Below are 42,622 nucleotides of genomic sequence, written 5' to 3'. Positions count from 1 at the left end.
CTCGCCTAACACAACGACAATATCAAGCCATCATCCAGTTGATAATGAGTTATCGGCAAAATAAATATAAAGTTTAGATACAATCATTTTTTAGTCGATCAAAAAATTATTTTGACATTTTTGACAAAAAATCCATTTTGTTTATCGGGCAGAAAAAAGGCACTTCGATCATGTGAAGTATACTCTCTGACAGAAATAAGGATGGATTATCAGCAGCTTAATTTTACATCCTAAAATCAGGAGGATTAAGAAATTGCCTCCTCAACAGGTTATTATATTTGTCACACTATACTGCACGTATTTTCACTGAGAACCAGAGGGTGATAAGCTTTAAAGATAATCCATTCTCGGATTTCAATATTAGTGTAAAACACGTACGAATGAAGTAATGGTTTTGTCGTCAGCTTTATTCTAACTCTCTGATTTTAATTCTCGAATTTGCTGAGATATGACTTTAAAACGCGCAATTCATCAAATCAAACTGCATCATCAGGTGATTCCGGGGACCGAAGCGATGTCATTATCACAGCAACGTAAAGCCGGATTAAAGTGCGAAATACGCAGAGATAAGCTATTGGCCCCTCTTGTTAGGGAGGGGCTAACAATTATAACGTGTTGGTGAAGGTTCGGGAGACCACATCCTGCTGCTGCTCGGGCGTCAGGGCGTTAAAACGTACGGCATAACCAGAAACACGGATGGTGAGATTTGGATAGTTTTCTGGATGTTCGATGGCATCCAGCAGCATGTCGCGATTCATGACATTGACATTAAGATGCTGCCCACCTTCCATCGACTCATCATGGTGGAAATAACCATCCAGCAGGCCGACCAGATTATTATTACGCACCGCCGAGTCCTTGCCCAAGGCCGCAGGGACAATCGAGAACGTGTAAGAAATCCCATCTTTGGCATATTTGAACGGCAGCTTACTGACAGAGGTGAGTGATGCCACGGCCCCTTTGCGATCACGGCCATGCATAGGGTTAGCACCTGGTGCGAATGACATACCGTCGCGTCGGCCGTCGGGGGTATTACCCGTTTTCTGTCCATACACCACATTAGAGGTAATAGTCAGAATTGACTGCGTCGGCACTGCATGGCGATAGGTTGGCAGCTTGCTGATTTTCTTCATAAAACGTTCAACTAAATCACAAGCAATACTATCGACACGCTCGTCGTTGTTACCGTACTGAGGATATTCGCCCTCAATGGTAAAATCGACAGCCAGCCCATCGGCATCACGGATTGGTTTAACCTTGGCGTATTTAATGGCTGAAAGCGAATCCGCCGCTACCGAAAGCCCGGCGATACCGCAGGCCATGGTGCGATAAACATCGCGATCATGTAGTGCCATCAGTGACGCTTCGTAGCTGTATTTGTCATGCATATAATGGATGAGATTCAGGGCGCTGATATATTGCACCGCTAACCAATCCATAAACACGTTGAGGCTAGCCATCACCCGCTCATAGTCCAGCACGTCATCGGTCATCGGGGCACATTTCGGGCCGACCTGAATTTTGAGCTTTTCATCCATGCCACCATTGATGCAATACAGCAGCGTTTTAGCCAGATTGGCGCGCGCACCAAAGAATTGCATCTGCTTACCGATCACCATCGGGCTAACACAGCAGGCAATCGCATAATCGTCGCTATTAAAATCTGGCCGCATCAGATCATCATTTTCATATTGCAACGAAGATGTCTGAATCGAGACATTGGCCGCATAACGCTTAAATGCCTGTGGCAACGCCTCCGACCATAAAATGGTTAAATTAGGCTCCGGCGCTGGCCCCATGGTTTCCAACGTATTGAGATAACGGAAGGTATTTTTGGTCACTAAGGTTCGGCCATCCAAGCCCATTCCGCCCAGCACTTCCGTGGCCCAAATCGGATCACCGGAGAACAGTGAATCAAACTCAGGTGTCCGCAGGAAACGCACCATGCGAATCTTCATGATGAAGTGATCAATAAGCTCTTGCGCCTGCTGCTCGCTCAACACCCCGTTGGCTAAATCGCGCTCGATATAAATATCGAGGAATGTCGCGGTGCGGCCCAGTGACATCGCACCACCATTTTGCGATTTCACCGCGGCCAGATAACCAAAATAGAGCCACTGAATAGCTTCTTGAGCATTTTTGGCCGGTCCTGAAATATCGCAACCGTAGCGAGCGGCCATGGTTTGAATCTGCAACAGCGCGTGGCGATGCTCAGCCAGCTCTTCGCGCAGGCGAATCACACTTTCCAACTCAATACCTTGCTCAAGTTGTGGCTGTAAATCGGCAAACTGTAGCTCACGTTCCCGCACCAGATAGGCAATGCCATACAGTGCGATACGCCGATAGTCGCCAATAATACGCCCTCGCCCATAGCCATCCGGCAGGCCGGTCAAAATGCCGGATTTACGACATTTCAGCATCTCAGGCGAATAAACATCGAACACGCCTTGATTATGGGTTTTACGTAAATCAGTGAAGATATATTTGAAGTTGGCATCCATCTCACGGCCATAGGCGTCAAATGCGCTTTGCACCATGTTGATACCGCCAAAAGGATGTAACGCACGCTTCAGGGGTTTATCGGTCTGTAGCCCGACGATTTTTTCCAGCTGTTGTTCAATGTAACCTGCTTTATGGGCAGTGATGGTGGTGGCAATATCATCATCAAAGTCTACCGGCGCATGAGTCGCATTCTCCAAACGAATCCCCTCCATAACCTGCTCCCACAATTTTTGGGTCGCAGGGGTGGCGCCGGAGAGAAACGACTCATCACCTTCATAAGGTTGATAGTTCTGCTGGATAAAATCTCTGACATTAATTTCGCTATGCCAATTGTTCCCGCTAAATCCGAGCCATGCATCGGCATATTTTTTATTATTTACATCAACATCAATCTTCATGAACAAACTCCAATAAACAGAATATAGCTGGTGATTTCATGGGCTTTAGGGTCAAAAAACAGCCTCGGGAACCGCTGCGCTCTGTTGTGCGTAGCCAAGGCGGACCGCATCAAGCGCAATCATTTTTTCTTCATTGGTGGGGATAACTGCGGCAACGACCCGTGAGCGGGCGGTAGTGATGACATGAGAGGTTCCATGCTGTAGCCGGTTGTTTTTACCGTGATCGATGTCGATACCAAAAACGGCCAGATGCTCCAGCGTTAACTGACGGATAAGCGATGAGTTTTCGCCAATTCCCCCGGTCAGAATCAGGCCGTCGAACCGGCGCAGCGAACTGATATGTCCGCCAATATGGCGTGCAAGGCGGTGCACAAAAGTATGTATCGCCAGACGCGCCGCTTCATGCCCCTCGTGATAGGCTTTCTCCAGCGTCCGCATATCAGCAGACAGACCGGAGATCCCCAATAAACCGGACTCCTTATTAAGCATATGATCCAGATCTTCCAGACTTTTCCCGGTTTGGCGCGCCAGATATGCCAGTGCGCCAAAGTCCACATCACCACTGCGTGTTCCCATGACCAAACCGTCCAATGGGGTCATGCCCATCGATGTATCAACGCTTTTGCCGTCCTGAACCGCGCAGACAGATGCACCATTCCCCAAGTGAGCGATAATCAGGCCGCAATCGCTCCCATCAAATCCGAAGAAACTCGCGGCAAGCCCTGCCACATAGCGATACGACGTGCCATGAAAACCATAACGTCGTACCCCCTGTTCGCGGAAATAGCGGTAAGGTAGCGCATAGAGATAAGCCTCCGGTTTTAATGTTTGATGAAAACCGGTATCAAATACGGCGACTTGTTTAATGCCGGGAAATAGCTGGCGTGCCGCCTCAACGCCGTGCAAATTGGCGTAGTTATGCAGCGGAGCCAGTGGCGAAACCTTTTTGATTTCCTCCACCACCCAATCATCAATCAGCACTGATTCACTGAATATTTCACCACCATGGGCAATACGGTGGCCAATCAGCGAAATTGATTTATTAAGGCCACGCTTTTCCAGCTCATCGGCAATCGCTGCCAATGCATCAACATAATTCCATTGAGCCAATTGAAATTGAGTGACTCTATCAATCCGCAAAAAAGGTTTTTCAGTGCCAATACCGTCGGCAATCCCGCAGATTACCGCGTCACAATTGTCGGCGGTCAGCACTGAAAATTTAATGGATGATGAACCACAGTTAATAACCAAAACTGTAGGATTTAATGTCATGTGATTACTCCGCCCGTGTTTTTTGGGCAAAACACGGACTTTTAAGCGCCGTACTTATATTAATTTGTAGACGATGTTGAAGATGGTCAGCAGACCGACGAGGGTAACAAAATAGTTTTCTGGCCGGCCTCTGAAACGGGCCAGAGAAGGCAGTTTATGAACGGCGTACATAGGCAGCAGACACAGTAGTGAGGCGATAATTGGTGCCCCCATGGCTTCAATCAAATCAAGGATATTCGGGTTGAGATAAGCCACCACCCAGGTTGATCCCATGATGAAAAACATACTGACCAGATTAAGCTTGCCACCGGATATTTTAGTTTTATCGCCTTGGTAGCCGAACTTAATAATCAGACCATTGAGACCTTCCAACGTACCGAGATAATGTCCGAAGAAAGATTTAAAAATAGCGACCAGCGCAATCAGTGAAGCGGCATATTCCAGCGTAATGGAGAAGGTCGATTTGCTACCAGACATGGCAGAAAAATGGTTTGCCAGATAAGACAGCACTGGAATATTTTGTGCCTTAGCTTCTGCCATATTTTGCGGCGACAGCGTAAACAGGCAGCTAAAGGCAAAGAACATCACCACAGCCACCATCAACATGCTGGCCTTACTAATAATCTGAGAGCATTTTTTCTCAGTAAAATCCCGGCCAAACTCCGGTTCATATTCTTCACGCTTTGAGACCACGAAAGAAGAGACAATCGGCGAGAAATTGAAAGAGAACACCATGATGGAAATACCCAACCACACCGTCACCAGTATGCCATCGTGTCCTAGCAGAGAAATCTGGCTCAAATCCACCTGCTCAATAACCGAGGCATTCCAGTAAGGGATCAGTGAGAGTGAGATTAATACCAGACAAGTAATAAACGGAAATACCAGAAAACTCATCACCTTAACCATCAGGTCTTTACCGAAGTAAATCACCCCAGCCATCAGCAATAGCAACGCCAGCGCCACCACACCACGGTTTAGCGGAGCCAGTTGGAGTTGATGTTCCCAGAAGGTCATAAAGGTATTGGTGATGGTTACGCCGTAAATCCACAACAACGGACAAATTGCGAAAAAATAGAGGAAGGTAATCACCACACCACCGGTTTTACCGAAGTGTTCTTCCACGGTCTCCGTAATATTGCCTGAACAGTTACTGCCAGATAAACATAAACGCGCCAATGCCCGATGACAGAGAAAGGCAATCGGATAAGCCAACACCAACATAATTAAAATAGGAATTAAACCGCCGAAACCTGCGCGGATTGGAAAGAATAAAACGCCTGCCCCTATTGCTGTGCCAAATAATCCCAAAGTCCAGGTTGTATCTGATTTACGCCACGTTTTTGTTTCGATTGCGGTAGTGGTTGTAATAGCATTATCGATATCCATTAATAAATTCCTTATTAATATATTTTACGAAATACTGCCTAATCCCGTTATTTGTGATACGCGCGATAAATCAATATTGCCGCCTGATATAATGCTGACGGTCTTTTTGCCGGTGATATAATCTTTTAGTTTTCCGCTTAATAATGCTGCGGATGCTAATGCACCTGCACCTTCGGTAATAATCTTGTTACGCTGAATAAGGTCAATCATACTTTTTCTTATTTCATCTTCACTGACCAGTACAATGTCGGTAACCAATGTTTTGACGATTTCAAAAGGTAACGTACCTGGGCGAGTCACATCACAACCATCGGCAAGCGTACCGGTTTTACGATGATTAGTAATACTGCCGCTATAATAAGATGCCGCCATGCCGTGAACATTCTCTGACTGGACGCCAATAATATTAATGGTTGGATTAATAGATTTAATTGCCAGCGCGATACCGGCAATTAATCCACCGCCACCAATAGGGACAATCACATTATCGACATCATAGAGATCTTCAAGTATTTCCAGCCCGATAGTGCCCTGACCAGCAATCACTTTTTCATCATCGAAAGGGTGAATAAAAATACGGTGTTCCATTTCAATAATTTCACTGGCTTTTGCTATGGTATCGTTGAAATTCTCACCATGTAGCACCACCTGTGCAGAATATTCACTGGTCGCCGCAATTTTTGATTTAGGGGCGCAATTTGGCATCACCACCTTGCTGTTAATCCCCAACATGGCACAGGATAAAGAAACCCCTTGCGCATGATTACCCGCCGAACAAGCCACAACCCCTTGCCTTCTCTCCTCTTCGCTGAGTGAGCTGAGCTTATTGAATGCACCGCGAATTTTGAATGACCCGGTACGTTGCATGTTCTCAAACTTCAGATAAATCTCGCCATGACAGCGCTCACTCAGATAATTCGACCTCGCTAATCCTGTTTTGTAGATATGCCCTCTCAATCGTTTTTGTGCATCAATTACATCATTGATAGTTATTGGTAAGTCACTGTAAATTTTCATCTTTCATAGCCTTGCAGATTAAAATTCCTAAGAATTATGTATTTTGCTTGGCAGGATGCTACGACACAAAAAACTGCATTAATGTGATGATTGCAGCAAAAAGACGTGGAGTTGATCTTCCAACCAGTTGTTTGTTTCGAAAAATGCAACGCGGTCGACACTCTACAATTTGGATTAGTTTTTATAATCTAAAATGGGCTTGCTCAGTTCGATTCGCCCTGCCACAAAAACAAGCCGCATCCTTGCGGCTTGAGCATTACGTCAAATCAAGTAAGGTGTTTAATTGCGCTATCTGTTGTCGCCACTGGCATTGCAGCTCTGGCTTCTGATGCTTGAACTTACGTGCCAGATCCTGTTTCAGCTTACTTTCCAATTCCAACAACTCAGCCAACAACTGCTCTTCTTCACTTTCCACTAACATTATCGACTCAGGTTCGAATGTGGAGGCGGGCACAGAAACTGATGCAGGTTTATCGGCCAAAATGGCATAGACCGGTTCTAGATGGTGCCACTCTTCCAACCGCTGCTTATCGATTAACCAAAAACGATTGCAGTTTTGTTCAATCAATGTACGGTCATGGGAAACCAGCAACACCGCACCACTGAAGGTTTTCAGCGTATTTGCCAGCTCTTCTTTACCTTCCATATCAAGATGGTTAGTCGGTTCATCAAGCAGTAGCAATGAATAGTTAGCCAGTGTCAGGCCGATAAATAACAAGCGTGAACGCTCTCCACCACTCAAGGTGCTAACCAGCTGCTGATGCCGAAGATAGGGGAATCCGGCACCGATCAACGCCATTTTTCGCTGATCTTCGGTCAAGGGTGCAAAGGGGGCTAGAGCCTCGGATAGAGTGTCTTTATCACGCAGTTGTTGCAGACTTTGGTCGTAATAGCCCACACGTACTTTAGGGTGGAACGTCACTCCCACGTCGGCGGTCTCTGGTTGGCTAAAGGCCCGCCATAGGCAGTGCAACAGAGAAGATTTACCGCAGCCATTGCGACCTACTAATGCAACGCGATCACCGCTTTTGACCCGAAATTGTGCCAATTCAAATAGCACCGGTGCCTGAGCCGCTGGTCGAACCCGTAAATCTGAGAGTGCCAGCACTCGGTCTGCCGCCAGAGCTTCGCCATTTAGGCGCAATTGCCACTGATTACCGGCGGTGACCTGAGTTTGCTCATCCTTGAGGCGATCGACCTGTTTCTCCATTTGTTTAGCCTTACGCGCCAGTTTTTCGTTGTCATACACGCTGCCCCAGATGGCCAGTCGCTTGGCGCTTTTTGCTACCCGATCAATTTCCTTCTGTTCGGCTAAACGGCGATGACTGTCCGAGATATCTTTCTCCGCCAATGCCTGCCGTGCCTGAGTGCATGGCAGGCGGATAAATTGCAGATTTTTGTCACGCAAAATCCAGGTACAGTTGGTCACACGATCCAGCAAACTGCGATCATGTGAAACCAGTACAAAACTGCCACCCCAATTCAGGAGAAACTGCTCCAGCCACAGCAGGGTAGGTAAATCCAGATGGTTACTGGGTTCATCCAATAGCAGCAAATCTGGCTGGCGGATCAGTGCTCGTGCCAGCAACAGACGCGTATGCTGACCACCACTTAACGTACCGGCAGTCAGCGTCCAAGTGGGTTCATCAAACCCCAAGCTGACGAGCAAAACCTCTGCTTGCCAACGTTCTGGTTGATGCAGGCTATTGGGGAGATGATTGAGCACCGCATCCAGTAAGGTACAATCATCTAAAGCGGCGGGGAGATGTTGTTCAACCCGGGCCATCAGGCACTGGTTGGCGGTAGTGATAGTACCGGCCGTGGCGGGAAGATCACCGCTGAGGATTTTCAGCAGAGTGCTTTTTCCACAACCGTTATGGCCTATCAAACCAATGCGGTCACCTTTTTTCAGGCCGAAGGAAATCTCAGCCAGCAGTGGGCCGAAAGTGTTGTCGTAACCGACAGATTTTGCAGAAAGTAATGTGGTCATTGCTTACTCAAGTTTTACAGGCATAGAGATGCCTATCGTCAATAAAGCCGACGATAACCGGTAAGCCGGAGGGAAGTTGTCAGAGTGTTAGTTAGCTTCGCTCAAGCAAGTTATCGCAGCACGATACCGGTAACGCTTGAGCAATCACGATCACTAAAGACGAGTGAATAAAGAAACAATTCACGGGTCAACATAGTAATCCTCCTTAATATAATTCTGGTTAATGTATGACCTCATTATATTTAGTTTCTTCACTTTCTGCCAGTGCCGTCAGAAGGCCATAGACCGTGGTGGCTGCGGGTGTTTTTTGGCTAAGTACAGCTACGCGATTATCTCGTCCATCCAGCCAAACCAACTACTGACCCGCGTGCGATTGCCTGATTCAACCATTATCGGCCTTGAGCCCCGGATGGCGCTGGCATCAAACTTATGCGCTTGTCGAGCCAAGCTTAGTTCGCTAACTAAAACATCAATTAACAATAAATATGTCTTGATGTAACATTCGATCATACATGATAATGCTTATTATATTGATACTCGTTATCATTTCCGTGCTAAATATATGGACACACAGTTGAATAAAACACCGAGGTTGAACGACGAACCTGCTGTCGAGTATCCGACAGCAAGTAAGCCCTTGTCTGTCACCAGCGAACAACTGCTGGGAGAGCACGGTGTCGCCTTTATCGTCCATCAAGGCGAACACTATCAACTGCGCCAGACCAAGGCCGGCAAACTAATACTGACCAAATAACATACACAGAACCCACGTCATGGGTATTACAGCAAAACAGCAGCCGTACAGAGGCGAGGGCCGAGTAACGGGCCGCTAATACTGCTGTAGCATCAAAAGACGAAGGGGATAGCAAGCCACCCAGATTCTCGAATCAAGGCAGCCAGCAACCTATATATCTGTTTTATTCGCATAGAAAATATGGAGAATTGCCGACATGCCTCGTTTCATTTCTGACCGTTTCCGCTGGTCCCCACTCAGTTTGGCGATCGCTTGCACACTGCCTTTGGCCGTTCAAGCGGCTGATACCACTACCACGCCGACAAGCAGTAAAAAACACACTACCGATACCATGGTGGTTACGGCAACAGGTAATGAGCGCAGTAGCTTTGAAGCACCGATGATGGTAACCGTGATTGAAGGTACCTCGCCGACCAGCGAGACCGCCACCTCTGCGGCAGATATGCTGCGCAAAATACCGGGGCTGACCGTCACCGGCAGCGGGCGGGTCAACGGCCAGGATGTGACACTACGTGGCTACGGTAAGCAAGGTGTATTGACTCTGGTTGATGGTATTCGCCAAGGTACCGATACCGGCCATCTGAACGCCACTTTCCTTGATCCGGCACTGGTGAAACGTGTTGAAGTGGTGCGTGGCCCATCTGCCCTACTGTACGGCAGTGGCGCATTAGGTGGTGTTATCTCTTTTGAAACTGTCGATGCCGCTGACTTGCTGTTAGCGGGCCAAAATACCGGTTACCGCGTTTACAGCTCTGCGGCTACCGGTGATCACAGTTTCGGCCTGGGTGCCAGTGCCTATGGCCGCACCGATGATGTTGATGGCATTCTCTCCTTCGGTACCCGTGATATCGGCAATATCCGTCAGAGTAATGGTTTTGATGCACCAAATGACGAAACCATCAGTAATGTGCTGGCAAAAGGAACCTGGCATATTGACCCGATTCAGTCACTGAGTGCTAATCTGCGCTATTACAACAACAACGCAATAGAACCCAAAAATCCACAAACCAGTGCGGCTTCCAGTGGCAATGTCATAACCAATCGTTCAACGATCCAACGTGATGCCCAACTCAGTTACCACCTTAAGCCACTGGATCAGGAGTGGTTGAATGCCACCGCACGGGTTTACTACTCTGAAGTGGAAATCAATGCACGGCCACAAGGTTCAGCCGAAGAGGGACGTAAACAAACCACGGAAGGCGGAAAGCTGGAAAACCGGACGCGTTTGTTTACCGACAGCGTTGCATCACACCTGCTGACTTACGGCACAGAAGCCTATAAACAAGAGCAGACGCCGGGAGGCGCGACGACCAGCTTCCCACAAGCAGATATCCGGTTTGGCTCCGGCTGGCTACAAGATGAAATCACCCTGCGCGACCTGCCAGTGTCCATTTTAGCCGGTACCCGTTATGACAACTATCGCGGCAGCAGCGAAGGCTATGCTGACGTCGATGCCGACAAATGGTCATCACGCGGCGCAGTGAGTGTTACCCCCACTGACTGGTTGATGCTGTTTGGCTCCTATGCCCAAGCTTTCCGCGCACCAACCATGGGCGAGATGTACAACGATTCACGGCATTTCCCCGGCAATTACTGGGTACCCAATCCGAATCTAAAACCGGAAACTAATGAAACCCAAGAGTACGGGTTCGGCCTGCGTTTCAGTGACTTGCTAATGGCTGAAGATGACCTGCAATTCAAGGCCAGCTACTTCGATACCAATGCGAAAGACTACATCAACATGACTGTCTCGCGCACAACCACCACATCAGTGAATATCGAGCGGGCAAAAATTTGGGGTTGGGATGCCACCATGAGCTACAAAACAGCCCTGTTTAACTGGGATCTGGCCTATAACCGTACCCGGGGTAAAAATCAGAGTACCAATGAATGGCTCGAATCCATTAGCCCGGATACCGTCACCAGCGTAGTGGATATCCCGGTTGCCAGCAGTGGTTTCGCGCTGGGTTGGATTGCCACATTTGCTGACCGCTCCAAACCGTTAAGCACCGGTAAACGTCAGGCCGGTTATGGTCTCAATGATTTCTATGTCAGCTATAAAGGCCAGGAACAACTGAAAGGTGTCACCACGACCGTGGTTCTGGGCAACGCATTCGACAAAGAGTACTACGCGCCGCAAGGCGTGCCACAAGATGGCCGCAACGCGAAGCTATTTGTGAGTTACCAGTGGTAATTCATTAAAAAAAGATAGTCTGAAACTACTCATCCGGTAATCCAATTTATGGATTACCGGATTATCATTTAACGCTGTCACCTGCATATAAAAAATCAATAGAACGAGGATGTCATCAATGAGCAAATCTATATATGAGCAGTACATACAAGCCAAAGCGGATAACCCAGGCAAATACGCGCGTGATTTAGCGACACTAATGGGTATTTCAGAAGCGGAACTGACTCATAGCCGTGTGGGTCATGATGCAAAACGCTTACAAGGTGATGCCCGCACCCTACTGGCCGCATTGGAGGCGGTGGGAGAAGCCAAAGCTATCACCCGCAACACCTATGCCGTGCATGAGCAGATGGGCCGTTACCAGAATCAACATCTGAACGGTCATGCGGGTTTAATCCTTAACCCGCGTGAATTGGATTTGCGGTTGTTCCTCAATCAGTGGACCAGTGCATTCACACTGTCAGAAGAGACACGCCACGGCGTGCGCCATAGTATCCAGTTCTTTGACCAGCAGGGTGATGCGTTACATAAAGTCTATGCTACTGAACAGACGGATAGGGCGGCTTGGCAAGCCGTGCTGGAGAAGTTTATCAGTACAGAAAACCCAGCGTTGCCATTAGAAGTACTGAGTACACCTGAAGTGGCCGAGCCAACAGTTGATGATGCCACCGTGGATACCGAATGGCGTGCCATGACCGATGTACACCAATTCTTCCAGTTGCTTAAGCGCAATAATTTGACCCGCCAGCAAGCATTCCGCGCCGTCGGGGATGATCTCGCCTATCGTGTTGATAACCGTTCACTGACACAACTACTGAATATCGCCCAGCAGGATCAGAACGAAATCATGATTTTTGTGGGTAACCGCGGCTGCGTGCAAATTTTCACCGGTTTAATTGAGAAAGTGGCCCCGCATCAAGACTGGATTAACGTTTTCAATAAACGCTTTACGCTGCATCTGATTGAAACTGCTATTGCTGAAAGCTGGATCACCCGTAAACCAACCAAAGATGGGTTTGTCACCAGTTTGGAACTGTTTGCCGCCGATGGTACCCAACTTGCTCAACTTTATGGCCAACGCACCGAAGGGCAATCAGAACAAAATCAATGGCGTGAGCAGATTGCCCGCCTGATCAATAAGGATATCGCTGCATGAGACTAAGGCTGCTGTCACTCCCTTTCATTCTGTCACTGAGCGCCGGTATTCTGCCGCTAAATACATTCGCCGCAGAACGTATTGTCACCATTGGTGGTGATGTAACAGAAATCGCCTATGCACTCGGTGCTGGTGGCGAGATTGTGGCGCGTGACAGCACCAGTCTACAACCGCAGGCAGTGCAAAAGCTGCCTGACGTGGGGTACATGCGAATGCTCAATGCCGAAGGGATTTTGGCGATGAAACCGACCATGCTGTTGGTCAGCGCACTGGCTCAACCCTCATTGGTACTCAAACAGGTTGCCGACAGCGGGGTTAACGTGGTTACCGTACCGGGACAAACCACGCCGGAAAGTGTAACGGCGAAGATTAGTGCGGTCGCCACAGCGCTTCATCAGCCAGAACAAGGCCAAAAACTGATTAAGGACTACCAACAACGTTTAGCTGCGGTGAGCAGTACGCCACTGCCGGTAAAAGTGCTGTTTGTTATGAGTCACGGTGGCCTGACACCGATGGCTGCCGGTCAAAATACTGCCGCAGATGCCATGATCCGTGCCGCTGGTGGTAGCAATGCCATGCAAGGCTTTAGCCGCTACCGCCCACTGTCACAAGAGGGGGTTATCGCCAGTGCGCCAGACTTATTGCTGATTACCAGTGCCGGTGTGAAAGCACTGGGTGGCAATGAGGGGGTCTGGAAATTACCCGGTATAGCCCTGACACCCGCGGGTCAACATAAGCGCCTATTAGTGGTGGACGACATGGCATTACTTGGCTTTGGCTTGGAAACGCCGCAAGTGCTGACGCTGCTGCGCAAAGGCATGGAACAAGCGCAATGAATTGCCGTATCCATCCACGCCTGATGCTGAGCATCTTACTGATGGTTCTAATCTTATTAGCACTCGGCTCGGCCAATATGGGGGCTTTGACGCTCTCGTTCCGTACCTTGTGGCATGCATCATTAGATGATGCCATGTGGCATATCTGGCTGAATATCCGCCTGCCGCGCGTGTTGTTGGCGGTGGTTGTCGGCTGCGCGCTGGCGGTTTCCGGTGCCATCATGCAAGGGTTATTCCGTAACCCGCTGGCTGACCCCGGCCTATTGGGTATCAGTAGTGGTGCCGCTTTGTGCGTCGGGCTAATTATTGTCATGCCATTCAGCCTGCCGCCACTATTAGCACTTTACAGTCATATGGTCGGCGCGTTTATTGGCAGCCTGGCCATCTCAGCCATTATTTTTACCCTCAGCCGCTGGGGCCATGGCAACTTATCCCGCCTGCTACTGGCTGGTATCGCCATTAATGCGCTGTGCGGTGCGGCGGTCGGGGTGCTGACTTATATCAGTGATGACCAGCAATTACGCCAGTTCTCACTCTGGAGTATGGGGAGCTTAGGCCAGGCTCAATGGTCAACACTGATGGTGGCGGCTTCTTTGATCCTACCCGCCTGTGTTCTTGGATTATTACAGGCGCGTCAGTTGAATCTGTTGCAGCTAGGAGATGAAGAGGCACACTACCTCGGTGTTAATGTACGCCAAGCCAAGCTGCGTTTGCTATTACTGAGCGCCATCTTGATCGGTGCCGCGGTGGCTGTCAGTGGAGTTATCGGTTTTATCGGGCTGGTCGTGCCACATCTTATCCGCATGCGTATCGGTGCTGACCACCGCTGGTTGCTGCCCGGTGCCGCACTGGGTGGGGCTTGTCTATTACTGACCGCCGATACTCTGGCCCGTACCTTAGTCGCCCCGGCTGAAATGCCGGTCGGGTTGATAACCAGCCTACTGGGTGGCCCTTATTTTCTATGGCTGATTTTACGTCAGCGGGAGCAACTCAGTGGTTGATATAGCAGGGCTTAATATAGCTGGAGTTAATCAGGCAGTAACACCGACGGCGTTATTGGAGGCTAATCAGCTCGCCTATCATGTGCAGGGCCAGAGGCTAATCAAGAATGTTTCGCTACAAATTGCCAGCGGCGAAATGGTAGCTATTATCGGGCCGAATGGCGCGGGGAAATCAACCCTGCTGCGCTTGTTAACCGGTTACCTCACCCCTTCTGATGGTGAGTGCCAATTGCTCGGCAAAGATCTGAAGAGCTGGCAGCCACAGGAATTGGCCCGTACCCGTGCAGTCATGCGGCAATACAGCAGTCTGGCTTTTCCATTTAGTGTTAGCGAAGTGATTCAGATGGGCCGTGCCCCTTATGGCGCGGCACAAGATAGGCAAGCTGTAGAAGAGGTGATGGCTCAAACGGACTGTTTGTCACTGGCACAGCGTGACTATCGCGCACTGTCTGGTGGTGAGCAACAACGGGTACAATTAGCCCGCGTATTAGCACAATTGTGGCAACCACAACCGACACCACGCTGGTTGTTCCTTGACGAACCGACCTCCGCATTAGATTTGTATCATCAACAGCATACCCTGCGCCTATTGCGCCAGCTCACCCACCAAGAACCCTTGGCGGTGTGCTGCGTGTTACATGATTTGAATCTGGCCGCACTCTATGCCGATCGTATTTTGCTGCTAGCACAGGGCGAACTGGTGGCCTGTGGCACACCAGCGGAAGTGCTCAATGCCGAGACGCTGACTCGCTGGTATCAGGCAGATTTGGGGATTTCACGCCACCCTGAAACCGCACTACCACAGATCTATCTGCGCCAGTAAATGATACACATTGCGAGGCTCAAAGCGAGCGGCCAGTCAGACTGCCGACAAATCACGATGATGCGATCTGAAGCCGTGAGAATAGGCAAAAGAGTAAAACGTCGCGCCTGGGATGGCGCAGCTCGAACCACCAAGGGCGATTTTACCATCTGCCTATTCTCTGCACCGCCGACACTTTGTCATTAGCCTCACCCGTCTAAGGCTAGCTTTGCTTTTCTAACACCACCTGCGGTTCTGCATCAGCCAACAATTCATAAATTGCCTTACCAACGATTTGCACTGCCCGTTCGATTTCTGCGGTCATTGGTTTGCTGTAGCTGAGCCGCAGGCAATTGCGGTATTTCCCTGAAGCTGAACTAATAAACCCAGCGGCAACCTGTACCCCCTGTGGTAATAAGCAGCGATTAAGCCGCAAGCTATCAAATCCATGAGGCAATTCGACCCAGAGCATAAAGCTGCCCTGCGGCCTGCTCAGACAGGTACTCGGTGGAAAGTATTTCATTACCCAACCGGTCATAATATCGCGGTTACGTTGATATTGGCGGCGCATCCGGCGCAAGTGCTGCATGTAATGCCCTTGCTTGATAAACTCAGCCATCGCCAGTTGTGGCAACGACGCCACCCGCCCGGCAGAAATATATTTCATGTGCAGCGCTTTCTCTAAATAGCGCCCCGGTGCAATCCAACCAATGCGTAAACCAGGTGCCACCGTTTTAGAAAAAGAACTGCACAGCAGTACCCGACCATCATCATCAAATGAGGCAATGGTCGGTGGGCGCGGATATTGATAAGCCAACCCGCCATATACATCATCTTCAATAATCGCCACATCATAGCGCTGAGCTAAGGTCAGTAAAGCCTTCTTGCGTTCGTCCGGCATATTGTAACCCAGAGGGTTATTGCAGGTTGGAGTAAGCTGAATCACTTTGATCGGCCATTGATCCAGTGCCATTTCCAATGCCTCCAGACTGATCCCCACCACCGGATCGGTCGGGATCTCAATCACCTTCATTCCCATCCCTTTCAGGGTTTGCATCGCACCGTGAAAACTGGGGGAATCGATAGCAACAATATCACCGGCCTGACAAACCGCCCCCAATGCGATAACCAATGCGCCATGGCAGCCAGAAGTAATAATGATATTTTCAGCCGACTGATGATTACCGCTATCCAGCATCAGCCGGGCAATTTGCTCACGCAAAACCGGGGTACCATAAATATTGTCGTACTCCAGCACTTCCTCGCTTTGGTGTAGGCTAATTCGGCTAAGCAATCGACTGAGTATTTTTAGTCCTGGCCCAGACAGGTCGGGCGAACCGACGCCCAAATGGATAACATTCGCTTGATCGCCCCTGGTCAAAAATGCCAGCGTATTTTCCCACTGTGATACCTCTACCGGCCGCTGGGCATGGGTGCATGTCGCCGGTAAGGAAGGCAGGTTTGAACTGCAACGCACGAAATAGCCCGATTTCGCGCGCGCTTCAATTAGCAGGCACTCTTCCAGCTGCCGATAAGCCTGCTGGACGGTACTGATACTGACACCATGCTCGTCACTCAATACTCTGACAGAAGGCAGCCGCTCCCCTGCAATATACAGCCCCTCTTTAATCCGTTGACTAAGAATATCAGCCAGTTGTTGGTAACGAGTCATTGATATCACCTGATAAATTGAGTGGGACCAGTACAGATGGCGCTTATTTGTACCATTCAGTTTATATATCGCATATCTGTATGGAAATAATAGTCCCCATTTGCATCTGTAATGTTTTTCGCCAAAGTTTCATGCTAGTGGCTCACCTAATGACGGGGAGTCGATGATGAATAATATAATTGAAGATCAAATAGATGAATGTTGTTTATCGGCTGCTCGAGCAACGAAAAGCCGCCACAATATTTTTATTCAAGTGTGGCTGAAAGCATACAGATACCTATACCAGTGTAATGAACGACGTAAAACCGCGAATACACTGTCAAGATTGAATTCAGATCAATTAAAGGATATTGGCCTAAGCCGGGATGATATCAAACGGGATTACAGCCGCCCGTTCTGGCGCTGAGTTAGGGTTCTCATGGCAGTAAATAAGCTTAAAGCTGAATAGACTGGCTTCGGTGTAATACCGTACCGAAGCCAGTATTATTAGTTAGAAATCATAACCGACGGTTGCCAGCACTGAGCGCTCAGCACCCCAGTAGCAATAAGAGGTGTTGTAACAGGCTGCGACGTATTTTTTGTCGGCGATATTATTCACATTCAATTGAACAAATGCCCCTTTCAACGACGCAGCCCAAGTGCCTAAATCAGCACGGACAGAGGCATCGCCCAGTGTATAAGAGGGGACGCGCAAAGTATTAGCATCATCAGCCCACTGCTTGCCAATATAGCGGATACCCGCACCAATATTGATGCCGTAACCTGCTTCATATTGCGCCCACAGTGATGCCATATTTGACGGCGCTAATACTGGTGTATTGCCATCATTACCATCAATAGCATCTTTGAATTTCACCCGATTATAGGTATAGCCCGCAATCACACTTAACCGGTCATTAACCTGGCTTCTGGCCTCCAGTTCCAACCCCTGTGAATTAACTTTACCGGCTGGCACAAAATAGGTCGCCGGCACGGCACGGTTTGCCACATCATTTTGTGTCAGGTCATATAAAGCGGCGGAATAGAGTGAAGTGCTGCCCGGCGGCTGATATTTGATACCGACTTCATACTGCTCGCTGGTCATCGGTTTCAATAAGTTTTGTTGGGCATCCGGGAACAGACTTGGCGTGATGGCCTGACTGTAGCTGACATAGGGTGAAATGCCGCTGTCGAAGCTATACAGTAATGCCGCGCGCCCACTGGCATGTTTATCGGTACGTTCATCGGTGCTATTGGCAGTCTTATTAATGTTTTCAGTTTTCATCCGGTCATAACGGCCTGATAGATTCAGGTGCCAATTATCCAGCGTCATTTCATCTTGCAAATAGATGCCACTCTGTTCATAGCGGCGGTTTAAATAGGAGGTGTTGATGCCCGGAGTGGTCAGCAGATAATCGCTATAAAGCGTGCTCCCCGCCGAAATACCGGTGTAAGGGTTCAGTGTGGTCGCAAAAGCGCTGTCGCTGCGCAGATTATTGCTGAACTTCTGGAAATCAAAGCCCAGCATCACCTTATGTTCAACTGCGGCGGTAGCAAAATCAGCACCCAGTTGGTTATCAATAGCAAACGCGTTGAGCGAGGAATCCTCACCGGAATAATAGCGATTCATCAGAGTGCGATCGCTATTCCATCCTCCCTGATAAACCTGTTCTAACTGAGTATTGGAATGGGTGTAACTGGCATTCTGGCGGAATGACCAAACATCATCAAATTTATGTGAAAATTCATAGCTATAGATTTGCTGCCAACGTTTAAATACATTGTGGTTACTTTCGCCATCAAAGAAGCCACGGCTTAATTTCTGCCCATAGATGCTGCCATCAGCCGGCACCGAACTGTGGTAACCACCAGAAGGGTCTTTTTGCAAATTAGCCCGCAATAACAAAGAGGTATTCTCATCCGGCTGCCACAATAATGAGGGTGCGATGGCATAGCGTTCTTCACGCTGATGGTCGTACATGGTGTCACTGTTACGGGTAATCCCGGTGAGGCGAAACGCCCAATGCTCGGATATAGCATCGGTATAATCAAAGGCAACCGCTTGTGTATTGTTATTACCGGCCGTCAGGCGGAAATGGCCTTCAGAAGTAAACTGTGGGCGTTTAGATGTCATCATCACCACACCGCCGGGGATACTCTGACCATACAGTGCCGAAGAGGGGCCTTTGATGACATCAATGCGCTCCAGGAACCACGGGTCTACTTGCAACACGTTAAAGCTGCCGCCGTCACTGAGTAAGCGCAGACCATCAAGGAAGGTATTGTTCACATCACCGCCATGGAAACCCCGCAGTGCGATGGTGTCATAGCGGTTGGCTCCGCCGGAAAAACCGGTGAACACGCCAGGAGTGTAATTCAGCGCCTGATTAATCGTAGCGACATTTTGGTCATCCATCTGCTGACGGGTCACCACCGATACCGCCTGGGCGGTAAGAATTAAGGGTTGATCCGTTTTAGTCGCCCCTTTGGTGGTTGTCGCGGTGTAGCCCGAGGTCGGGAGATCAGCAGCATTACCTGCTTTGGCCGTGACTTCTATCGTATCTTCAGCCAGCGAAGCGAAAGGAATACACATCGCCAATGAACATAAAACAGCAGAACGCTTTATTACAAAAACCGAAAACATAGTTATCTTCCCCAGATAATTAGGCATATAAAATAGATGGTTATAACCAGCATCCATTGCTATTTCACAGCGCAATAATATTGCCTGCGTGCCACATATCGTGGGTCCATAAGTTCAGCGCACAATCTATTAAATGAGAGTGTTAATTTCAATGATAATTATTATCTTTATCATTTGAGAGGGAGGAGTAATTATCGGAGTAAGATTATTCCGTAACGTGCAGAATGTGCCACAATGGCGGTCAGGCTGGCTTTAACAGCACACCTATCGGATTTTTGGGTTAATTGTGGCACTCACTTTCAGGCTGATCGGTTTTATGAAAAAGATTGGGTACGTTGTTGCACGTAGAAATTATCCGCTGCTGTGGCTGCTGCTAACGCTTATTTTTGCGTCAATATCAGGTACCAGCGTTGCCGCCATAGCATCAGATGCTGCGGCTGAAAACAGTGAGGCGCCAGTAAAACCGGCAGTATCAGTACAACTGATTAGCCTACAAAAACAGTTGGATAAGCTGAAGCAGAGTGTCTCTGCCAGTACCTCCGATAACCAGTTGAGTGTGCTAAACGAGACCGCACTGGCACTGGCGCGTGATGCTGATATCTTGATAGCCGACCTGAAGCCCAAGCGGGAACAACTGCAAACACAGTTGGAGGTTTTAGGCCCGTTACCTGCCGCCGGAGCATTGGCAGAGACCCCGGTAGTCGCCCAGCAGCGGCGGATATTGAATACCCGTAAAATCCAGTTAGATGGCCAGAATGATCAGGCCCAAGCTATCAAAACCAACGCGGAAAACCTGGCAACACAGATCATCGCGTTACGGCGCACCGCGTTGAAATCACAAATTGCCTTAAATTCTGGCAGCATTTTGGGGGCGAACTTCTGGGCACCGATCGTCAATCCCAATGTTGACGATGACCGCCGACTGAAAGATTTTACCCAAGAACTGGCCGATGCCTGGAGTGCCGCCTGGGAACCCGAATGGCGTTTCGGCACCACGATGTATCTGCTGCTAGCACTCTTAATCAGCATATTTGGTTTTAAATTTCTCGATGTGCTGACCGCCTGGTTTTGTACCAAATGCTTACCACCAGGCCCGCTACGCCGCAGCTTTATGGCCTCAGCCACCACGCTTTGTACGGTGTTGATCACCGTCACAGTGGCGCAATGTATCACTCAAACCTTTACCCGCACGCCGGATGTCTCACAGGTAGTGATGGATTTTGCGCTGGCATTTGTTCAGCTCATGTTCTTCTCAGCTTTAATCGCGGGCCTTGGGCGGGCATTTTTATCCAACCAACGCCCCTCATGGCGGTTGCCTGCCATCGCTGATGAAGTGGCCACATCACTGAGACTATTCCCCCCTCTGCTAGCCAGTTGCATCATGATTTTTGGTGCCCTTGATCAGATGAACAATATGATCAATATCAGTGTGTCTGGGGCCATTTTTAGTAATGGTATTTCGGCGCTGCTGGTGGCGCTTACTGCGGCGATTATTCCGTTACGTGCTAATCGGGTACGGCGTAATCTGGTGGTAAATGGCGAAAAACCTGAAGCCTATTCCACGCTGGCGGGATTGATTCATTTCGCCATCGGCATTACGGCAATAGCCATATTACTGTCATTGTTAGTCGGTTATATCGCACTGGCGAAATTCTTAAGTTACAAGTTGGTGTGGAGCTGTCTGGTCATCGCCTGTTTATATTTATTAGTCCATTTGTGTGTTGATTTGGCGGAAAGCATTTTCTCGCCCACCAGCAGCGCCGGTAAAGCCATTAAACAGTCACTGAATATTGATGACCGCCATTTGGCCCAGGCCGCAACGTTACTCTCCGCCTCCAGCAAAGTACTGCTGATATTGTTGGCCATTATCGCATTACTTAATGGCACCTTTGGTTCCACTACCCCGATTTCACTACTGCAAAAAGCGGTAGAGTTATTAAGTGGCGAAGGGCTGGAAAAATTAAATATTGTTCCCACTAACTTATTTAATGCGCTGGTTTGCTTACTGGTCGGCTTATACGTGCTCAAAGCCGCACGGCGTTGGCTGAATAATGAGTTCTTGCCACAAACCCAGATGGATTCCGGTATAAAGACCTCGGCGGTAACGCTTTTCAGTAACATCGGTTACGTGCTGGTGATTCTACTGACCTTATCGGTACTGGGCATCCAATGGAATAAATTAGCCTGGATTGTCAGTGCATTGTCGGTGGGTATCGGCTTTGGCTTGCAGGAGATTGTGAAGAACTTTATTTCCGGCATTATTTTGCTGACCGAACGGCCAGTCAAAGTGGGGGATTTGATCAGTATCAGTGGGGTTGAAGGGGACATTCGCCGCATCAATGTTCGCGCTACCGAGATCCAACTCAGTGACCGCTCAACAGTTATTGTCCCGAACTCCCAATTGATTTCGCAGAATGTGCGTAACGCCACCATGGCTAATGCTCAAGGGGTGGTGACCATTGCCCTGACCTTCCCGCTGGATTTGGATGTTGAACTGGCACAGGCACTGTTGATAGAAGCTTATGAAGAACACGAGTCGATACTTGATACCCCGGCTCCATCAGTGAAATTCAGTCAGTTAAGCCCGGACGGTATTGTCCTCAGTGTGACCGGTCTGGTCCCCAGTCCACGAATGGTCAGTAATACCAAAAGCTCTTTGTTATTCAGCATATTAAAACGGCTTAGGGCCGCAGGCGTGTCTCTTGCGGTGGCAACACCCAGCAAAACCGCAACTGAGTTGAACTAATCGGGCAGACCATGAGTATTATTAATAACAATAATGCTCATGGCCACCTAATCACTTATTTCGCCTCACTCAAACTAAACACTTTCAGATTACACCCCAGCCACTGAGCAGATAAGGCATTAATCCCAAAGGAAAAATCAGAGCCATAGACTTACTTATCTCAGCGCTGAATCAAATAACGAATCGTAGGGCCGTCCTGCTGAATATCCAGCACGGTATAGCCGTAGTTTCGCGCATCCAATGGGATATTATTAATCGATTGCGGACAGTCGCTGATCACTTCCAGAATTTCGCCCGGCTTCAGTTGCGGCATGGCTTCTAGCGTCGCTACCGCGGGATATGGGCACGGTTCACCCACCATATCTAAGCGGTAATCAGGTACGATGACGGTCGTTGTCGATGAGGAATGACTCATAGTAGCTCCTTAGCCAGAACGGATGTGGCCGCTTTCTGTTTACGGAAGAAACGTTTTTCCCACCACAGCATGGCAGCAAAGGCAATGGCTAACATCAGGTAAGTCACCAACAATCCGCCTATTGGCCCGAAGGTCTGCAACAAGTTCACCTTGTCATAATTGGTCGCCAAAGCAGGGGCGAAATCATCCCAATAATAGGCCAAAATGGTCGCGCCGATAATGTTACCCAGCCCCACCCACCAATAGTGAATCTGCCCTTCGACCGCGCGATACATCCAGCCGGTTTCACAGCCTCCGGCCAGCACGATACCAAAACCAAACAGCAAACCGCCAATCACCGCGTTCGGCCCGGCCCACAAAATCTTAGGTGCTACCCCCAGTTGGACATAACTGAAAATACCAATCGCACTGACCGCCATCCCAAGAATAATGGCCTTTGCCATGTGAGTACGCCCGGTTATCCACAAGTCACGGAACGCAGAGGTAAAACAAATTTGCGCACGTTCAATCAGCAAGCCAAAACCAATACCGCACAACATGGCGATGCCTAGTTTTGGCTGACGGAACAGCTCAATCAGCGACCAGCTTAGTGCCAGAACAAACACCACCATACCAAGGCGAAAACGGCGTGCGGCGCGGGCCGGATGCTGCGTCAAGGGCGATGCAGCCGTCACTTTTTGTAACTTTACCGGGATGCGAAACAGAGGTAACAGCGTAAATTTGGCACCAAAGTAGGAGCCGGCCGCCGTCGCAAGGGCAAAGAACCAGGCATGTAGTGAAAACTGTGGAATCCCGGTAAAGAAAGCCGCCAAATTGCAGCCCATCGCCAGACGAGCACCAAAACCCGCAATAATGCCGCCAACCAGCGCTTGTGCGATGCGAATACCGTGTTGAGGCTTGCGCAACTTAACGTTGTTAGCCCACAGAGCCGCCGCGATACATCCGGCAAACATGCCGATAATCATCATGCCATCAATACGATCTAACGGCGTCCCCTCCAATCCGATAACTTTAAAGTAACCCCACTCTTGCGGATGCGCGCCAAACAACTGCATGAGGTGGCCTCCCCAGCGGGTAAACTCGCCAGTCACCGCCCAAAAGGTGCCAGTTAAGCCGAAGTAATAAGTCGATAAGATACCAGCAGCAATGACCGCCGGTAGTGGCGCCCAAAAGCGCACCAGATATTGAGATTTAAATGCTTGCCAGCTCACACTGACACCTCCAAATAGATACTGTCACTTGCGATATCAAGACTATTCGCGGCGACGATAAAATAGACCTAGATATAATAAGCCAATTATCCATTCAATGAAGTATGTTGTGACGTAAGTTAGATGTTAATCAAAGGTTACGTCAGTAACAGTGCCGGAGAGGCAGGAAACATCCACGATCAGCCATCTTCACCCGCTAACTGGTAATCCAATGCCAATGCCAAGCGCAGGATAGCCGCCACCGGCTCGAAGAATTGCTCTGGTATGGTATCGCCACAGGCCACATCGCGGTGTAATGCCCGTGCCAGCGCAATATTTTCCACCACCGGGATACCCTGCTCCTCTGCTAATGCAATGATCAGCGCGGCCTGTTCGCCATGACCCTTTTCAATCACCACGGGCAAGGGTGCATCATCAGCGTGATAAAACAGGCAAACTGCAAAATGGGTGGGATTACGGACCACTGCGGTAGAGCGTCTGACGTTTTTTGCGAAACTGCCACTTTGCACTTCATGCTGTAACTGCCGGCGTTTCTGTTTGATATGTGGGTCTCCGTTGCTGTCTTTATGTTCCCGCTTGATTTCTTCCAGAGACATTTTTAGTTGTTTCATGATGTTATAGCGTTGAAAGGCATAATCCATCAAAGAGAAAACCACATAACAGGCAACCAGAGCACCCAGTAGCCAGCTCATTAATGTGGCAAAGACGGGGATCGCACAGCGACTTCCGCAGTAAGCCAGATAACCAAAAGAAACCGCATAGTGCAGCAATAAATAGCCGAAAATCAGCGTGAGCACCCCTACTTTCAATAAAGATTTGATTAACTCGAACACACTGCGCAGTGAGAATAATTGTTTGGCATTATTGATTGGATTGATGTGTTCGCCTTTAAACTCTACCGCTTTGGTTGCCAATAACGGCCCGACTTGCGCGATACCGGCAAGAATGGTGACTAAAATCAGCGCACCGCCTAATATCCCCATAATATGAATAAGTACTGCCATGCACTCCGCACCAATGCGGGCCAGTGCCATGGTCAACGGTTGTTGTAATTGGCTGATTGAACTACGGATAAGTGCGACGGCCTGATCGACCAACGTGTAGCCGGTCAGGAGAAAGTAAACCACCAGCACCACTAACTGGGCGCCGGAGGTTATCTCAACACTTTTAATTACCTGCCCTTTCTCCCGAGCTTCCTTCAGGCGTTTCGCGGTAGGTTTTTCGTTCTTTTCACTGCTCTCACCCCCCATCGGCAGCCCCATTGATCAACGGGATAAGTGTGTTTATCTTCTGTTCGGTCTGGTTAATCCCCACCAGATAGTGATGTAGGGCATAAGGCAGGCTAATCAGTAACAAAAGCAGAGCCAATGCGCTTTTAATCGGCATCGCCAGAAAGAAAACATTCAGTTGTTGTGCCGAGCGATTGATTAATCCTAAAGATAAATCAGCTAATACCATCACCAGCATCGCGGGTAACGCAAAGCTCAGACAGAGTTCCTGCATCAGTAGCCACTCACTTTGTAGAAAGTGCAGCATCGCTGATGAGGGGCGAATACCACTGCCAGCAGGCAGAATCTCATAGGAGCCATAGAGTGCTGCCAATACCAGATTGAAACCGCCAGATAATAAAAACAGTACGGTTAATATTTGCGTAAACAACACACCAAAAATAGAGGATTCCATGCCCATACTGGGGTTAAACAAAGTGGACATGGTGGCACCACGCAGAGTATCAATCAGGAACCCCGCCATATCGATGGCCCAGAAAGGCAGCGCCGCGACAAAGCCAATCATCACCCCAATCAATAGCTCAACACACAGCCCCCCAAACCAACCGATGAGGCTATCGTGGGTTATCAGTGGCAGGGAGAAAAACAGTGGCGTGACCGGCAAAGCTATGGCAAAAACCAGGCCGTTACGCAATAAGCTACTGCCCAGACTGCGCGCAGTAAACAGGGGTAATATCAGCAACATGCCGTAAGGGCGCATCATCGCCAACCCCAGCGCCTCAAGCCAGTACAGAGAGTCTGGCATCTCAGGACCGCATACTGGTGATTTGCAGAAAAGTCTGCTGGGTATAATTCAGCAGTGTCGACCCCATCCAATGGTAGGTAATCAATAACGTGGCTGACACCGCCAGTAATTTAATCAAAAATTGTAATGTCTGATCCTGGATTTGGGTGAGTGCCTGCAACAAACTGACAATTAGCCCGACCACGGAGGCCACCACCACCACCGGCATCGAGAGCAGTAACACTATCCATAACAGTTGGGTCGCCAGATGAACAACAATGGCATTACTCATTGATACATCCCTCGGTCGAGAGTCATAAATACGACCCCACCAACTGACCCAGTAGTAATCCCCAACCATCAATAAGAATAAAAATCAATAACTTGAATGGGAGTGAAATGGTAATGGGTGACACCATCATCATGCCCATGGCCAACAGAATATTGGACACAATTAAGTCGATCGCCACAAACGGCAAATAGAGCAACAACCCGATTTTGAATGCTTCAGTCAGTTGGGTTAGCGTAAATGCGGGCATTAATATCAGCAGTGAATTGGGTTTTACACTATTGCGATAGCGTTCGGGCCATTTGGTTTGGACGATATCGTTAAAAAAAGTGACTTGTTCTGTATCGGTATTACGTTGTAAAAAATCGCGGTATGGCGCCAGAGCATGCTCATCAATTTGCTGTAGCAAAGCGCCAATGTCGTTGGGGAGCGGCTCATCTTGCAGTCGGGCATGCACATCTAAGCCAACCGGTGCCATGATGAAAATGGTTAACACCAAGGCCAGTCCATAAATAGCGATATTAGGAGGCACCTGCTGAACACCCAGCGCATTGCGTAACAAAGAAAAAACTATCGATAGTTTGAGGAATGAAGTGCCCATCACCATCAGCAGTGGCAGCACCGACAGCAAAAAAAGCAGGACAATCAATTGAGAGGACGAATTCAGTAACTCCATAATCGGTTCCGCAAAAGGCTGGCCTGTTGAGTAAAAACAATACCCACAGTATTTGCCCAGCCCGCCTTAGCCGGAATCAGGTCATGACCTGAATAACCTCAGTGCCTCAGCCCAACAGCAGCGCATTCTCAAGGACGAGCGGTGAGAAACCATTGCTCAATGCGCACAATTAACTGCTCATCACAACACAACAGGCTGCCACTGCCGACCGATTGCCCGTGCAAACGAATATTCACTTCGCCGTAGAAGGCAGTTTTACAGTCCAGTGTTTGCCCGATGGCTAACTGTTTGATATCACGCAGCGGCAGTGTCAACCGCCCTATTTCCATGACGAGTGTCTGCGGTAATTGCTCTAGCGCCACCGCCGGTGGCTCTTGGGTCACAGTGGCAATATCCAGCGCCAGCAACCGGTCAATATCGTCATTAACCTGTTGAATTGTCATTTTGTTTCCATCCTCTAATTTGATATAAATCTGCGCGGATGCCATCGGCCATAACCAACAATTCCGCTGTTCCAATTCAGCGGCCGCCAGTATCCGCACCCCATCTCCAGGCCTGATTTGTTGCAACTGGTGTAAGGATAAATGACTCCAACCAACCACTAAGCCAGCTTGCCAGACAGCATCTTGCTGCGCGGGTAGCGCCTCACTCTGCCAGTGAGATAACCTTTCTATCAATGCCACCGGCGGCCAGTTACACAGCACGACACTGAGTTGCTGCCCTTCCAGTTCGAAAGTCAGCCCCACCGCCCACTGCGTTAGCAGTGTCATCGCCTGAGGAGTAATGTCATGAAGGACCAACTCGGGTAGTGACGCAAGCAGTGGACTGACGGCCCAATGCGCCATTGCATTCACCAATTCTGCCGCCAGAAGAGGAGCATCATCCGTTGCCAGCGCATAGGCCAGCCAGTGCTGCCAACATGACTGCGATAACCACAAACCACATTCCTGCCCATTAAATTGCAGTGGCAGATAAACCCCCTCTCCCCCAGCTTTGATGAAGGTTGCAGACACCCCAGCCGAATGCCGTCCATGGCCAATCACGGCGCTGAGTTGGCGTAATTCAGCCGTCAGACTCTCCAACATGGATGACCTCCAACCAGCAGGGGAAGCCTAACAAGTGCAGTTGCCGTTGCCAGCGCGACTGTATACGTTGCAAACGTTCAACCAATTCACCATTGGTGTGACTGAGCACAATATTTAACCCCTGAACAGCCAGGCTGACACTGACCCTTGTCCCACGCAACGGCCCACTGGCAATGCAGTAATCAGTGGATATCAAGCCACGGTCTCTCACCGTGGTAATTGCATCGGCCATCTCCGCCATGGGAAGAACACGCGGAGAGAGATAACGGGCAAATTGCTGTTTTTGTCTCTCATTAGCGACCCGCGGCTGCGAATCCCCGCCCAAATAATGCTCACTGAGCAGAGGTAATGCACCTTCAATATCGATTCGACTCATCTTTTATTAACATCCGTAATTTTTCCTGTTCACGCTGATTACTCCGTATCAGCGCCTGTTGTGCTGCAATAGCGTCCTGTTGTTGCAGCCCCAGAGCGTGCAACGCGCTAATTTGCTTTTGCTGCTGCCGCTCCGCCTGATACATCTGATGTTGTAAAACTCTCTGCTGCTCCGCTTGTGCGGGGAGCAGCCTACCGCGCCATTGCGCAAGCTGTTGTAACTGCTGACATAACTGATGGCGTTCGCGACGGCACTGTATCAATTGCAGTTCCTGCTGCTGCTGTTCTTGCTGCCAACGGAACAGTTGTTGGCGTAACCGGCGCTCTTTGCGTTGCCGTAAACAGAGCAAGCGCTGCAAGATATCCAGCGCGGAGTGGTTCAATTGATTATTTGGCCGAGTTGTTCCAAGGTGTGGTTGAGGCTGACGGCGTCGGGATGGCACGATAAGACGTTCTCCTGTTGCAAAAAGGCGCAGACCTTCGGGTAACGTTGCAGTGCGTCATCAGCCTGCGGGTCTTGCCCCGCCTGATATTCACCCACGCGAACCAACAGTTCGATCTCTTGATAGCAGGCTTGTATTTGGCGCAGTTTCTGTGCCAGCGCCAGATGTTCTACCGTGACGATTTGCGGCATGATACGGCTAACACTGGCAGCGATATCGATAGCCGGATAGTGCCCGGCACCGGCCAGTCGGCGGGATAGCACAATGTGCCCATCCAACAGCGAACGTACCTCATCTGCCACCGGCTCATTCATATCGTCCCCTTCCACCAGTACGGTGTAAAAAGCGGTGATACTGCCGCATTCACTGTTACCGGCCCGCTCCAATAAGCGGGGTAATGCCGCAAAGACGCTGGGAGGGAAGCTGCCCGCCGCAGGCAGTTCCCCGGCCGCCAGCCCTATTTCTCGGGCCGCTCTGGCATAGCGGGTTAGCGAATCCACCATTAACAACACTTTCAACCCGCGCTCACGGAAGTATTCGGCCACGGTAGTAGCAGTATAAATACCCTTCAGCCGCTCCAGAGCCGGACGATCAGAGGTTGCGACTACCACTACGGTGCGAGCACGGGTTTCAGGGGTGAGCACCTGGTCAAGAAACTCCCGCACTTCACGGCCACGTTCACCAATTAACGCCAACACCATGACATCCGCATTGCTGCCCGCACAGAGCATACTCAGCAAGCTACTTTTCCCGACCCCTGCCGCCGCAAAAATACCGACTCGCTGCCCCTCACCGCAGCTCAATACGCCATCAATGGCCCGGATCCCGGTGGTCAGTATTTGCCGAATCGGCTGGCGGGTTAGTGGCTCCGGGGGTTGGCAATCCAACTCACGCCAATGCCCGATAACCGGAGGACCGCCATCCATGGCGACACCCAAACCATCCAAAACTCGCCCAACCAGTGATGGCCCCACCTTGACACGGTGGGTATGCCCAAGTGGTGACACCCACTGACCGCTGCGCAAACCGGCTGAAGAGGCGAATGGCGATAGCAACGCGGTCTGTTGTTCAATAGCGACCACTTCGGCCAGCATGTCCGGTGACGCAATACGGCATAACTCCCCCAGCGCCACACCGGGTAGATTGGCGCGTAATAGGGTTGGGCCAACATCCAATATTGGCCCGCGATAGGCCATACCATCCGGCGGCAGAGACGATAAGCGCAATTGCTGATGCAACTGAGCACTTAGTGTTGCGCTATCAGGCAGCTTCATCAAGTTCATCACCAATCAACTCAATAGTGCCGGCCACCTTGATATTCATCTCATCACCCAATTCCTGCCAGGAAAGTACCGGCAGCGTGAAAATATCCCGCTCAACTATTTTGCGCAGAAAACGCCGTACATCGATGGCGGTCAGCAGGACAACATCACTGTTTTGTGCAACAGCGGCTTTTATCTTGTCGAGGATCAAACGTGAGTGTTTATCGGCTAACGCCGAGTAAGCACCCGCAGAGGTTTGGCGAATGGATTCACGAATCAAGTTCTCAGCCCCCTCTCCCAGCCGCAATACCGGTAACCAGACGCTGTTTTTACTGAACCGGCGACACACATGGCGGCGTAAGGCGATGCGCACGTACTCGGTTAACATGACACTGTCTTTCTCTTTCGGTGCCCAGACCACCAGCGCGCCGAAAATGGTGCGCAAATCCCGGATCGATACATCCTCCTCCACTAGCCGTTGCAGTATCTCTGCAACTTTGCCCAGCGGCATCTGGCGCTGTAGTTCTTTCACTAATTCCCCGTAGCGCCCTTCCATCGCATCCATCAGATAACGGGTTTCCTGCACACCAATAAATTCGGCTGTATGTCGCTCGAATACCCGTGTCAGACAAGAGATAATACGTTTATGCCCTTGTACATATGGGATGCCCAGGATGCTGGCATGGCTGCCCTGATCTGCGGCTAACCACTCAAAAGTGCCCATTCTGCTGCCTAACCTTTGGCTGCGTGTCTCTAGCTGGACACTGGGCTGAGTCAGTAGCAACTCATCTGATGGTAATGTCAGTTCCAGCACTTGCTCCTGATAGACCCGGATCGATAAGCTGTTCTCAATTAAGGTAGGATCACTGCGGATCTCCACCTCCGGCAATGGCACGCCAAGATGCTCAAACCAGCGCCAACGCAAGCTATCAATATCTCGGGCCAACTCGGGATAATCCAGGTTAGGCGCGCAATGCAACATCAAGGGTACCGCTCCTGGTGTCATTGCATGGTCCGCAGATAAGCCACTGTCACCAGCCCCCGTTACCGTACCTCTGTGCCGTATTGACTGATTCTTGCGATAGAGTAAAAAGGCAGGCGCGGCCACCAGCGCCGCCAGTATGATAAAGATCAGAAATGGAAAACCGGGTAACAAAGCAAAAACAGTCAGGATGGCGGCGGCTAACCATAAAGCATCTGGCTGACGCCCCACTTGTACCGCCAGGTCTTTAGCCAAACTCTGCTTATCGCCGCCAGGAACGCGGGTCACAATAATCCCAGCGGTAATGGAGATAAGAAACGATGGGATTTGGGCACATAGCCCATCGCCAACCGAGAGCACCGCATAGGTGATCATCGCCTGTTCCGCCGACATATTATGTTGCAGCACACCGATGGTGATGCCGCCAATAATATTCACCAGAATGACAATAATCCCGGCAATAGCATCACCTTTAACGAACTTCATCGCGCCGTCCATCGCCCCAAACAACCGGCTCTCTTTTTGTACTCTATCCCTTAGCCGCCCGGCCTCGGCCGCATCAATCACGCCCGCCCGCATATCACCATCAATACTCATTTGCTTACCGGGCATGCCATCAAGCGAGAAACGGGCGCTGACCTCTGCCACTCGCTCTGAGCCTTTGGTAATCACGATAAACTGGACCATGGTGATAATAGTAAAAATGATCAACCCCACAGCCAGATTACCGCCAACCACAAACTGACCGAATGCCTCGACAATTTCACCGGCATCATGCTGGAGCAGCACTAAGCGCGTAGTACTGATAGTCAGCGCCAAGCGATAGAGCGTGGTAATCAGCAATAACGACGGGAAAACCGAGAATTCGAGTGGATCGCGCAGGTAAATCGAGATCATTAGCAGGATGACTGAGAAAGCCAGATTGATCGCAATCAGCAGATCTACCAACACGGTTGGCAGAGGCAGGATCATCATAAAGATCGCTACCAACAGCATGATCGCCAGAAAAATATCCTGCCGCGCAGTTATCATCAGCAAGCCACGTATCAACGCCGATTGCCTCATGGACATGCTCCCGGCAGGCGGCACAGCAAGGCACACTGCTGCCGGTAGAGCTGATACCAAAACTCAGCATCGGACAATGCCGGCGGGGAGCAACTGACCATAATACCCATTTTCAGTAAGTAGATACGCTGTGGCACGCCATTAAATCGCTCAAGCCGCCAGCATTGCTGGAGCCGCAGCAGATCATCATGGTTGTAGTGCCGTTGTTGTAAACCGCAAGTGAGCAGTAACCTTGATGCTCGCCACTCAAGGAAAATAATCCGTTTTTCTATCTGCCACTGCATGCGAGAGGTGATTGCCGAGCAGGGCAATTCCGCCATGCGGATAAACATTTGAAGGTTACGGGTAACAACTAAATCCATCTCCATAACCAGTGTCCTTTTGATGCAACTTTTCGCTATACATAATAGATTTCAAAATTCAGGCCGGCGGCAAGCAAGAGACAAATCGGTTGTGGCCGGGTCGTGAGCGCAGCCAGCACACCTGCAAGTTGAAAAATGACGAGAATAAACAATGAAAAGAATAAGCAGCCAATGCCTTATCAACCATCAGGGGTTCGCCTGAAACGAAAAGTCATATCTCCAGCAAGGTGGCTAAAATTTGTGCTTGTTGTTCCTGATCATTGAAACAATCCACTGGCATCAATTTAAACAACTCATAAAACCGACGAATGAATCCGCGCTGTGCTTTGGCATCCGAACCAATAATCGCTTCAATTCGTGGCTGCAACCAGCTACTGAATAACCAGGGTTGTCCCACCACTGCCAGTACCTCGTTCAGAATCATATCTCCTGCCACGCCACAGACATTCCCCACCTGGCTGCAATGGTCTTCCAACCCGAGAAACATCAGCAAACGGCGCAACTGGTGGAGCGTAGCGGACAAACGCTCACCGTATTGAGCGAACGGCCGACAGGACAAATCAAACGCGACGGCACGCATGAGTACCCGAACACGTTGTTGGCGCTGTGGCCAACGACTCACCCGGGTAAACCACTCCGCCAGCGACAATTCACTTTGATGAATACTTTGCTGAAACAACTGTTTGACCGCTCCCAGCGAGCGGCTGCCCTCCGTACCCAGCTCCAACAGACCAAATAGCTCAACCTCCCAGCCCTCACGCTCAAGTAGCGGGCCAAGTAATTGCGATAAGCTGCGGCGGCGTAATGGATTATTTTTGCTGTGTGCCAGCATGGCGGCCAACAGTAACACTTGCTGCCCTGCCGATAGCTCACCCTGTCGAAGCTTATTGGCAAGTGAAACAAGATCCACATCAAGCGGAATGTTCTGTGAAAACAGCATATCGTTGCTACCGGAGAGCTGAGTTATCAACTTCACCAATAGCTGTTGGCGGCGCAGATTACGCTCCTCAGCCTCAATGGATTTTTGATCTTTCAAACGGGAACCGAGACTCAGCCCGATCTCTTCCATCGTCTCTTCCAGCGCGGTTTGTCTCACTTCAGATAATTCAATGCTGGCCAGTTCCATGACTGAGTGTGCGGGGGTTACTTCGCCATGGGCCTTCCCCACATGTTGGTCAGAGCCGTGAACTGCCAAGGTCTCTGACACATTATTGGCACTAATCATGAGCTGGCTCCTGTAGCCAAAGGATAAGTTGCGCCAAATGGCTACGCAGAGAAAGGCTGACTTGCAGCATTGGCGAACCTAAGCGGGCGGTATCTTCAGGCATGCTCTCATCCCCCACACACTGCACCCGTTCACCCAGAGCAGAGACCACGGCAGGCAGATGCTGCGGGTGAACCTGTAAAACCAACATTTCATCGTGCGCCATTTTCTCCACTTGCGCCCCCAGCCGATGAATCAAAATCTGTTCCACAGATTGCTGACCGGCCCAGGCAGTTACCACCGACGCAATCGCTGCCAGAATCTGCTGACGGGCTTGTGTAATCAAGGATGCCTCCAATTGCTCCGCCGCCACTAGCCAGCCAACATGTTGCGCCAACACCTCAGCTTCTATTTGACTCCGCGCTTGAACCATCAGCATGTCTGCTTGTTGCTGTGCTTGCGCCAACAACACGCGGCTCTCATCCTGCGCTGCTTGCACAATCTCGGCGGCCTGCACCCGGGCAGCAGACAAAATATCGCGGCTCTGCGCCATTTCCTGTAACTGAACCGCCGCAATGACTCGCCCCGCTGGCAGCGAATAATCAAATTTCTCTATCCTGAGATGAAAAGGGTTCACAGCAAACGCTCCAGTCGGGTTAACCAACCGTCAACCGAAAAAGAGAATGCCTGGGACAGAGATAATGCACGGGGCTGAGGGGGTAATGAGATAGAGGTGGCACGCCAAACCACATCATCGTGGCGTACCTGATGTGCCAGGCTATGCCCCAGACGTAAGGCAACCGTGGGCAGATGCTGTGGGCTTAAGCTGGCAGGCAGGTGACCCTGATATCCCATACCAATGAGTTGTTGAATATCAGCTTCATCCAACAGCGGCGAAAGCCTCTCGCGATAACGCCGTAGGCGCAAATAATCACCACATTGTAAATGAACCAACCCCAGCGCCAGACAGTGGGCAGATAAGCGCGGATAGCTTGCCATTCGCTCTCGCTGCGGCTTGCTCAGCACCGCAGGCAGGGTTTGCTGTGGGAATTTTCGTTGCCGAATTAGCGCATTATTCAACACTCTGTCCAGCGCGTTACTGCGGCCATAACAGTAGTTCTCTGTGTTAATCCCCATCGCCGCCAACCATAGAGGATGGGCAAACTGTGCGGGTCGCCAGGCTAACTGATGCAAATGCCGGATATCAGCGGTTAACGGTAATATCATCCCTTTTCCCCTTCCATTAGCGATTTATCGGCGCAAATAGCGTAATAAGCACACCGTTGACAACCCAGCCAGCAGCACCAACAGTAGCCCTAACGCTATCTGTATCGCACCGGCGTGGCGTAATAGCCATTGCAAGCTCAGTTGTGCCTCAGCGTGCTGGTGTGGCTCAGCGGCGATAAACCGATAATTGGCAGGCTGCATCACCACACTAATCTGTGAGTAATCGATACCGGGGATACCATCGCGGATCAGATTTTTAATTTGTGGCTGATAGCTTTGTAAATTGACCTCGGGGGAATACTTGATAAACACTGAGGCGGCGTGGGGAACACTGCTTTTCCCGTCGGTCGGCGCGGGCATGGCAATGGTCACATCAGCATGAATCACCCCATCCATATGGCTCAACATGCTTTCCAACTGCTGTTCTTTCAAATAGACCATCTTGGCCTGCTCTTGGCCAGGTGATGTCACGAGCTGGTTCGACGGAAACAACGTATCCACTGTCGTAAATTTCTGACGCGGAAAACCATGTTGTCGTAGCAGTTCCACTGCATTAATAAACTGACTTTTATCGACACTCAGCCTTACCGTCCCGCCTTTCTCGGACTGCTTTTCGGCTTTAATCTGGTGCAACATCAGCAACGCCAGCATCTGGTTGGCCTCCCCCTCAGAAAGCCCGCTATATAGCTCCATACCACAGCCTGAAAGGGAGACCACCACCAGCAAGAGCGCTATCGCACGCCGCAGGCGTTTCATTGCATATTGACCAGTTTATTGATGTTCTGCCCGAGAACACCGGCCACTTTAGCCGTTAAATCTACTGCTAATGTGGCGTGCATCCATTGCGACTGAACGTCCAATAATTGGGTCGGCGACATCATTGCCGTGTCAGGTTCCACCTGTTGCATTAACTGCGTAAATTTGGCGATTTGTTGCGGCTCACCGGCCGCTGGCTGAAGGGGGGTATTCAACATTGAAGCAGCCTGAATGGCATCAATTTCCATCTGATGATCTCCTTGTTGATAAGCAATTGTATACCGTTGCGGTGTTATGCCTTTAGTACCAGAGGCTGCCGCGTTGTTATTGGCAACGCCAATGACGTTGGGTCAGCAGCAGAGATCCCTTGTTGTAGCAACGCCAACATGGCCTGCGCATCTTCGGATTTGGATGTTGCCAGTAACGCCAGTGCTGCCACTCTGTCATTAAGTCCGAATAACAGCATTGCCTCACAGACCAAGCGAACTTGTGGATCCGGTATCAGTTGGGGTAACACATTAAGAATATTTTGGGCTTCTGCCTGTAGGCTGTGATTCACCCCGGCCAAGGCGGCTTCAACCACCAACTGGCGGCATTGTGCTGAAAGTAAGATCATATTTTGGCAATAATCCCACTGGTCATATCTTTAATATTCTTCATCAGCGCACTGCTAAAGTTGATGTAAGACGAATACTGCTGCATGGCAAATTGCATCTTGAGCATATGTTCAGGATCAGAGGGATTACCGGCAGCCATCTGGTTTTGAAAGTCCTGACTTATCTTATGAATACTATTCGTCATTTCGTTCATTAATGCGTTTATATCCATCAAACCTCCTATTCCATAAGTGACCGCATATGCGATGGGCACTGCTGAAAACGGCGACGGAAGCTATCAGAGAAATGCGCGTGATTGCTAAAACCACATTCCATGGCAATATCTGCCACACGCAGCCGTGTAGATAACAACAATTCACAGCCCTTTTTCAAACGTTGATCCAGTAACCACTGCTTCGCAGACATGCCGAATTTTTCATAAAACAGAAAATTCAATTTACGGGTGGAAATACCTAATTCATCGGCATAGCGCGATACCGTCCAGGGATTAAGGCGATTTTGTTCAAAAAACTCCAGTAACTCATTATTGGTACCCACAATTGATTCCAACAATCTGGAGAAATAAACTGAATCCAGACCTAAACAATACAGGTAAAGAAAGCGTAATGATGCTGAGCGCTCAATATCAATTAACTGTTCAGTTGCGTGAATAACATCTTTATTTGCTGGCAATATTTTGTAGCAATCAGATATTTTATGAGGCAAGCGAAATTTATTCGACTGCACCATTTTACTGGCTAAGTTTTGATATATAGGTAAAAGATCTATCGAATGACACAATATTGAAATAAAAGTACTTTGCGAGAAAGAAGATACCGTAGCCAACTCGTGGGTAACAACTAAACTGCCCGCAGGTACCGTATAACACTCTCCGTTGCTACGTAATGTTCCCTCTTGCCGAAATAAAATAAACTGTATTGATTTCATCATATCCCTTAGAGAGTAATTAACCTTATACAAGGTTAACAAATAACACTAAAGAGACTATCCGGCATTCACCCTAAGCGAAATTTGTTTGTATATTATCCTTGATGATACCGATTTTTCGATATGCAGCCCCCGCAGCATGAGTTGCTATTAGTATTTCATTTGCTTCCAGCTCATTACTCCTTAAAACACCCGCTATTTCTTTTCGCTGATCATTATCATTACTTATCCACACCCCTAGCGCACCGGCAGTAATAATACTGGTTATAGAGGCCACTATTGGATTATAGTTTTTAGCAAGTAAACATAAACTGTTGGTAACGACCGGGTTCGTTAGTAGCCCTATACCTGCTAAAGAGGCCACGATACCAACACGAATAAAGTACGATGTGTAGCGCGCGATTTTTTTGCAATTATCGGATGAAGCACCACAGGATTTAGCGAGCATAAAGGCAGCTTGCTGAATGGCATCACTGCCCATGGCGAACCCCTCTTTATTTTTACTGGCACAACTCCAGTTATGGTAGCCGCATGCCAGGTTAGACAGTGATAACATTAAGTTCAACCCAGTAACGATGGCAACCGGGGTCGCCGCCCCGCCACTGCAAATACTCATTCCAACACTGACAGCAAATGAAGCCAGAGAAACCGCCAACTCAACCACATTGATGAAAAACTGTTTTTTGGCTAACTTAACTTTGATATCGTTATTTTTACTAACAATATCTTCTTGAGTATCGAGAACTTTATTTATCGCACAATTAGCATTTGGAACATCTTTGCTCAGAAAGTCATTTGCTATTTCTGCAGGGGTGGAAATAGAGGGTCTCCCCTCGATATTCGAATTAACTACCGCATTCGGCTCAGATGAATTATTAACACACTTAATATTGTCTATTCTATCCATCGCTATCCCCTTTTAAATTTTAGTCATAATATTCGTGTTATTTCATCTATATTTCACTCAATAATCGATTGGCTTTCGTTGCTGTAGACACATACTCAGGATTCAGGTAGCTCATTTCAATGGCGGTTTGTAATGCCTCTCTGGCATCAGCGCCTTTATCCAGCGCACGTAAACAAACAGCCATTTGGTATACCGGTTCAGGATCATTTGCATCCAGTAATAGCGCAGCGGCATAAGCACTCAGCGCCAGAGCATATTCTTGCTGCATTTGCAGAGCGGCGGCCAAAGCCAAATGAAACCGTGGCACTAAGGGGCAACAGACTGTAAGCCAAGAAAAATCACTGATCGCGGCAGTATAGTCATCTGCCAGCCAGGCCTGATAACCCCGTGTATAGCGCGTTTCTACTTCCTGCGGATCAGGTTGCTGCTTAAAATCACTCATTGGGTGCTGAATAATATTCTGTTCTTTCAATACACTATTTATCTTTACACACAGGGACTGGAAATCATCGGCAGAAAAATCGTCCATTGGACCTCCTTTGTTTTATTTATCCGTACTGACATCAAATAGTAGCCAATCATTACCATCGATATTCTTACTGAATGCACCTTTGGCTATTAATATTCGAATAAGTCTACTGCGGATCAACCACAAAGGCTGATTAGCGATATTATTAATAATCAGCATTCTGACTATCGATATATCAGTAATTTCCTCACCTAAATGGAGCAGGAAATTAAATAATGCTAAAAAATTCCCCGGTGTGTTTTTTTCAGTGGAAACCTCCAAAGAACAAATAATTAATTCACGCTGTTCAATACGGTAGATCACCCGGTACTTATCAAATAAAAACTCACTCCCTAATTTGATAGTGCTATTTTCGAAAAAGGCTGTTTGAGTCACACAGCCTTTGCTGAGTAAGTATTGCTCAATGTGCTGAGAGTTAAATTTCATATATCATAATTTCACAGCCATGGAAATATTGTTTATTAGGTTAGTCAAGGTATTGCTAAAGTCCTTGAATTCTTGTCTTACCTCTCCTAGTTTATTCTGTATTTCATTGCTATTTTTTGAGTAACTATCAGAGCTAAAACTTTGCAGATTGCTCTGCATGCGCAAGGTTTCCGCCTGACGGGTTATATCACCCTCGGCCAGTTTCCCACTACCGGTAATGAATTGCCCAGTAACACCACCAATAGGCGCGCCGATACCTCCCAACTTGTCGCCTGCTCCGGCACTGGCGGCGCTAACTACACCGGACAGAATGGAGCAAACTCCGTTAGAGATGGCTGCGGAGGCTGTTTTATCGATCGCTTCACGCTGACTTTTCATGGCAGCAGCTTTGATATTAAACAGAAGCTCGAATTGTTTCCCACCATAAGTACTCAGTGAATCACGCATTTTTTTAACTAACTCATACATTTTGGAAATAATGTCGGAGATTTCACTAATGATATTGCCAGTACTATTATCTAATTCCCCTCCATCATCGACAGTCTGTAGGGCTTTGTCGTTTACTTTTATTTCCTGGCTGATAGGTGTATTCATTATAACCTCATTATATTAATGAACCTGCCACTCTCGTTTGTAGCATGCCGTTTTGATGGATGTTATCGCTTAATTTCTCCAATGTATCTTGTGCGCTCTGAGAGATATCTTTGAGTTGTTTACTTTGCTGCTGTTTATTCCGTTCAACCCATTGATCCATAAACTGTGAGAAGTCCTGATCAAGCATCAATTTTTCAATTTCTTTTTGCAGCTCTCCGTTTTTAATCGCCAACTGGCCACTATTAATCTGCACTAACCCTTGAGTAACTTTTTGCATTATCTGTAAAGGTGAGAGGCAGATATCTTTTATTATTTGCTTAACCATCTTCTTCATAATTTCCTTGGTACATTGGCGAGTAAATTGTTCTGCAGTGAGTGTAGTGCCTTTCTTAATCGCGGTTTGAACCAGATTTTTCGTCACATCGCCTACCAGTTTTTCAACACCCGCGTGGGTAAAAGAGTTAGTGATATTGCGCATCAAGGTCATTTCCGTTTCAGTTATCTGCTTACAGGTATTCTTGGCGAACTGTTCAGTTAACTGTTGCACTTCTTGGTGACTTAGATTCTTCATCGCTTCGGTCAACGCATCAGCCCCGCCCGCTTTTAACACATCACCCGCCCCTTTGGTCACCGCTCGAGCGGCATTAATCGCGCGAGCGGCTTGAAACAGGTCGATTGCCATAGCAAAGCATTCACAACCGAGTTGAACTTTACCTGCGACATCAATAATTTCCTGACATTTCTCTTTTGAGGCTCCTGCCAACATCGCCGTTTCAGCGGCGGCCTTAACCAAACCGGCAGTCCCTGCCGCCAAATATGCGACCCCGGAAGCCATTGCCACCGGATCCCCGGTTAGCACCCCGGCAGAGATCTTAATCGCACCGTAAACTATCTCGGCTAAGCCGATGGCCCAATCAAACACCGTGTTGAAAATACCGGCTTTGTGAGCTTTATCCGCTTGCTGAACCGATTTATTTATCTGTTGCTGATACTCATTAACCCGTTTATCGCGTAAAAAAGTCTGCACATCCGTTGCCCGCTCCATCTGCTGGCGGATTGACTTACAGGAATCAGAAAAAAAAACCAGGCTCAGGNTGCCAGCCATCGAGAGGATGAGCTGCATATCTATGCTGCCCAGTTGATCAAGGGAAATCCGGCCACTGTCCCCTGCTTTGGCGCCGGAACGGGGTAAGGCGACCAACAGGCGATCCAAGGCGGCCTGGGCTTTTTGCTGCGTCACCTTGGGTGACGTCATATTCATATCCGCCGAGGGTGACAACCCGGAAATTGCCCACCAGTCTGGTATTTTCGCCACGGCCAAAGGTGTGCTTTTACCTGCGGCTGCCAGTGCCCAATCAGTCGGAGTGCCGGCTTTTAATGCGATACTATTAGACATGTCTCACCTCCAGTAATAATGCAGCCAGTCCCCGTTCGGCTTGCTGGCGGACTTGAGCCTGCTCAGGGTGAGCATGGCACCAGTTCAATGCGGCACGGAATGCTTTTTCAGCATAAATAGCATTGCCGCAAGCGGAATAACATTCCCCAGCGAAACAAGATGGACGAGGATCATCGACCTGAATTTGCCCCGCGCGGCTGAAGCAATAAATCGCTTGATGGCAATCCCCGGTTTGCTGATAACACGAACCTAATGTTAACCAATAAGCAAAATTCCAATGGTCGAAACGGATCAATATATTTAACAGTTTTTTTGCGCCGTCATATTCTCCGCCGTGACAAAGTTGTACGCTATATTCATATATTAACGTCAAGTCTTGCTCCGACATATTTGCCAACATACGCAGAGAACCACCGCGCCGCATAAAATTAATAAGTTGATCAGTAGGTTCAATATTCATATCGAATCATCCTTGCGGCCATAACTTGGTTAACAAAGATTGCGGGCAATCGTCGTCAATAAATCTTTTAAACTTGTCTGCAATGTACTGATGTTATTAACATTAAAGTTATAACTTTGCATAAACTTCTGTAACTGTAATTGCTCTTGAGTCATAGTATCTGACGCGCGGGTCTTTTCATTATCTAATGCCGCTTTTACTGCCTGTAATTGTCCTTTATCCAGTTCTGGCCCATTCTTCTTTAAATACTCGTCAATACTCATCTTATCAACTTTGATGCCATGCTCCCGCATAAACTCGATAACCGAATCGGGTAGCGGCTCAGTTTTTTTATCATCCCCTACAGCCGCTTTGGCAATTACGGAATCAACCTGATTAGCGTTACCCTGTATATTATTGGCATATTCTGATCGGGCGTGCATAGCCTCATAGGCACTTCTGGCAAGTGATTCAAGTACGTCCAGGTATTCATAAAAGGCACTCAACCCCATACTATAGATATCAGCATGCTCGCCTAGATTATTGCGAACATTATTAATGTCGTTGTGAAGATTCTTAAATTTATTTTCCAAAACGGAAAAATCAAATTCATTATTGAAATATTTGTCAGCATCCAAATAAGAGTTATCTAATTTATTTACGTCAGTGTTCGCGACCATAGAAATACTCCTTACCTCAAGATAACAATGATATTTCAGGACGAGATTAACTACATTTCCTCACCTGAACTTATATTTCTGAGCTGCGTCTCCATTTGTTTAAACTGTACTTTCATGTTTGCAATAGATACCATCAATTGTGCTTTTTCTTGATTTAAACCATTCGGAAATCTTCATTCAAGCGAATTAACGTCTCTCTTGCTTTACTGTCATTTTTGGCTTTTTCTTTCAGTAATTCGATTTGTTGCTGGAAGCCCTTCAACTTTCCTACATCAGACAGTAATTTACTATACCGACTGTGTAGGTCCCCTAACACGCTCTGAATAGAATCATTATCATTCATATTGTATTTCCTTATGCATTAATATATAATATTACTTTATCTCACTA

The 42,622-nt window shown here is 48.8% G+C and carries 43 protein-coding genes; 8 read left to right on the top strand and 35 right to left on the bottom strand.

Going from position 1 to position 42,622, the window contains the following annotated elements:
- Positions 1-605: 605 nt before the first annotated feature.
- The 5 genes from pflB to V1952_RS03530 form a co-directional block, all read right to left on the bottom strand.
- The gene (pflB, locus tag V1952_RS03550; RefSeq protein ID WP_420074321.1) at positions 606-2,900 is read right to left on the bottom strand and encodes a formate C-acetyltransferase; all 2,295 of its coding nucleotides are present in this window, start codon (positions 2,898-2,900) and stop codon (positions 606-608) included.
- Positions 2,901-2,951: 51 nt separating this feature from the next.
- Positions 2,952-4,172: a propionate kinase gene (gene tdcD / locus V1952_RS03545; RefSeq protein WP_420070990.1), complete on the bottom strand. Its 1,221-nt coding sequence runs from the start codon at positions 4,170-4,172 to the stop codon at positions 2,952-2,954.
- 54 nt (positions 4,173-4,226) lie between these two features.
- The gene (gene tdcC / locus V1952_RS03540) at positions 4,227-5,561 is read right to left on the bottom strand and encodes a threonine/serine transporter TdcC (protein WP_372559960.1); all 1,335 of its coding nucleotides are present in this window, start codon (positions 5,559-5,561) and stop codon (positions 4,227-4,229) included.
- Between the two features lie 24 nt (positions 5,562-5,585).
- A complete protein-coding gene (gene tdcB, locus V1952_RS03535) occupies positions 5,586-6,578 on the bottom strand; it encodes a bifunctional threonine ammonia-lyase/L-serine ammonia-lyase TdcB (protein ID WP_372559961.1) in 993 nt (330 codons plus the stop codon).
- A 256-nt stretch (positions 6,579-6,834) separates the two neighbouring features.
- A complete protein-coding gene (locus V1952_RS03530) occupies positions 6,835-8,568 on the bottom strand; it encodes an ABC-F family ATP-binding cassette domain-containing protein (protein ID WP_420074320.1) in 1,734 nt (577 codons plus the stop codon).
- A gap of 562 nt (positions 8,569-9,130) precedes the next feature.
- Here V1952_RS03530 and hemP point away from each other — a divergent pair.
- The 6 genes from hemP (at position 9,131) to V1952_RS03500 (ending at position 15,332) form a co-directional block, all read left to right on the top strand.
- A complete protein-coding gene (gene hemP / locus V1952_RS03525) occupies positions 9,131-9,322 on the top strand; it encodes a hemin uptake protein HemP (protein ID WP_083161063.1) in 192 nt (63 codons plus the stop codon).
- Between the two features lie 196 nt (positions 9,323-9,518).
- A complete protein-coding gene (locus tag V1952_RS03520) occupies positions 9,519-11,516 on the top strand; it encodes a TonB-dependent hemoglobin/transferrin/lactoferrin family receptor (RefSeq protein WP_420070993.1) in 1,998 nt (665 codons plus the stop codon).
- Between the two features lie 118 nt (positions 11,517-11,634).
- Positions 11,635-12,672 carry a hemin-degrading factor gene (locus V1952_RS03515; protein WP_420070994.1) on the top strand — a complete coding sequence of 346 codons (1,038 nt, stop codon included), beginning with the start codon at positions 11,635-11,637 and terminating at the stop codon, positions 12,670-12,672.
- Positions 12,669-13,508 (top strand): heme/hemin ABC transporter substrate-binding protein, encoded by an 840-nt coding sequence (locus V1952_RS03510; RefSeq protein WP_420070995.1) that lies wholly within the window; start codon positions 12,669-12,671, stop codon positions 13,506-13,508. Before V1952_RS03515 ends, V1952_RS03510 begins: the two co-directional genes overlap by 4 nt.
- A complete protein-coding gene (locus tag V1952_RS03505; RefSeq protein ID WP_083161071.1) occupies positions 13,505-14,509 on the top strand; it encodes a FecCD family ABC transporter permease in 1,005 nt (334 codons plus the stop codon). The genes V1952_RS03510 and V1952_RS03505 overlap by 4 nt, the downstream gene beginning before the upstream one ends.
- 16 nt (positions 14,510-14,525) lie before the next feature.
- On the top strand, positions 14,526-15,332 hold the full coding sequence (locus tag V1952_RS03500) for a heme ABC transporter ATP-binding protein (RefSeq protein WP_420071011.1): 807 nt from the start codon (positions 14,526-14,528) through the stop codon (positions 15,330-15,332).
- Positions 15,333-15,534: 202 nt separating this feature from the next.
- On the opposite strand, the gene V1952_RS03495 is transcribed toward V1952_RS03500, so the two are convergent.
- The gene (locus V1952_RS03495) at positions 15,535-16,983 is read right to left on the bottom strand and encodes a PLP-dependent aminotransferase family protein (protein WP_420074319.1); all 1,449 of its coding nucleotides are present in this window, start codon (positions 16,981-16,983) and stop codon (positions 15,535-15,537) included.
- A gap of 163 nt (positions 16,984-17,146) precedes the next feature.
- On the opposite strand from V1952_RS03495, the gene V1952_RS03490 reads away from it, so the two are divergent.
- On the top strand, positions 17,147-17,389 hold the full coding sequence (locus tag V1952_RS03490) for a DUF1127 domain-containing protein (protein WP_420074318.1): 243 nt from the start codon (positions 17,147-17,149) through the stop codon (positions 17,387-17,389).
- An 84-nt stretch (positions 17,390-17,473) separates the two neighbouring features.
- Here the strand turns inward: V1952_RS03490 and V1952_RS03485 are convergent, their stop codons facing one another.
- On the bottom strand, positions 17,474-19,606 hold the full coding sequence (locus V1952_RS03485) for a TonB-dependent siderophore receptor (protein WP_372559968.1): 2,133 nt from the start codon (positions 19,604-19,606) through the stop codon (positions 17,474-17,476).
- A 286-nt stretch (positions 19,607-19,892) separates the two neighbouring features.
- Between V1952_RS03485 and V1952_RS03480 the strand changes: the two genes are divergently transcribed.
- The gene (locus V1952_RS03480) at positions 19,893-22,352 is read left to right on the top strand and encodes a DUF3772 domain-containing protein (protein WP_372559969.1); all 2,460 of its coding nucleotides are present in this window, start codon (positions 19,893-19,895) and stop codon (positions 22,350-22,352) included.
- Positions 22,353-22,512: 160 nt separating this feature from the next.
- Here the strand turns inward: V1952_RS03480 and yedF are convergent, their stop codons facing one another.
- From yedF to V1952_RS03340, 28 genes are all read right to left on the bottom strand, one after another.
- Positions 22,513-22,767: a sulfurtransferase-like selenium metabolism protein YedF gene (yedF, locus tag V1952_RS03475; protein WP_083161077.1), complete on the bottom strand. Its 255-nt coding sequence runs from the start codon at positions 22,765-22,767 to the stop codon at positions 22,513-22,515.
- Positions 22,764-23,978 (bottom strand): selenium metabolism membrane protein YedE/FdhT, encoded by a 1,215-nt coding sequence (gene yedE, locus V1952_RS03470; RefSeq protein ID WP_372559970.1) that lies wholly within the window; start codon positions 23,976-23,978, stop codon positions 22,764-22,766. The genes yedF and yedE overlap by 4 nt, the downstream gene beginning before the upstream one ends.
- 179 nt (positions 23,979-24,157) lie before the next feature.
- Positions 24,158-25,228 (bottom strand): EscU/YscU/HrcU family type III secretion system export apparatus switch protein, encoded by a 1,071-nt coding sequence (locus V1952_RS03465; protein WP_420074317.1) that lies wholly within the window; start codon positions 25,226-25,228, stop codon positions 24,158-24,160.
- A complete protein-coding gene (gene sctT, locus V1952_RS03460) occupies positions 25,218-26,012 on the bottom strand; it encodes a type III secretion system export apparatus subunit SctT (protein WP_372559972.1) in 795 nt (264 codons plus the stop codon). The genes V1952_RS03465 and sctT overlap by 11 nt, the downstream gene beginning before the upstream one ends.
- Position 26,013: 1 nt before the next feature.
- Positions 26,014-26,283 (bottom strand): EscS/YscS/HrcS family type III secretion system export apparatus protein, encoded by a 270-nt coding sequence (locus V1952_RS03455; RefSeq protein WP_050085721.1) that lies wholly within the window; start codon positions 26,281-26,283, stop codon positions 26,014-26,016.
- A 22-nt stretch (positions 26,284-26,305) separates the two neighbouring features.
- Positions 26,306-26,956: a type III secretion system export apparatus subunit SctR gene (sctR, locus tag V1952_RS03450; protein ID WP_372559973.1), complete on the bottom strand. Its 651-nt coding sequence runs from the start codon at positions 26,954-26,956 to the stop codon at positions 26,306-26,308.
- 128 nt (positions 26,957-27,084) lie between these two features.
- A complete protein-coding gene (locus V1952_RS03445; protein WP_420074316.1) occupies positions 27,085-28,041 on the bottom strand; it encodes a YscQ/HrcQ family type III secretion apparatus protein in 957 nt (318 codons plus the stop codon).
- Positions 28,019-28,417 (bottom strand): hypothetical protein, encoded by a 399-nt coding sequence (locus V1952_RS03440; RefSeq protein ID WP_420074315.1) that lies wholly within the window; start codon positions 28,415-28,417, stop codon positions 28,019-28,021. The genes V1952_RS03445 and V1952_RS03440 overlap by 23 nt, the downstream gene beginning before the upstream one ends.
- Complete coding sequence (locus tag V1952_RS03435; RefSeq protein WP_420070999.1) at positions 28,398-28,799, bottom strand: type III secretion protein; 402 nt, start codon at positions 28,797-28,799, stop codon at positions 28,398-28,400. Before V1952_RS03435 ends, V1952_RS03440 begins: the two co-directional genes overlap by 20 nt.
- Positions 28,796-30,133 carry an EscN/YscN/HrcN family type III secretion system ATPase gene (locus V1952_RS03430; RefSeq protein ID WP_372559976.1) on the bottom strand — a complete coding sequence of 446 codons (1,338 nt, stop codon included), beginning with the start codon at positions 30,131-30,133 and terminating at the stop codon, positions 28,796-28,798. Before V1952_RS03430 ends, V1952_RS03435 begins: the two co-directional genes overlap by 4 nt.
- Positions 30,120-32,168 (bottom strand): EscV/YscV/HrcV family type III secretion system export apparatus protein, encoded by a 2,049-nt coding sequence (locus tag V1952_RS03425; protein WP_420074314.1) that lies wholly within the window; start codon positions 32,166-32,168, stop codon positions 30,120-30,122. The genes V1952_RS03430 and V1952_RS03425 overlap by 14 nt, the downstream gene beginning before the upstream one ends.
- Positions 32,165-32,536: a type III secretion system protein gene (locus V1952_RS03420; protein WP_372559978.1), complete on the bottom strand. Its 372-nt coding sequence runs from the start codon at positions 32,534-32,536 to the stop codon at positions 32,165-32,167. The genes V1952_RS03425 and V1952_RS03420 overlap by 4 nt, the downstream gene beginning before the upstream one ends.
- Positions 32,537-32,741: 205 nt before the next feature.
- Positions 32,742-33,755, bottom strand: coding sequence for a TyeA family type III secretion system gatekeeper subunit (locus V1952_RS03415; protein WP_420074313.1), 1,014 nt, complete (start codon positions 33,753-33,755; stop codon positions 32,742-32,744).
- Positions 33,748-34,371: a type III secretion system stator protein SctL gene (gene sctL, locus V1952_RS03410; RefSeq protein ID WP_372559980.1), complete on the bottom strand. Its 624-nt coding sequence runs from the start codon at positions 34,369-34,371 to the stop codon at positions 33,748-33,750. Before sctL ends, V1952_RS03415 begins: the two co-directional genes overlap by 8 nt.
- Positions 34,368-34,961 carry a type III secretion system domain-containing protein gene (locus V1952_RS03405; protein WP_420074312.1) on the bottom strand — a complete coding sequence of 198 codons (594 nt, stop codon included), beginning with the start codon at positions 34,959-34,961 and terminating at the stop codon, positions 34,368-34,370. Before V1952_RS03405 ends, sctL begins: the two co-directional genes overlap by 4 nt.
- 24 nt (positions 34,962-34,985) lie before the next feature.
- On the bottom strand, positions 34,986-35,717 hold the full coding sequence (ssaJ, locus tag V1952_RS03400; RefSeq protein ID WP_372559982.1) for an EscJ/YscJ/HrcJ family type III secretion inner membrane ring protein SsaJ: 732 nt from the start codon (positions 35,715-35,717) through the stop codon (positions 34,986-34,988).
- Positions 35,714-35,965: a type III secretion system inner rod subunit SctI gene (gene sctI, locus V1952_RS03395; protein WP_372559983.1), complete on the bottom strand. Its 252-nt coding sequence runs from the start codon at positions 35,963-35,965 to the stop codon at positions 35,714-35,716. Before sctI ends, ssaJ begins: the two co-directional genes overlap by 4 nt.
- Before the next feature lie 44 nt (positions 35,966-36,009).
- Positions 36,010-36,333 (bottom strand): EscG/YscG/SsaH family type III secretion system needle protein co-chaperone, encoded by a 324-nt coding sequence (locus V1952_RS03390; RefSeq protein ID WP_372559984.1) that lies wholly within the window; start codon positions 36,331-36,333, stop codon positions 36,010-36,012.
- Complete coding sequence (gene sctF, locus V1952_RS03385) at positions 36,330-36,545, bottom strand: type III secretion system needle filament subunit SctF (protein ID WP_372559985.1); 216 nt, start codon at positions 36,543-36,545, stop codon at positions 36,330-36,332. Before sctF ends, V1952_RS03390 begins: the two co-directional genes overlap by 4 nt.
- Before the next feature lie 8 nt (positions 36,546-36,553).
- Positions 36,554-37,261 carry a helix-turn-helix transcriptional regulator gene (locus V1952_RS03380; protein ID WP_372559986.1) on the bottom strand — a complete coding sequence of 236 codons (708 nt, stop codon included), beginning with the start codon at positions 37,259-37,261 and terminating at the stop codon, positions 36,554-36,556.
- A 73-nt stretch (positions 37,262-37,334) separates the two neighbouring features.
- Entirely contained in the window at positions 37,335-38,168 is an 834-nt protein-coding gene (locus tag V1952_RS03375) for a hypothetical protein (protein WP_420074311.1), read from the bottom strand.
- A 46-nt stretch (positions 38,169-38,214) separates the two neighbouring features.
- The gene (locus V1952_RS03370) at positions 38,215-38,697 is read right to left on the bottom strand and encodes a CesD/SycD/LcrH family type III secretion system chaperone (protein WP_420074310.1); all 483 of its coding nucleotides are present in this window, start codon (positions 38,695-38,697) and stop codon (positions 38,215-38,217) included.
- Between the two features lie 15 nt (positions 38,698-38,712).
- Positions 38,713-39,123: a pathogenicity island 2 effector protein SseE gene (locus V1952_RS03365; RefSeq protein ID WP_372559989.1), complete on the bottom strand. Its 411-nt coding sequence runs from the start codon at positions 39,121-39,123 to the stop codon at positions 38,713-38,715.
- A gap of 3 nt (positions 39,124-39,126) precedes the next feature.
- Complete coding sequence (locus tag V1952_RS03360) at positions 39,127-39,717, bottom strand: chemotaxis protein (RefSeq protein ID WP_420074309.1); 591 nt, start codon at positions 39,715-39,717, stop codon at positions 39,127-39,129.
- A gap of 10 nt (positions 39,718-39,727) precedes the next feature.
- Complete coding sequence (gene sctE, locus V1952_RS03355) at positions 39,728-41,113, bottom strand: type III secretion system translocon subunit SctE (RefSeq protein ID WP_420074308.1); 1,386 nt, start codon at positions 41,111-41,113, stop codon at positions 39,728-39,730.
- Positions 41,106-41,573, bottom strand: coding sequence for a SycD/LcrH family type III secretion system chaperone (locus V1952_RS03350; protein ID WP_420071008.1), 468 nt, complete (start codon positions 41,571-41,573; stop codon positions 41,106-41,108). Before V1952_RS03350 ends, sctE begins: the two co-directional genes overlap by 8 nt.
- Before the next feature lie 29 nt (positions 41,574-41,602).
- A complete protein-coding gene (locus V1952_RS03345; RefSeq protein ID WP_420074307.1) occupies positions 41,603-42,232 on the bottom strand; it encodes a chemotaxis protein in 630 nt (209 codons plus the stop codon).
- A 154-nt stretch (positions 42,233-42,386) separates the two neighbouring features.
- Positions 42,387-42,575, bottom strand: a complete 189-nt coding sequence (locus V1952_RS03340; protein WP_420074306.1) for a hypothetical protein — start codon at positions 42,573-42,575, stop codon at positions 42,387-42,389.
- Between the last annotated feature and the right edge of the window lie 47 nt (positions 42,576-42,622).

It is taken from the genome of Yersinia sp. 2542 StPb PI (assembly GCF_048593855.1).
In the GTDB taxonomy this organism is placed as follows: domain Bacteria; phylum Pseudomonadota; class Gammaproteobacteria; order Enterobacterales; family Enterobacteriaceae; genus Yersinia; species Yersinia enterocolitica_E.
Note: the sequence above shows the minus strand (reverse complement) of the source record. Positions and strands in the feature narration are given on the sequence as shown.

Excerpts from the sequence above, each read along its gene's own strand:
- pflB (WP_420074321.1), bottom strand. The coding sequence starts at position 2,900 with ATGAAGATTGATGTTGATGTAAATAATAAAAAATATGCCGATGCATGG.
- tdcD (WP_420070990.1), bottom strand. The coding sequence starts at position 4,172 with ATGACATTAAATCCTACAGTTTTGGTTATTAACTGTGGTTCATCATCC.
- tdcC (WP_372559960.1), bottom strand. The coding sequence starts at position 5,561 with ATGGATATCGATAATGCTATTACAACCACTACCGCAATCGAAACAAAA.
- tdcB (WP_372559961.1), bottom strand. The coding sequence starts at position 6,578 with ATGAAAATTTACAGTGACTTACCAATAACTATCAATGATGTAATTGAT.
- V1952_RS03530 (WP_420074320.1), bottom strand. The coding sequence starts at position 8,568 with ATGACCACATTACTTTCTGCAAAATCTGTCGGTTACGACAACACTTTC.
- hemP (WP_083161063.1), top strand. The coding sequence starts at position 9,131 with ATGGACACACAGTTGAATAAAACACCGAGGTTGAACGACGAACCTGCT.
- V1952_RS03520 (WP_420070993.1), top strand. The coding sequence starts at position 9,519 with ATGCCTCGTTTCATTTCTGACCGTTTCCGCTGGTCCCCACTCAGTTTG.
- V1952_RS03515 (WP_420070994.1), top strand. The coding sequence starts at position 11,635 with ATGAGCAAATCTATATATGAGCAGTACATACAAGCCAAAGCGGATAAC.
- V1952_RS03510 (WP_420070995.1), top strand. The coding sequence starts at position 12,669 with ATGAGACTAAGGCTGCTGTCACTCCCTTTCATTCTGTCACTGAGCGCC.
- V1952_RS03505 (WP_083161071.1), top strand. The coding sequence starts at position 13,505 with ATGAATTGCCGTATCCATCCACGCCTGATGCTGAGCATCTTACTGATG.
- V1952_RS03495 (WP_420074319.1), bottom strand. The coding sequence starts at position 16,983 with ATGACTCGTTACCAACAACTGGCTGATATTCTTAGTCAACGGATTAAA.
- V1952_RS03490 (WP_420074318.1), top strand. The coding sequence starts at position 17,147 with ATGATGAATAATATAATTGAAGATCAAATAGATGAATGTTGTTTATCG.
- V1952_RS03485 (WP_372559968.1), bottom strand. The coding sequence starts at position 19,606 with ATGTTTTCGGTTTTTGTAATAAAGCGTTCTGCTGTTTTATGTTCATTG.
- yedF (WP_083161077.1), bottom strand. The coding sequence starts at position 22,767 with ATGAGTCATTCCTCATCGACAACGACCGTCATCGTACCTGATTACCGC.
- V1952_RS03465 (WP_420074317.1), bottom strand. The coding sequence starts at position 25,228 with ATGGGGGGTGAGAGCAGTGAAAAGAACGAAAAACCTACCGCGAAACGC.
- sctT (WP_372559972.1), bottom strand. The coding sequence starts at position 26,012 with ATGCCAGACTCTCTGTACTGGCTTGAGGCGCTGGGGTTGGCGATGATG.
- V1952_RS03455 (WP_050085721.1), bottom strand. The coding sequence starts at position 26,283 with ATGAGTAATGCCATTGTTGTTCATCTGGCGACCCAACTGTTATGGATA.
- sctR (WP_372559973.1), bottom strand. The coding sequence starts at position 26,956 with ATGGAGTTACTGAATTCGTCCTCTCAATTGATTGTCCTGCTTTTTTTG.
- V1952_RS03445 (WP_420074316.1), bottom strand. The coding sequence starts at position 28,041 with ATGTTGGAGAGTCTGACGGCTGAATTACGCCAACTCAGCGCCGTGATT.
- V1952_RS03440 (WP_420074315.1), bottom strand. The coding sequence starts at position 28,417 with ATGAGTCGAATCGATATTGAAGGTGCATTACCTCTGCTCAGTGAGCAT.
- V1952_RS03430 (WP_372559976.1), bottom strand. The coding sequence starts at position 30,133 with ATGAAGCTGCCTGATAGCGCAACACTAAGTGCTCAGTTGCATCAGCAA.
- V1952_RS03425 (WP_420074314.1), bottom strand. The coding sequence starts at position 32,168 with ATGAGGCAATCGGCGTTGATACGTGGCTTGCTGATGATAACTGCGCGG.
- V1952_RS03420 (WP_372559978.1), bottom strand. The coding sequence starts at position 32,536 with ATGGAGATGGATTTAGTTGTTACCCGTAACCTTCAAATGTTTATCCGC.
- V1952_RS03415 (WP_420074313.1), bottom strand. The coding sequence starts at position 33,755 with ATGATTAGTGCCAATAATGTGTCAGAGACCTTGGCAGTTCACGGCTCT.
- V1952_RS03405 (WP_420074312.1), bottom strand. The coding sequence starts at position 34,961 with ATGATATTACCGTTAACCGCTGATATCCGGCATTTGCATCAGTTAGCC.
- ssaJ (WP_372559982.1), bottom strand. The coding sequence starts at position 35,717 with ATGAAACGCCTGCGGCGTGCGATAGCGCTCTTGCTGGTGGTGGTCTCC.
- sctI (WP_372559983.1), bottom strand. The coding sequence starts at position 35,965 with ATGGAAATTGATGCCATTCAGGCTGCTTCAATGTTGAATACCCCCCTT.
- V1952_RS03390 (WP_372559984.1), bottom strand. The coding sequence starts at position 36,333 with ATGATCTTACTTTCAGCACAATGCCGCCAGTTGGTGGTTGAAGCCGCC.
- sctF (WP_372559985.1), bottom strand. The coding sequence starts at position 36,545 with ATGGATATAAACGCATTAATGAACGAAATGACGAATAGTATTCATAAG.
- V1952_RS03380 (WP_372559986.1), bottom strand. The coding sequence starts at position 37,261 with ATGAAATCAATACAGTTTATTTTATTTCGGCAAGAGGGAACATTACGT.
- V1952_RS03375 (WP_420074311.1), bottom strand. The coding sequence starts at position 38,168 with ATGGATAGAATAGACAATATTAAGTGTGTTAATAATTCATCTGAGCCG.
- V1952_RS03370 (WP_420074310.1), bottom strand. The coding sequence starts at position 38,697 with ATGGACGATTTTTCTGCCGATGATTTCCAGTCCCTGTGTGTAAAGATA.
- V1952_RS03365 (WP_372559989.1), bottom strand. The coding sequence starts at position 39,123 with ATGAAATTTAACTCTCAGCACATTGAGCAATACTTACTCAGCAAAGGC.
- V1952_RS03360 (WP_420074309.1), bottom strand. The coding sequence starts at position 39,717 with ATGAATACACCTATCAGCCAGGAAATAAAAGTAAACGACAAAGCCCTA.
- V1952_RS03350 (WP_420071008.1), bottom strand. The coding sequence starts at position 41,573 with ATGAATATTGAACCTACTGATCAACTTATTAATTTTATGCGGCGCGGT.
- V1952_RS03345 (WP_420074307.1), bottom strand. The coding sequence starts at position 42,232 with ATGGTCGCGAACACTGACGTAAATAAATTAGATAACTCTTATTTGGAT.
- V1952_RS03340 (WP_420074306.1), bottom strand. The coding sequence starts at position 42,575 with ATGAATGATAATGATTCTATTCAGAGCGTGTTAGGGGACCTACACAGT.